Genomic DNA, 55564 nt, shown 5'->3' with positions numbered 1-55564 from the left:
TGCCGCAGGACGGTCGCCCCGGCCGGTCCGACGGCACCCGCCGCCACCAGCTCGGCCAACGAGAACGTGCGTCGCGACGGGACCCGGAGCGAGATGACCGTCCCGGGGCGGGCCACGGGTGCGAGAACGGCATGGAACCGCGTGCCGTCGGGGAGCCGGGCATCGACCCACGGGCTCGCGTCGTCGAGCCGTCGGCCGGCCTGGGCCGCTAGCCGTTGGGCGAGCCGCCGCACCTCGGCGTCGGAGCCGAACGACACGTCGGTCAGCTCCAGTCCGTGACCGCGGTCGAGGTGCACCGCCTCCGCCCCATTGACCAGCACGTCGGTCACGCCGGGGAGCGAGACCAGGGGCTCGAGGGCGCCGATCCCGCGACTCTCCCGTCGCAGGCGGTCGAGGATCGCCAGCACCGTGTCACTGCCGCACATGTGCGTCTCGGCCCGCAGGGCGTCGGCGACGTGGCCGGCCGTCGGCTCGTCGACACCGACGGCCAGGCGTCGGCGGACCCGCTCCAGCAGGTCGACGGGCACGTCGGTCACGGCCGGTCCAGCCCGAGGAGGTCCAGCACCGGATCGGCGGCGCGGCCGAGAGGACGCGACCGGTGGGGCCCGAGCCCGCGGTCGACGGCCGTCCGCAGGCGTCGGTCGTGACGCACCCGCACCGGGACCGGCAGGCCCAGGACGCGGGCGGTCTCGGACCGCCCGACCCCTCCCGCCCGTGGACGGAGCACCCCGACCACGGAGGTGGTCAGAGCCGCCAGGTGGCTCATCGTCCGCTCGGCCGCTGCGAGTCCCCGGACGTCGTCGGTCACGACCAGCACCGTGAGGACCGCGCGCGCGAGCACGTCGGTGCCGAGCCGGCCGGGGTCGCGGGGCACGTCCGCGACCACGAGGTCGAACCCCCGTGCCGCGGCGTCGAGCACCGGACCCGGCCGCACGTCGCCGATCGACGCCTCGCGGGCCCAGGTCACGAGTCCGACGCCGCGATGGGTCGGCACCACCTCGGCCAGTGCCTCGGCGGAGACCCGACCGGCGGTGTGCCCCAGGTCGGACCACCGGACCCCGTCGACGTGCTCGGCGCCCATCAGCAGGTCGATGCCACCGGCGCAGGGGTCGGCGTCGACCAGCAGGGACCTCAGACCCCGGCGGGTCCCGCGGACGGCCAACCCGGCGGCGAACGTCGAGGCCCCGACCCCTCCGCAGGCGCCGACGACGGCCACGAGGCAGGCCTCCCCGCGACCGTCGACCGCACCACCGAGGACGTCGACGGCGTCCTGCTCGGACGTGGGCTCGAGCACGGCGGCGGCTCCGAGGTGCACCGCGGCGCGCCAGACGGCCGGATCGTCGCCGGCCGCGACCAGGTAGACGCGGTCCCGCCGGACGAGTCCGGCCGCGGCGAGGTCGTCGGCGAGGTCGGCACCGACGAGCACCACCGGGGCCTCCCGCCAACCCCGCCGGCAGCCGGGGACGTCCGTGGCCACCTCCGGCGAGGCGCCCACGGCGGCGCACCACCGCGTGGCGCGCTCCAGCACGTCGGGGTCACGGGTCACGACGAGCGGGGAGGTCGACATGGCGCCAGCGTGCCGCCGGGAGGTCAGGCAGGGCAGCAGGCGGTGATCGTCTGTGGACGACGCGCTCGTGGTCGCCGGGCTGTGGACGGTCACACCTATGCTGGGGCGATGAGCCGCGCGGCCGCGTTCTTCGACCTCGACAAGACCATCATCGCCAAGTCGAGCACCCTGGCGTTCAGCCGCCCCTTCTACGACGGCGGTCTGCTCAGCCGCCGGGCGGTCCTGCGCAGCGCCTACGCGCAGTTCGTCTTCGCGATCAGCGGCGCCGACCACGACCAGCTGGAGAAGATGCGCGCGTACCTCACCGAGATGGTCTCGGGGTGGGACGTCACCGTGGTCCGCCAGGCGGTCGCCGAGACACTGCACTCGATCATCGACCCGCTGGTCTACGACGAGGCGGTCGCGTTGATCGCGGCGCACCAGGCGGCGGGTCGTGACGTCGTGATCGTCTCGGCGTCCGGCATCGAGGTGGTCGAGCCGATCGGCGCGATGCTCGGCGCCGACCACGTCATCGCCACGACCCTCGAGGTGGCCGACGGTCGCTACACGGGGGCGATCGAGTTCTACGCCTACGGGCCGCACAAGGCCACCGCCATCACCGAGCTGGCCCAGCGGCGCGGGTACGACCTGGCCGCGTCGTACGCCTACTCCGACTCCGAGACCGACGCCCCGATGCTCGCGGCCGTCGGTCATCCCTTCGCGGTCAATCCCGACAAGGCCCTGCGCAGGATGGCCGCCGAGCACGGCTGGCCGGTGCTCACCTTCGCCCGGCCGGTCGCCCTGAGGCCACGGCTGCCGCTCGACGGCCGGGTGGGCAGGGCGGCCGCGGTGGCGGTGGTCGCCGGGGCACTCGGCGGCGTCGCGGCCTCGGTCGTGCTGCGCCGCCGGATCCGGATCCGCAGCACCTGAAGGGTTGTGTGATCCGGGTCACATGAGGCATGGTGGAGGAACAACACCACAGACGGCCCAGCACCCAGGTACCCACGCGGCGACCACCCGTCCTACAGGGCAGTCGCTCCCGGATTCACCGATCCCTCGCCGGATCACGAACCGGGACGACCATGACGAAGTGCACGCCTGGTAGCCAGGTGAGCTGGACCCCGGCGGCGTCGACCACACGGTCGGCGCCGCCCCTTTTCTGCCGCAGCGCCGCTAGGCCAGCGGGGACGCCTCCGCACCGCGGGTGAAGGCGGTCGACGCGTACATCAGCCACTGGTGCACGCCCGCCGGCTCCCCGCCCGCGTACGCGGCGAGGGCCGAGCGGTACCCGGCCGGCTCGGCCGCGTGACCGGCCTCCGGCACGGTGACCGACGCCGGGTCCACCCCCTTGGCGACCAGCAGGAGGCGTTCGGCGGCACGGCCGACCACACCGTTGTGGCTGGCGAAGGCCCCGGCCGCCACGATCTCGGCGTGCACGAGGGCCGCCACGACCAGTCCGGGGGCCTGCGTCGGTCGGCCGAGCATCTCCGCGAGCGACGTCAGCCGCCCGACGCCGGTGGGGTCGACGGGCCGGCCGAGCTCGGCATCGGGCACCGAACCGGCCGCGGCGAGCGCGTGCATCCGCGCCAACGCCTGCACCGGGGACCGGTTCCAGGTGGACAGCAGACCGAGCAGCTGCGACGACAGGCGCAGGGCCGCCCGGGCGGTCGCGTCGCCCTCCCCCGCCGCGAGGTCGTCCGGGTCGACGATGCTGCCCTCGAGCCGCGCCGTGGCTGCGGCACCCTGCAGCAGCGAGCGCGACGTGTCGTCGGGGGTGGACCGCCGCAGCCCCCGATCGCGCAGCAGGGAGTCGATGCCGTCGCGCGCGGCGGCATAGGTCGACGGGATGCCCTCGAGCGAGGCGGCCGAGATGAACGGGTCCGGCGGCAGGGGGCGGCCGGGGCCCGGGGGTCGTGGTGCTGACACGCCCGAAGCGTACCGACCGTCCCAGCGAGCGGCGGGTAGCCTTCGAAGCGTGAACGACGACCCCGCCGACCGCATCGCCAAGTGGCTCGTCGGCGAGCGCCTGGCCTGCGTGCTGCACCTCGGGGACGGAGCTCTCGCCTACCGGCTGAGCGCCCAGGGCCACGAGGTGGTCGTGGCCGGGGACGACGTCACGGTGGCCCGCCACCCCCAGGTCCAGTACGTCCGCACGGCCGGTGAGCGCCTGCCGTTCGTCGCCGACTCGTTCGACGTGGTGCTCGTGCCGGACCTGCGCGAGGCGCCCACCGCCCTGGCCGAGTACGCGCGCGTGCTGCGACCCGACGGGCTGGTCTCGACCCTCGACCGCACGCACGACGAGTCCGTCCCGTGGGTGCGCAAGCTGCGCGGGATCGTCGGCGAGGCGTCCCCCCGTGTGACCGGCGTCGACACCTTCGGCGCCTCCGGGTTGTTCCACGAGGCCGAGAGCGAGGAGTTCGCCGCGTGGGAGCAGCTCGACCTGGCGGGTCTGCTGCAGTTCGTGCGGGCGACCCGGCCCGGGGTCGACGACGCCACGCTGGCCCGGGTGCGGGAGCTGTTCGACGCCAACGCGTCCGGCACCGGGTTCCTGCGGCTGCGCCACCGCACGCACGGACTCCGCGCCCGGGTGGACAAGTCCTCCATGACGCCCGACGCACCGCCGCCGGACACCCTCCTGCTCGACTTCAGGTGAGCAGGTCGTCGACCGCCCGCAGCACCGTGGCCGGGGGGATGTCGATGTCGGCCTGGATCTTGTTCATCGGGTCACCGGGGCCGTGCCGCTCCGCGCCCTCGGCCACGAGGTAGCGGTACTCCACGCCCGGGATCGCCTGGCAGATCGACCAGTAGCAGGCGTTCACGTAGTCCGCGGCGAACATCTCCAGCACGCGGGTGCCGGGCTGCACGAACAGCAGGTTCGTGAGGGCCGCACCGTGGGGAGCCACCACGACCTCGGCCGCGGAGAACGTGTCGATCTGCTCCTGCGGCGTCAGACCGCCCGGCTCCACCGTGACGAAACCCCGCTCGGCCAGCCCGGCCACGATCTCGTCCTCGTGCTCCAGCCGTCGGGTGTTCGGCACCTGACCGCGGGTGACGTACAGCCGGGTGCGGGGGGCGTCGTCGCGCGTGGGGGTCAACCGTGACCGCAGCCAGTCCACCGTCCAGCGCGGAGCGACCTCCGACGGGTTGGTGAGGCACGGCACGACCAGGTGGTCGGCGCGCACCGCCCGGTGCTTGCCGGTGGCGATGACCTGATGGTCCCCCAGCCCGGCCAGGTCCAGCAACGTGCGCTGGTAGGCGGCGGTGGCGGGCACGTACAGTGCGTCGACCGTGCGCCCGGGCATGGTGGCCTCGAACACCCCGAAGCGTGGCAGCACGTCGGTGAGGAAGTGGTAGTAGTTGCTGCTGCCCCCGCGGGTCGCCAGCGACACGACCGTGCCCTCCACGTGCTCGACCTCCGGCAGCCGGCGTCGCAGGAACAACGGGTGCTCACGCCAGCCGCGGATGCCGAAGTACTCGCTGGTCTCGTAGTCCAGGGTGCCGCCGGGCGTCAGGTTGGCGCCGTAGTCGCCCACGACCGTCCCGCCGGCGATCTCCAACGACGCCAGCGGCGGCACGTCGTGGACGGCACGGCGGCGGAAGACCCAGTGGGCCGGCGGCTCGCCCACCGCGTCGGGGTGCCGGATCGCCTCGCCGTCGCCGACCCGGTGGATCGTGACGTGCTCGGGTTCCAGCGCCCGGGTCTGGTCCATCGACACCGTCCCCCGGGCCGGCAGGGCACGGTCACCCTGCAGCCAGCGGGTGTGCCGGCCGACCAGACCGGACCACCAGGAGGCCAGGCGGTGCAGCCGCTTGACCAGCGGCCACAGCGGCTGCAGGCGGGCGGGGAGTCGCGTCATCGGGTGCGGTCAGGCCGGGGGCGCCAGCGGGTCGCGCGAGAGCCACGCCATGCCCAGCCCGGTGCCGAACTTCTGACGGTGCACGAGGGACAGACCTGCGGAGTCGAAGAAGGTCTCGAGCTCCTCCCAGGAGTGTCCGGGCAGGTTGTGGTACTCCATCACGACGCGCCGGACACCGGCCCAGTCGCCCGGCTGCGAGCCCAGCACCATGTCGTACTCGCCGCCCTCGGTGTCCATCTTCACGAGGTCGGCCGACCGGCCGCTGACCTGCAGCACGTCGGCCATCGCGACGCTCGGCACGGTGACCCGGCGGGTCTCGGTGTCCAGGTGCAGCACGCCGTTGTGGCCGCTGGCGGCGCCGTTGTCGGCGAGCTCCAGGTGGCCGGCGACCGCCTGCACGGCGAGGTTGTTGCCGTGGACGCGGTCACCCAGGTGGTTGTCGGCGATGTTGCGCTGCAGGTAGGCCGCCGTCGACGGCGAGGCCTCGTAGGCGTCGACCCGCGCCCCGGGGTGGCGGCGGGCGAAGGCGACGGAGAAGCAGCCGATGTGGGCGCCGATGTCGAGCGCGACCGGCTCGGGGCCGAGGTCGGCGGTGAACCAGTCGAGCCGGTACTCGTCCTCGACGAAGATCTCGTACACCGGCACCCGCGCGCCGGGGCGGTTGGGGATGGTGGCGACGGCACCGTCGCGGGTGCGGAAGGTGATCTCCTCGGGCTTGCCGGTGACCGCCTGGCGGGCCATGTCGACCAGCAGGCGGGGGCCGTTGTCGAAGCCGCCGACGGTCTGGCGGACCCGACGGAGGGCGAAGGTCAAGCTGCGGGCCATGGAAGGGCCTTCCTACGGGGGCGAGAAGCGGTGCCATCGTACGACAGCCCGCGCGCCGATCAGGACAGGTACGACTCGGACTCGGCGACACCTGTCGTGATGCGCCGCACGTCCACCGCGACCATGGTGGCGATGAGGTCCTCGAAGCTGGTCGTGGCCGACCAGCCGAGCTCCCGGCGCGCCCGGCCGGGATCACCGCACAGGGAGTCCGCCTGGGTCGCGCTCCACAGGTGGGGCATCATCTCGACGTGGTCCTCGGCGTCGTCCCGGCCGACCGACGCGAAGGCGGCGTCGAGCATGTCGCGCAGGGTGTGGGTCGTCCCGGTGGCGATGACGTAGTCGCCCGGGCGGTCGTGCGCGAGGCTGAGCCGCATCGCCTCGACGTGGTCGACGGCGGCCCCCCAGTCGCGCTCGACGTCGAGGTCGCCCAGGGCGACCGGCGCACGGCCCCCGCACGCGGCGGTCGCCGCCGCCCGGGCGATGCGCCCGGCGACGAACTGGTGACCCCGGAACGGGCTCTCGTGGTTGAACAGGATGCCGTTGCAGGCGAACAGGTCGTGGTGCTCGCGGTAGCTGATCACCAGGTGGTGCGCGGCGCTCTTGGCGACCGCGTACGGGGTGCGGGGACGGTGCGGGGTCTCCTCATCGAGCGCCCCCTGGACGCGTGACCCGAAGACCTCCGCGCTGGAGGCCTGGAAGAACCGCACGTCGCTGGAGTTCTTGTCGCGGTGGCGCAGCAGCGTCTCGAGCATCTCGGCCACGGCGACCAGGTTGGTGCGAGCCACCAGCTCGGGATCGGACCAGCTGGCGCCGACGGCGCTGAAGGCCGCGAGGTTGTAGACCGCCCGGGGCGAGAAGCGGCTCAGCAGGTCGCCGAAACCGGTGGTGTCGAGCAGGTCGTGGTCGACGACCTGCACGCCCGTGAGGTACGGCCCCATCCGCGCGATCGACGACAGGCCGGGACGCACCGTGCCCACCACCCGCCACCCCTCGGCCATCAGCCGCCGGGCGAGGTACATGCCGTCCTGGCCGGAGACTCCGGTGATCAGGGCGGTGGGCGGGGACGACGTCATCGCATCGAGGCCGCGTCGTCCGCGGGTGGCCGTCGGACGCCGCGGTCGGACCGGGCGGCCACCACCGGCAACAGGAACGGCAGCGCCAGCACCGCCCAGATGTAGCGCTCCCAGATGAGGGACGTGAGCGGCGCGATCGTGATGTAGGCGACCGCGGGGATGGCCAGCAGGAGGTGCCGGCGGCCGATGACGAACGACTGCCGGAGAGTGGCCAGCAGGACCAGGACGAAGAAGGTCACGGTGAGGATGCCGCCGGCCGCGGCGATCTGCAGGTAGACGTTGTGGGCCGCCAACGGGTCCCCGAAGCCGACACCGAAGATCGGGCTCGAGGTGAAGTCGTTGACCGCGACCTCCCGCAGCATCTGCCGGTCGAGGTCCGACGGGGTGGCCGAGCTGTTGCCGAGCAACCGGCCGAGGGCGTTGTTGCCGTCCTCGCCCTCGGTCACGGCCCGACCCACGAAGTAGGTCGGCGGGATCGACAGACCGAAGATCACCAGGGCGGTCCGCACCGAGCGGTCCAGCAGCACGTACACGACCACCGCGAGCGCGAGGACCACCAGGGCGGCCCGCGAACCGCTGAACCACACCCCGCCGGCGTTGACCGCGGCCGCGAGCACCAGCCACCCGTGCCAGCGACGGGAGGCCCGGCGCAGGAGGTACGGGATCACCGCGAGGGCCAACAACGAGCAGAGGCCGAAGATGTTGGGGTGCAGGGTCAGTCCGACGTAGCGGCCGTAGATGGAGTCACCGATCGTGACCGCCTCCAGGACGCTGGCGCTCGCGCCCGCCACGTAGGCCAGGCCCAGCCACACCGCCATCTGCTCACCGGGACGCCACCAGGCGAACAGCAGCGGCAGCGCGAGCACGCCGATGACGAGCCGGGCGACCGAGAACAGGCTGAGCAGAGGGGTCGGGCTGATGATCGCCGCCACGGTGGCCATGGTCACGAACCCGACGGCCGCGAGCAGGAGCAGCGCCTGTGCCGAGAAGGGCCGGGTGATGAGCACGGGCACCAGGAGCATGGCGCCCACCAGCAGCACCAGGTCGGACAGCGGGAGCACCTCGGCCCCGGAGGAGAATCCGACGCTGCTCGCCGGCGCGAGGGCGAAGCCGATCAGGAACAGCAGGACCGCTGCGCGCTCGAGACCGACGAGCATCACCACGACCAGCAGGGCCACGGCACCGAGTGCGAGCGCCGCCCCGATGACGGACCTCGTGCCCAACGGCAGCATCGTGGCCAGCAGGGCACCGGTCGCCAGGACAGGGGTCAGGGCGTGGACGACCCCACCGATCCGACCGCGCTGGGCCCGCGACTTGTAGGGCCCCCGCGGAGCCCGGTCCGAGACGGCCCGCTCGAGGACCTCAGCGTCGAGCACGACGCCCTCGGCCGCCGAACTTCGGGGCGGGCGGCTCCTTCTCGGTGACGCCGTACCCGTACCCGTAGCCGTACCCGTAGCCGTAGGTGTCGGGTGAGCGGCGGGGGGTGCGGTTCAGCACGACACCGAACAGTCGTCCGCCGACGGCCTCGACGCGGGAGACGGCCAGCCGGAGCTGCTCACGGGTCGTGGACCCGTGCCGGACGAGCAGCAGGGCACCGTCGACCTCGGTGATGAGGATCGAGGCGTCGGCGACGGGGAGCATCGGGGGCGCATCGATGATGACGGTGTCGTAGCGGTCGCGCAGGGTGGAGAGCAGGTCCCGCATGGCCTGGGTCTCGAGCACCTCGGCCGGGTTGGGCGGCATCGGTCCGGTGCCCATGAACCGGACCCCGCTGGGGTGCGGCTGGATCGCCTCGTCGATCGTGCTGCGGCCCACCAGGACCGTGACGATGCCGACGGAGTTCTCGAGCCCGAGCCGCTCCGCGACGTTCGGGTTGCGCATGTCGGCGTCGATGAGCAGCACCGAACGTCCCGCCTGCGCCATCGACAGGGCGAGATTGGTCGCCACCATCGTCTTGCCCTCGTTGGGCACCGCGCTGGAGACCAGGATCGCGTGGCGCCTGGCGTCGAGGTTGGCGTACTGCATGTTGGTCCGCAGCACCCGGAAGGCCTCGGACAGCGGACCCTCGGTCTCGGCGGTCAGCGGGTCCTTCTTGACCTGCGGGTCGTACGGCAGGGTCGACAGCACGGCGTTGCCGGTGATGGCCTCGACGTCGTGCCGGGACTTCACCGTGCGGTCCAGCAGGTCCTTCAGCACGGCACCGGCGATCGCGATGAACAGGCTGAGCAGGACGCCGACGCCGATCGTGATCGGGATGTTCGGCGACACGGGTTGGTCGCTGAAGCTGGGCTCGCCCGCCACCCGGGCGGCGATGGCTGCCACCCCGTTCGGGTCGGCGGGCCGCTCGAGCCGGGTCACCAGGTCGACCAGCTCGGCCGCCTCCGCCTCGGCGATCTGCTGCGCCATCTCGGGGGTGGGCGCCGTGGTGTCGATCTGGATCGTCTGGGTGCCGACCACGACGCTCGACGTGACGCGGCCGGCCAGCTCCTCGAAGGTCATGTCGAGGTCGAGCCGGTCGACGACGCCCTGCAGGACCGACGGATCGGTCGCGAGGTCTGAGTACGAGGCGACCCGCTGGGTCACGATGAAGGACGCGGCGAACTCCGCCTGGCCACCGGTGGGGGTGGAGATGAAGAGCTTGACGCTGGAGCCGTACTGCGGCGTCCACACCGCCAGGATGGCTGCCGTGGCCGCAAGACCGAGGATGAAGGTGACCGCGCTGAACTTCCAGCGCGCCCTCAGACCCGACACGAACTGCTGCAGATCCACAGACATCCCCTTGCTGAACCGGACCACCCGCGGTCCGGGGCGGCGTGGTCGAGTGTATGCGAGTCACCTCGGCGGCACCGGGCACCACCACCGGGACCGCGTGCCGGACCGTCACGTCGGCCGCTCAGCGTCGTTATGCTTCCTGATGCGCCCTCCGACACGTCCTGACCGGCTGGGCACCCACACGACGATCTTCGGGAGTGTTCGATGACTGTTCTGGTGACCGGAGCCGGTGGCTTCATCGGCGGCCACCTCGTAGCCCAGCTGTTGGCCGACGGCAAGGAGGTGCGCGCCGTCGACGTCAAACCGGAGAAGGAGTGGTACCAACGCTTCGACGACGCCGACAACCTGGTCGCCGACTGCTCGCTGCTCGACGACGCCCGCCGCATGTCGGAGGGCACGACCGAGATCTACAACCTCGCCGCCGACATGGGGGGCATGGGGTTCATCGAGAACAACAAGGCCGAGTGCATGCTGTCGGTGCTGACCAGCACCCACATGCTGATGGCCGCCCGCGAGGCCGGCACGCAGCGCTTCTTCTACAGCAGCTCGGCGTGCGTGTACGCCGGGGACAAGCAGACCGACCCGAACGTGACCGCCCTGAAGGAGTCCGACGCCTACCCGGCCGACCCCGAGGACGGCTACGGCTGGGAGAAGCTGTTCAGCGAGCGGATGGCCCGGCACTTCCGTGAGGACTTCGGCATCGAGACCCGGGTCGCCCGCTACCACAACGTGTACGGCCCCGAGGGGACGTTCGAGGGCGGCCGCGAGAAGGCCCCCGCCGCGCTGTCGCGCAAGATCGCGGAGGCCAAGCTCAGCGGCAACCACACGATCGATGTGTGGGGCGACGGTGAGCAGAGCCGCAGCTTCATGTACATCGACGACTGCGTGCGCGGCACGAAGGAGATCCTGGCCGGCGACAACATCGAGCCGGTCAACCTCGGCTCGTCCGAGCTGGTCACGATCAACCAGATGATCGGGATCCTCGAGGAGATCGCCGGCATCACCGTGACCAAGCAGCACGACCTGACCGCTCCGCAGGGCGTGCGTGGTCGCAACAGCGACAACACGATGTTCCACGACATCTACGGCTGGGAGCCGTCGATCAGCCTGCACGACGGACTCGAGAAGACCTACGCCTGGATCTTCGACCAGCTGTCCTCGCGATGACCGACCAGTCCCGCGCCAACCGGGTGCGGGAGACCGCCAAGCTCGTGATCCGGCGGACCCTTCAACGGGCCGACCTGGAGATCGGGCGCGGCTCGTACGCCAGCCGGTTGGTGCGGACCCTGGACTCCCGCGGCATCGACACGGTGCTCGACATCGGCGCGAACGTCGGGCAGTACGCCACCCTCACCCGCAGCGCGGGTTTCGGCGGGCGGATCATCAGCTGCGAACCGCTCAGCGGCGCCTACGCCGAGATCAGCCGGCGCGCGGCGCACGACGACCGGTGGACCGCGCTGAACGTGGCCGTCGGGGCGGAGCCGGGCACCGCGACGATCAACGTCTCGGAGAACTCCTACTCCTCCTCCCTCCGCGACATGACCTCGGCCCATCTCGACGCCGCTCCGCAGTCGCGTTTCATCGCGACCGAGGAGGTGCCGGTCACGACCGTCACCGAGATCGTGACGACCCACGGCGTGGACCCGTCCCGAGCCCTGCTCAAGATCGACACCCAGGGGTTCGAGGGCGAGGTCCTGCGCGGCGCCGGTGACCTGATCGGGCAGGTGGCGGCGATCCAGCTCGAGCTGTCGTTCGTCGAGCTGTACGCCGACCAGCTGCTCTTCGACGAGCTGGTGGCGCAGATGGCGGCCGACGGCTACCGGATCCAGCAGCTCGAGACCGGGATCTCGGACGCGTCCGGGCGCATGCTGCAGGTCGACGGACTGTTCGTCCGCCGCGCCGACGACTGACCGTGCGCCGGGCGCTCGTCACCGGGGTCACCGGCCAGGACGGCTCCTACCTCTGCGAGCTGCTGGTCGCCCGCGGCTACGAGGTGCACGGGCTGGTGCGCCGGCCGCCCGTCGCGGGCCCGACGCCGGTGCAGCTTCACGTCGGCGACCTGGGGGACGTGCAGGGGCTGACCCGGCTGGTGGCGGCGGTCGACCCGCACGAGGTGTACCACCTCGCCGCCCAGAGCGACGTCGGGAGGTCGTTCGAGCAGCCGGAGCTGACGCAGGCCACCAACGCGACCGGCACGGCCCACCTGCTCGAGGCCCTCGACAACGCCGCGCCGGGGGCGAGGTTCCTCCTGGCCTCCACCGCCGCGATGTTCGCCTCGTCGCCCCACCCGCAGGACGAGGACGCCCCGGTCGACCCCCGCTCGCCCTACGGGGCCAGCAAGGCCGCGGCGCACCGCGCGACCACCCTGGCCCGGGAGTCCCGGGGCCGGTTCGCGGTCGCCGCGATCCTGTTCAACCACGAGTCCCCGCGGCGCGCCGGGACGGTGGTCACGCGGCGGATCGCGCGGGCCGCGGCCCGGATCGAGGCAGGCGCCACCGACCCGCTCGAGCTCGGCCGGCTCGGATCGGTCCGCGACTGGGGGTGGGCGCCGGAGTACGTGGAGGCCATGTGGCGGATGCTGCAGGCCGACACCCCCGCCGACCTCGTCCTGGCCACCGGGGAGGGACACACCGTCGCCGAGTTCTGCGCGGCCGCCTTCGCCCATGCGGGCCTGGAGTGGACCGACCACGTGCTGCACGACGCCGCGCTGGACCGACCGGTGCCCGACGACTCCCTGATCGGCGACCCGGCCCGGGCCCGGAGCACCATCGGGTGGCAGGCGCGGACCCGGGCGCTCGAGGTCGCCCGGCTCATGGTCGACGCCGAGCGCGAGGCGCTCGAGCGGCCGCGGCGGTGAGTCAGTCCTTGCGGCGCAGCCAGAGCGACGACGGCGGGTTGGCGTCCTCGGTCAACGGCGTGTAGTCGGGCAGCAGCCCCGTCAGCACCGACTCGTCGGCGTGGCGGATCATCGGCGTCGACAGCAGGACCTCGTAGGCGGAGTTGAACGTCAGGAAGGTCTGCACGACCATCGCCTCGTTCCAGTACACCGGCCAGCGCTCACCGAACAGCCACGTGTCGGCGGGGTACGGGCCGTTGAAGGGGAAGTGCACGTCGTGGATGTGCACGAGCACGCCCGGCTTGAGCCGCGGCAGGACCTCGAGGAACAGGAACGCCACGTCGCTGTCGATCTTGAGCGCGTGGGAGGAGTCGATGAACAGCAGGTCGCCGGACTCGAGCGCCTCGAACGTCGACAGGGGGACGTCCTGCACGAAGCCCTCGACCAGCTCGAAGTCGGGCAGGGTGCGCAGCGCCTCGAACGGGTACGGCTCGATGCAGGTGATCTGCAACGGCCGGCCGTCCTCGGCGTTGCGTCGCGCGGCCAAGGAGGCGTAGTACGTCGACAGGCCGGACCCGACCTCGAGGTAGCGGGCCGGGCGGTGCTCCCGCAGCATGTAGTAGAGCGTGCGGGAGTCCAGCTTCGGGTAGCCCGGCCCGAAGCCGCGCCGGGTGTTGGCCAGGTAGTCGCCGGTGTCCGCGGCGTACTCGGCCTCCCACCGCTGCACGAGGCCGGACAGCGTCTCGGACATCGAGGCCACGTCGGCGTCGACGCCGACCAGCTCGCTCGGCCGGTCCCACCGGGCCCGTGTCTGCTCGATCTCGGCCAGCACCGGCAGGGTCGAGTAGTAGTCGGCCTTCTTGACGACGTTGTAGCCCAGCGCGCCGAACACCCGCTGCACCCCGCGGATGCGCGCGCGACGGGCTCGGAACACCAGCCGGTCGAGCCCGCGGACCGCCGCGGAGGGCAGGACCCGTGCCACGCGCTGCTTGGCGGAGGGCGTCGGGGGCGTCGGGGGCATGGAGACGGTGCTCACCGGGTGACTGGCCATGGGGATGATCGTACGGAACCCGCGCCGCGGTCCGACGTCAACCGTCCGAGCCGAGATCGGAGAGATGCGACTGGGTGCCGGCCCAGGCGTCGATCTCCCGCGCGAGCGCCTCACCGATGCCGCGGTGCAGCACCGGCGAGTAGTGGAACCCGTCGGGCTCGGCCAGCCCCATGTCGCCGTCGGCGTACTTCTCGGCCAGGGGCATGACGGGGAAGAGTCGCACGTGGTCGAGCCCGATGCGTTCGACCATCGCCGCGAACTCCCGGTTGACCAGCTCGATGCGGCGGGCCATGCCGGGGAACCATCCGGTGACCCGGGGGCCCGGCGGCAGGACCTCGAACACCAGGACCATCGGACTCCCGACCTGCTGGACCCGGTGCACGTACTGCTCGATGTCGGCCGCGACCCGGCGTGCCCTGCGGACCCCCACGTGGGGACCGACCACGCTGTCGACCTTCGCCTGCAGGTGGGCCAGCCCGCGCCAGACCGGTCGCACGACGAGCCGGCGGTACAGGCGCCGCCCGCGACCGCTGCGGCCCTTCAGGCTGTTGCCGTGCCGCTCGAGCCAGCGGGGCAGGAACAGGTGCACCGACTCGTAGTGCCCGTAGGTGAGGACGATGACGTCCGGCGAGTACCCGAGGACCTCGCGCTGCCAGGTCCGCAACAGCCAGGACGCCTTCTCCGAGGTCATGGTGATGGCCCGGACCTCGGCGGCGCGACCGGCCTCCAGCAACTGCTCCTCGATGACCCGCGGGAAGGCCATGTCCTGCCGTGGCCCGCCCATCCACGAGATCCAGTTGACGGTGGACGGACCCTTCACGAGCACGCGGACGGGGAGCGGGCGGGGCGTCGGCACTGAGCCTCCATCGGTCGGGGTTCGGATCACCTGGGCGACAGGGAAAGTATGCTGCACCCGTGACCGACGAGGGTGGAGCAACCCCGGCTCCGCGTGGTCCCGGCACCGCGCGCACCGCCGTCGTCGTCATCGTCGGGACCTTCGGTCTGCAGGCGCTGACCACCGTGACCGGCATCGTCACCGCACGCATCCTCGGCGTCGAGGGTCGTGGTGTCGTCGCCCTGGTGTTCGCGCTGAGCCTGCTCGCCTCGCAGCTGACCTTCGGCGGCAGTCTGCCGACGGCGCTGGCCAAGAACATCGCCGAGCGCCGGGTCGCCACGCGCGACGGGCTGCGGGGGATCGTGCGACGTCGTGGCTGGCTCGTGCTGATCCCCGCGGTGGCCGTCGCCGGCGGACTCGCCTGGCTGTCGCGCGACGACCCGTCGACCGACACCGTCGCGGTGGCCGCGATCGTGCTGGTGCTGACCCTGCAGACCATCGCCTCCCGGCTGCTGATCGCGGCGCTCCAGGGCGAGATCAACGCCCTGGAGCGGATGGTCGTCGTGGCGCTCGTGCCGCACGCGCTCTACGTGCTGGTCCTCGGCACCGTCTGGGTGGCCGGCTGGTCGTGGAGCCCGGAGGCGGTGCTGGCGGCCTTCATCGGCGTCTCGACCGTCGGCCTGCTCGTCGCCGTGCTCGCCCTGGCTCCTCCCACCGGCCGCGCCGAGGACGCCCTCGACGAGTCCCGGCTGTGGACCGACGCCCGCCAGACCTACGTGAGCAGCGTGCGACCGCTGGACAGCATCGGGCTCGACCGGATCCTGGTCGGCGGTCTGCTCGGCAACGCGGCTCTGGGTCTCTACGCCTCGGCCATCGCCGTGGCCAACCTGTGCGGGATCGTCGGCAACGCGGTGGCGATCATCGTGCTGCCCCAGGTCGCCCGCAGCCATGACGACCCGGCCGCCCAACGAGCCGTCGCCCGCCGGTGGATCGGTCTCACGGTCGTGTTCGTGGCGCTGGTCGTCGTCGCCCTGCAGGTCGTCGTCGAGCCGGTCATCCGGCTGGCCTTCGGCGAGGAGTTCGTCGGAGCCGTCGAGGTCGCGAGGTGGCTCATCGTGGCCGACGGCTTCTTCGGGGTCCGGAAGGTGCTCATCGCCGTGCTCCAGGGTCAGGGGCGCGGCACGACGGCCTCCTGGATCGAGCTCGCCCTCACCCCGGTGCTCGCGGCCGGAATCGTCGTGGCGTCCCTGGCCGACGAGCTGCCGGCGGTGGGCATGTCGATGGTGGTGGTCGCGGTGCTGAGCTGTCTGGCCCTCGGGGTCGCGGTGCGGCGGACCCCACGGGTGGTCAGCTCGTGAGGCCGCCGTCGACCACGATCACCTGGCCGGTCAGGTAGTCGTTGCGCGGATCGGTCAGGAACTGGCACACCCGCGCGATGTCGTCGGGGTCGCCGAGCCGTCCGGCCGGGGTGCGCCGCACGATCTGGTCCATCTGGCCCTCGTCGAGGCCATGGCTCATCTCGGTCCTCAGGTAGCCGGGGGCGATGCCGTTGACCGTGATGCCGCGGGATCCCAGCTCGCGGGCCATCGACCGCGTCAGCCCGTCGAGCGCGGCCTTGGTGGCGCTGTAGACGCCGAGCCCGCGGTACCCGGACCGGCCCACGATCGACGAGATGTTGACGATCGAGCCGGACCGACGGGCGAGCATCCGCCGGCTCACCAGGCGCGACATGTACAGGGTGCCCTTGATGTTGAGGTCGACGACCACGTCGATGTCCTCGTCGCTGGCCATCCCCAGGATGCCGTCGCGGGCGACACCGGCGTTGTTGATCAGCACGTCCACCCGGTCCCAGCGGTCGATGACGGCGTCGACGAACGCCTTCGCGTCGGCGGAGCTGGAGAGGTCGGCCGGGGCGAACAGGAAGTGGTCGGGGTACTGCTCGCGCCAGGCCTCGACCTCGGGGGTGACCGAGCGCGCGCACGCCGCGACCCGGTCGCCGGACGCGAGGTAGGACGCGACGATGCCGGCGCCGAGGCCCCGGCTGCCGCCGGTCACGATGACGATCCGGGGTCCGGTCCCGTTGGTCCCGGTTCCGTTGGTCTCAGTCCCGTTGGTCTCAGTGCTCACTGGTCTGTCTCCTGACGATCTTGCTGCCGGCGGTGACGATGTCGTCGACGAAACGGATGCTGCGCGGCCGCGCTGCCGCGGGGAGATCCTCGCACGCCGCCCGGATGGCGGCCTTCAGCGCCTGCTGGTCGGACCCCGGGGCCGCCACGACCTCCAGGGCGACGATCGCCCCGGTCATCGGGTTGGGACGCCCGTGGACCCGCGCCATGTCGACGCCGGGCACGGCCGACACCCGCTCCTCGATCGGCAGGGGGTGCACCTTGACGCCACCGACGTTGATGATCTCGGAGGTCCGGCCGCGGAACAGCACCCGGTCACCGTCGATCTCGACGCGGTCACCGGTGGGCCGCCAGGCGTCCGCGTCGACCGGTGGCTCGCCGTAGTAGCCGAGCATGCCGGCCCGCGAGCGGATCCACAGCTCGCCGTCGACCACCCGCATGTCGACGTCGGCGTCGTCGCCACGGTCGAGCACCGAGACCGACAGTCCGGGCCGGCCGTCGCGCATGGACCCCGTGGAACCGAACTCGCTGGCGGCGTACACCTGCGACACGGCGGCGTCGGGGAACGTGCGCCGCAGGTCCTGCAGGAGCGGTCCGGGAATGGCCTCGCCGCCCAGGGTCACCTGCTGCAGTGCCGGGACCGGCCCCCCGTCGGAGCGCATCTCGGCCAGCAGGAACCGCCAGTACGTCGGCGTGGCGCTGGCGTGGGTGACGCCCAGCGCGCGCATCGCCGCCAGACCCTCCAGCGGACGCCGGGGAGCCGGGGCGACCAGCGTGGCACCGGCGGCGAACACGTGCAGCAGCACCTGCAGTCCGGCGAACTGGTGCAGACCGTAGGCCAGCAGCCAGCGCTCGCCCGCGGCCGGCCGGACCCGAGGGGTTCCGCGCAGCAGCCGGCTCCAGTCGTGCCGCACCCCGCGGGGCGCACCGGTGGTCCCGGTCGTCAGCACGAGGTGGGGTCGGGCGTCGACCGGCGCCCGGTCCGGCGCCCGGTCGTCGGTGCCACCGACGAGCACCGCCGAGGCGAGGACCCGGGCCCCGAGGTCGGCGAGGTCGACACGGTCGGTCACGAGGACGTCGTGGTCGAACCGGCCGAGCAGCTCGGCGACCTCGGAGGGCTCGGCCGGCGGGTACTGGCACGCCTCGACACCGGCGAGCGCGGCACCGGCCACCAGCGCGACCACCACGTCCGCGTCGTGGTCGACGATCGCGAACCGGGTGATCCCCTCGGCCCGCAACGCCGCAGCAACCCGGCGGGCGTCGGCGGCCAGCTCGGCGTAGGACCGGCTGCCCGCGTGGGTCACGATCGCCGGGCGGTCCGGGTCAGCCCCGGCGATCCGGTCGATCAGTTCGTACAAGGGGGGTCAGGCCTGGGCGCCGGCGCCCGCGTAGAAGGCCAGGATCTCCCCGAGGGTCTGCGGCATCTCGCCCGTGGAGTACGGGTCGCTGCCGTGGACGTCCTCGAGCATCGCCGACAGCTCGGCGGTCTCCAGCGAGTCGAGGCCCGCCCCGTCGGCGTACAACGGGGTCTCGGGCCCGAAGTCGGCGGGGAGCTTGCCGAGCTCGGTCAGGAAGTCGACGACCGTGGTCTCGATGGCGGCGGCCGTGGGGCTCATGAGTCGCTCATTTCTCGTGGCGGGTCCGGGGCTGTCCGCGGGGCGCGGTGACGGGGCCATCCTGTCATGTCGGCCGGGTGGCGGAGATCAGCCCGTACCCGAAGGTGCCGTCCCGCCAGAACTGCTCGAGGATGTCGCACGAGCGGACGAAGGCGGTGTGGCCCTCGGTGCCGATCAGCTCCACGACGGCGTCGTGGTGCAGGTCGGCGTTGGCGCGCCAGCGGTCGAACGTCGGCAGGGTGAGGGCCGTGAGGTCGTCGACGCGGTCGACGACGAGCCCGTGGGACTCCGCCAGCGCCGCGTAGTCGTCGAGGGTGCGGAAGTGCGCGTCGCCGAACGCGTCCCGCAGCACCGCGAAGTCGACCCGACGCTCCCGCACCTCGGCGAAGCCGATCTCGCGCCACCGCACGAGGTCGCACAGCACGAGCCGGCCGCCGGGGCGCAGCACCCGGGCGCACTCGGAGACCAGGGCGTCCTTGTCGCGCATGAGGTGTGACGACTCCAGCACCCACGCCCGGTCGAACTGCGCGTCGTCGAAGCCGTTGTCGGTGCCGTCGCGCTGCTCGAAGGAGACCCCGGACAGACCGAGGTCGGCGGCGCGGGCCCGAGCGGTCGCGACGCCGACGGCGCTGGTCGTGATGCCCACCACCTCGACGCCGTGGTCGGTGGCCAGCTCGCACGCCGGTGCACCGGAGCCGCAGCCGACGTCGAGCACCCGCAACGGGCCTCCGTGCGGGGCGGGGTCGGCGAGCCGGCCGCCGTCGATCATCCGTGCGGTCAGCGCCCGGGTGGCGACGGGCAACGGCTCGTCGCCGGAGTCGAAGACTCCGTAGTGCAGCTCGTCGCCGAGGAGCAGCTGCCAGGCGGCCGTGATGCGGTCGTAGTGCGGTGCGGGGTCGTAGCCCACCAGGTCGTCGTTCATGAAGCCGCCTCCCGGGTGCCGACCCGGCGGGCGGGCGAGCCCATCACGACCGCGTCGTCGGGCACGTCGGACAGCACGACCGCGTTGGCACCCACCATGGCGTTGGTCCCGATGCGCACGCCGCCGACGAGCACGGCGCCCGCACCGATGACGGCCCCGTCGCAGATCGTGGGGAACTCCTGCTCCTGACCGGGCTTCGGGTCGTAGTGCCGGGCCGCGCAGGTGACCCCGCCGGCGAAGGTCACGTCGTCGCCGATGACCAGTCCGAAGCCGATGGTCGTGCCGACCGGGTGCACCATCATGAAGCCGCGCCCCACCTGCATGCCGGCGCCGAAGTCACAGCCGACCAGCACGTTGGCGGGCGTCCGCAGTGCGTGCGCCAGGTTGACCCGGCCCGACCTGAACAGGCACTGCTGGGCGCGCAGGATGATCGAGGCCAGCAGCCCGGGGGTCGACGGCAGACGCAGCAGGACGTGCAGCCAACCGGCCTTGCCACCCGGCCGGTACCGCGCGTAGTCGGAGAGGACGAGCTGGCTGAAACCGAGCTGGTCCGAGGCGGTGGGAACGGACGATTTCGACACCGCACGAACGCTACTACAGCCGCTCAGGCCGCCGGGTCGGCTCGGACGAACACGCCGTCGATCTGCAGGATCTCCCCCGTGGGCGCCGCGTAGCCCTGCTCGAGCCCGACCATCCGGAACCCGTGGTCGTACGCCCACGAGACGGCCTCGTCGATCAGCATGCCGCCGCCGTAGAGCGGCACGAGCGACAGCTCGAGCTGGAGCCCGACGCAGGCCGCGACGGTGTCCGCACCTCCCGCGAGCACCTCGCGCTCGAAACCCTGCGTGTCGATCTTGAGGAACGGGCGCCGGTGACCGGCCACCACCTCGCGGGCCTCGTCGTCGAGCCGGGCGACGGTCACGGTCTCGGTCCCGACGTAGGTCACCTGCGGTGCGGCGTCGACGTGGGCGTCGAGCATCGGCAGGATCGAGCTGCTGGTGCTGTTGGACGCCACGTTGATGACGACCTCCCCGGCCTCCTGCCCCAGCGCGACGTTGCGGGCCGTCCACCGGGGGTCGCCGGCGATCACGGCGCCCAGGTCGGCGAAGGGGGTCGACAACGGCTCGAAGGACACGATGTCGCCGGTGTAGCCGAAGGCTCGCAACGACGAGCCGTAGCCGCCGCCGGCGGCGCCGACGTCGAGGACGAGGTCGACCCCGTGGCGGGTCAGCACCGACTGGCGGCGCACCGCCGAGTGCCGACGCAGCTCGAAGCCGCGGCGGCCGAGCCGGGTCGCGACCGCGGCCACCACGCGGTGTCGTGCGCTCATCGGACCGTCTCCTTCGATCGCCAGTCACCCTTGTGCAGCCGCGACTCCAGCTGTTCGTGCAGGTTCTGGGCCCAGATGGTCGGGGACAGACGACTGCCCAGGGCGCGGCTGCCCGCCGACATCGCCGCGAGCCGGGTCGTGTCGACCGAGGACATCCGGACCATCGCCTCGGTGAGCGCCTCGGTGTCGCCGGCCGGCACCGTCCAGCCGTTGAACCCGTCCTGCAGCAGGTGCGGCACCGCTCCCACCCCGTCGGAGCAGATGACCGGGAGCCCGGCCACGGCGGCCTCGTGGACGACGACGCCGTACCACTCCAGGTGCGAGGGGAGCAGGAAGCACGACGAGGTGTGCATGAGGTCCGCGAGGTCGGCCGGCTGCACGAATCCGTGCATGCGGACCCCCGGGACCCCCTCGAAGGCCGTGCGGAGCGGACCGTCGCCGGCGACGTCGAGGTCCCACGGGTCGTCGACCAGCTCGCGGTACCGGCGGTAGGCCTCGGCGAGCTCGGCCGGGGCCTTGTGCCAGATCAGCCGCCCGGTGAACAGGAACCGGCGCCGGCCGGCGAGCTCGGCGGTGTCCCGGGCGCCGCGGTCGAACTTCGGCGTGTCGGCCGAGTTGGCCCCGCGGATGATCTGTCGACCCTCGAAGCCGATCCGGCGGGCGAACAGCTCGGACCGCTCGCCCGGCACCCAGGCGGCATCGAACAGCGGGAGCACGTAGAACCGGCCGGCGAGGAGGCCGGCCCACTGCTTGAGGCTGCCGTGCCAGAAGTTGCTGGTGAAGATCACGCGGAGCGCCCGGCCCCGGTAGCGCTTCATCGCGGCGCGGTAGCCCTTGCCGTCCCAGGACCACATGATGACGACGTCCGGGTCGAAGGCCTCCAGCACGGGCAGGAGCTCGTCCGGTGTAGGCATGGCGTCGTCCCAGACGAGCCGCTGCACCGTGCGGTTGAAACTGTCCTCGCCGAAGGGCGCGAACGGCATCGACCCGGGATGGACCAGCAGCAGGTCGTTGCCCAGCTCACTCAGCTGCTGGAAACAGGTGTCCTGGTAGGCCGTCAGGCCGGTCATCAGCACGGCGACGCGCAACGGACTCCTCCTCGATCGGGCTGGCCACCGGACGATATCAAGAGCGGACGCCGAGGACGCTCTCGGCGAACGTCTCGGCGGTCGCCGGGGGCACGCTGCCCTGCCTCGGCGCGTCGGGGTCACGCGCCAGCGCCCGGCCGATCGCCGCACCGATGGCGTCCCGGTCGAAGGTTGCGGACTCGCCGCCGTCGGTGGCAGCCACCTCGCGCGCCCTGACCTGCGACCCGGCCGTGACCACCGGCACGCCGGCGGCCAGGGCCTTGCCCATGATCCCGCTGGGACCGTTGTTGGTCATCACGAGCGCCGCGACGTCGCACGCTGCCACGAGCTGGTCGAGGACGTCGTTGGGCAGGAACCCCGCCCGCACGTGCACGCGGGCGCGGTCCTCGGGCGCGAGTCCGTCGACCCAGGCGGCGACGCCCTCGGACAGACCGCCGGCCAGCAGCAGGTCGGCGTCGACGCCGGACGACACGATCGCGTCCCACACCAGGTCGGGGTGCTTGCGCTCGGAGACACCCCCGCAGATGCCGACGATGCGCCGGTCCACCGGGAGTCCGTGGGCCTCGCGCCAGGCCTCGCGGTCGCGGGCGCTGGCCGTGCAGATGGCGGGGTCCCGTGCGCGCTTGACGATCCACCCGACCGTCATGTCGTCGCGACCGGCGAAGCCGGCCACCCGGTGCAGCGAGCCGGTGAGACGGGCCACGACCGCGAGGACGGCCTTCGGCGCCCGCAGCCGCCACCCGACCCAGTCGGTGATCCGCAGCTGCGCCGGGTAGCGGGTCAGCATGAACACGATGCGCGGCCGCCGCCGCAGACCGAACGCCCGGGGCAGCTCGAACCACCAGCGCTTGAGGGCCTGGTCGGCGTCCATCAGCACCACGGTGTCGACGTCCTCGCTGCGGCAGAGACGATCGATCTGCCGGGCGATCTCACCGATCGGCGGGTACACGTCGGTGAACACCTCCTCGACCCGGTGGTCCAGGTGTCCGAGGTACTCCCGGTAGGCCGGGTCGTCGGTCCCCCCCACCGAGGTGAGCACCAGCACGTCGGAGCTCCGCGCGGCGACGGCGGCGACATTGGCGACGGCCTGCGAGCGATGTCCGCCCGGGTACGGCTCCACGAGCACGGTGAGGCCCATCAGGCGGGACCCCCGCCACAGGTGTCGAGGTGTTCGGGCATGGGCCAGAGGATAGTCACGCGACCGCACCGGTCGGGTAGCGTGGCCGCCGTCCGACCCAGACCCCGGCCCGAGGAGATCGCGACATGGCGTGCGACTGCTGCGGATCCACCACGTGGCTCCCGCTGTTCACCGAGAACGGGGTCCGGCTCGGCCAGTGCCCCGACTGCGACCTGCTCTCGATCGACGACATCCCGGCGCCGGAGCGTCGCATGACCGAGATGGAGGCCGGACACTACGCCGGTTCGCAGGAGATCGTCGGCGCCAGCAAGCAGAGCGCCTCCGAACGGATCCTGGCCGACCGGTTCCGCGGCTACGTCGACCTCGCCCGCCGGCACGTCGACGGCGGCGCGTGGCTGGACATCGGGTGCGGCGCCGGCCTGCTGATGGGCCTGGCCCAGGAGGCGGGCTACACGGCAGAAGGCATCGAGCTCAGCGCGGACCGGCTCGCCACGGCCCGCCGCCTGACGGGAGCCCCCGTGCACGGTGTGCCGGTCGAGGACGTCGGCTACCCCGACGCCAGCTTCGACGTCATCAGCATGATCAACGTCTTCTCGCACCTGATCAGCCCGACGCAGACCTTCACCGAGCTGGCCCGGATCCTGCGGCCCGGCGGCGTGGTCGTGATGGTCACCGGCGAGATGACCGCCGGCGTGGAGCAGGGCGACATGCTGCACTGGAGCCTGGGCGACCACCTGTACTTCCTCGGTGACCGCACCATGGACCGCTACGCCGCGAAGATCGGCCTCGAGGTCGTCCACCACTCGCGCCGCTGGCTGCCCGACGAGATGTTCAGCCGTGAGTGGCTGCGCATGAAGGGGCGGTCACGGGCCAAGAACGCGGTCAAGACCACGGTGCGGTTCACTCCCGGCGGCCTGGCCGCGCTGCGGGCGGTGATGCTGCGGCGTCAGGCCGACAGCTCGGCCCACACCAGCGAGTTCGTGCTGCGCGTCCCCGCCTGAGCGAGGGTCAGCGGGTCGCCTCGACCGACAGCTGCGCGCCGCCCTCACTGGTGCGCTGGTCGAGACCGTCGAAGTCCGGATGCTCGCTGGAACCCGTGGGGGTGCGGACGACCGAGTGGAACCCGGCGCGCTCGAGCTCGACCGTGAGGGTCTCGAGGTCGTACATGTAGCCCGCGTGGTGCCCGAACTCCCCGATCGGCACCCGCAGCACGTCGATCGGGTGCTCCACGTGCAGGCCGAGGGCCCGGTAGTGCTGAGCGGCGGCGCTGTCGAGCGCGGGCGCTCCGGACAGGTACATCTCGACGTGGGCGCGGACGTCCGGGGTGATCAGGCGGATCACGCCACCGGGCTGCAGGCACCGGTGCGCCTCGCGCAGCATGGCACGGGTCGCCTCCAGGGGCAGGTGCTCGATCACGTTGTCGGAGTACACGTGCGAGACCGAGGCGTCCTCCAGCGGCCACCGCACGGTGGCGTCGAGGTAGTTCCGGGTGACCGCGTTGACGTTCGTGACGACCCAGCCGGGTCGCTGCACGAGCCCGCCGATCTCCAGCTTCAGCGGCCGCGGGGCCTTCGCGAGCACACGGCGGGTGCGCGCCTTCGCCAGCGGCGTGTTGGCGGACATGACCAGCGGACGGACGACCTTGCGCAGCGTGGGATTCACGGATCAGGAGACTACACGTCACCGTCGTCCGGCGGACCGCTCCGACGTAGGGTTCTGGAGTGAAGTTCCTCAACGACCTGCAGCCGCAGCACGACCTCACGTACAACGACGTGTTCATGGTCCCGAACGCCTCCGACGTCGCGTCGCGGTTCGACGTGGACCTGTCGACGCCCGACGGCACGGGCACCACGCTGCCGCTGGTGGTGTCGAACATGACCGCGATCTCCGGCCGACGCATGGCCGAGACGGTCGCCCGCCGCGGAGGCATCGCGATCATCCCGCAGGACATCCCCGTCGAGGTGGTCGCCGAGACGGTCCGGCGCGTCAAGGACGCCCACGTCCTGTACGACACGCCCGTCACCGTCGATCCCCGCATGACCATCGGCGAGGCGCTCAGCCTGATCCCCAAGCGGGCGCACGGCGCGGCGGTGGTGGTCGACGGTGGTCGACCGGTGGGCATCGTCACGGCTCGCGACGGTGCCGAGGTCGACCGGTTCGCCCAGGTCCGCGAGGTCATGTCGACCGAGCTGTTCACCGTCGAGGCCGACCAGGAGGCCCGCACCTACTTCGACCTGCTGGCCGCGCGGCACGTCGACCTCGCGCCGGTGGTCCGCGACGGCGCCCTGGCCGGCGTGGTGACCCGTCGGGGCGCCTTGCGGTCGACCATCTACACCCCGGCCACCGACCCCGACGGCCGGCTCGTCGTGGGCGCCGCGGTCGGGATCAACGGCGACGTCGCCGCCAAGGCCACCGCGCTGCTCGAGCTCGGCATCGACGTGCTGGTGGTCGACACCGCCCACGGTCACCAGCAGAAGATGACGCAGGCGCTTCCGCTGGTCGTCCGGGCGCGCGACGAGCACGCCGGGCGGACCGGCCGGCGCATCCCGGTCGCCGCCGGCAACGTGGTGTCGGCGTCCGGCACGCGGGACCTCGTCGCGGCCGGCGCCGACATCGTCAAGGTCGGGGTCGGCCCGGGCGCCATGTGCACGACCCGGATGATGACCGGCGTCGGCCGCCCGCAGCTCTCGGCGGTGCTGGAGTGCGCCGGGGCAGCGGCCGAGCACGGTGCGCACGTCTGGGCCGACGGCGGGGTCCGGTACCCGCGCGACGTGGCGCTCGCGCTGGCCGCGGGCGCCGCCAACGTGATGATCGGCTCGTGGTTCGCCGGCACGCACGAGAGCCCGGGCGACCTGCGGTACGGAGCCGACGGCCGCCCCTACAAGGAGTCGTTCGGCATGGCGTCGTCGCGCGCTGTGGCCAACCGGACGCGCGACGCCGCCGGCTTCGAGAAGGCGCGCATGGCGCTGTTCGAGGAGGGCATCTCGACCTCGCGGATGTTCCTCGACCCCGAGCGCCCGGGTGTCGAGGACCTGATCGACACCATCACGGCCGGTGTCCGGTCGAGCTTCACGTACGCCGGCGCCCGCACCCTCGGGGAGTTCAGCGACCGGGCGGTGGTGGGTCTGCAGAGCTCGGCCGGCTACGACGAGGGACGGCCCCTGCACGCCTCCTGGTAGGGCGCGCGGTTCGTTCCTCGCCGCTCCAGCGACTCCGTCGCTGCCGGGCTCCGCCCGGACGCCTGCCTCGCTGCGCTCTGCCCGTGTTCAGCGCAGGATGATGCCGAGTCCTCGCTCGAAGGAGGCGTCGAGATCCGGGTCGAGGGTGATGGCGCCCGCGTCGGCCGCCTGACGGTGGAGCTGCGTCGTCTGGGTGTGGCCGACGACGTAGATCAGCAGGGTGCGGGCGACGTCGGGGCCGATGCTCGCGATGAGCGCCTCCTCGACGGCCGAGGTCCCCAGACGGAACGCCGTGGCCGTGGCCACGACGTCGGCGCCGTCCCGGATCGCCAGCATCGCCTCCCGCAGTCGGTGCATCGAGGCAGCGACGTCCTGGGTGACCTCCACCCCGTCGACGATGCGATCGGCCATGAGCGCCAGCAGGGTCTGCTTGTTCGGCACGTGGTGGTACAGGGCGCTGGCCTGCACGTCGAGCTCGGCCGCGACGCGGCGCATGGAGCAGAACTCCAGACCGAAGCCGTCGAGCACCCGCAGCGCTCCCGCGACGACGTCGTCGCGTGTGTGGGCCATGACCCTCCCCCTCGTTCGACCGCGCCGGACTGGCTGTGCCACACTACCGAACACCGTTCAGGTGAACACCGTTCAGGAGATCTCATGACCACGCCCGGCCCCACCGCTGCACCCACCCGTCGCCGCTCCCCGTCGACGGACCTCGCGCTCGTCACCACTTTCGCCGCCGTCATCGGCGTCTGTGCCGTGCTGCCCGCGATCAACGGCGTCGCCAACGTGCCGTTCACCCTGCAGATGTTCGGCGTGTTCCTCGCCGGTGCCGTCCTCGGCGCGAAGCGCGGCTTCGTCGCGGTCGCGCTCTACCTGGCCGTCGCGACCGCCGGAGTGCCGATCTTCGCCCAGGGCCAGGCCGGACCCGGTGTGTGGGGCGGTGCCACGGGTGGCTACCTGCTGGCCTTCCCGATCGCGGCGTTCCTCGTCGGCGTGGTCGCCTCGGCGATGGTCCGCCGCGGACCCACCCCGTTCACGGTGGCCGTCTCGGTCGCTGCCGCCGTCGCCACGGTGGCCGTGGTCGGGACGCTCGGCACCCTGGGCATGGCCCGGGCCCTCGACGTGCCGCTCGGCGTCGCCTGGGGCTACGCGACGCCGTTCTTCCTCGCCGACATCGCCAAGGGCGTGATCGCGGCGATCGTCGCCGCCGCCGTGCACCGCGCCTTCCCCCGCCTCACCCGCGGGTAGCCTCACCCCGTGACCGAGCAGCCGCATGATTGAGCTGGAGGGTGCCTCCGTCGTCGTCGACTCACCCGACGGACCGGTCACGCTGCTCGGACCGACGACCCTGACGCTCGACGAACGCCGCGTCGGGATCATCGGTGCCAACGGCTCCGGCAAGTCGACCCTCGCCCGACTGCTGAACGGGCTGGCCCTGCCGGCCACCGGCGCCGTGCGCGTCGACGGGCTCGACGTCGCGACGCAGGGACGCGAGGTCCGCCGTCGGGTGGGGTTCGTGTTCACCCACCCCGACGCGCAGCTGGTCATGCCCACCCCGCTCGAGGACGTCTCGCTCTCGCTGCGGCGCAGCGTGCCCGACAAGGCCGAGCGACGACGGCGGGCCCGCGAGGTGCTCGACTCGATCGGTCTCGCCGACCGTGCCGACGTGCCGGTGCACTCGCTGTCGGGCGGCCAGAAGCAGCTCCTGGCCTTGGCCGGGGTGCTCGCGACCGGACCGGACGTCGTGGTCGCGGACGAACCGACGACCCTGCTCGACCTGCGCAACACCCGGACCGTGGCCGACCACCTGTTCGGCCTGCAGCAGCAGCTGGTGCTGGTCACCCACGACCTGGCCCTCGCCCGGCGCTGCGACCGGGTGCTGGTCGTCGACGACGGCCGGGTCGTGCACGACGGCGCCGCGGAGGCGGCGGTCGAGCACTACGTCGGGCTCGTCGATGTCTGACCCGGCCGATGTCTGAGCTGCTCGGCGTCTACCGCCCCGGTACGAGCCTGCTGCACCGCCTGCCGGCGGGCCCGAAGCTGGCGGTGGTCGCTCTCTGGTCGATCGCGGTGGTCCTGCTGCGGGGCCCGATCACCTCCCCGGCGTTCGCGGTCGTCGCGGTCGCGGTGGCCGTGTGGTCGGGTCTCGCCTTGCGCCGCACCCTGCGGACGATGCGTGGCTTCCTGCTGCTCATGGTCCTCGTCGCGGCGTTCCAGACCTGGCAGCGCGGACCGGACGTCGCCGCCACCGTCGTCGGAAGCCTGTTCGCCCTGTTCCTGGTGGGGCTCGCCTTCACCGCGACGACCGCCGTCGACGACCTGCTGGGCACCGTCGAGCGGATCGCGTCACCGGTGCGGTTCGTGGGCGGGCGCCCCGAGCGGATCGCCCTGGCGTTCGCCCTGGTGCTGCGGGCGCTGCCGGCCGTGCTGGAGGTCGCCCAGGAGACTCGCGCAGCAGCGCGGGCCCGCGGCCTGGACCGCAGCCCGCGCGCCCTGCTGGTGCCGTTCGCGATCCGCGTCGTCGCCCACGCGTACGCCACGGGCGACGCCCTCGCCGCCCGAGGGCTCGACGACTCCTGACCCCCGACCCCCTCCACCCCCACCCAGATGTGCTCCCGAATCAACCGTTCCTGCGTCGGAAAAGGTTGATTCGGGAGCACATCTGGGTCGGGGGTGGGGTCAGAGGGTGGCGAGGACCTCGTTGAGGGTGGTCGAGGGGCGCATGACGGCCTCGGCCAGGGCGTCGTCGGGGCGGTAGTAGCCGCCGATCTCGGCCGGGGAGCCCTGCACCGCGAGCAGCTCCGCCACGATCGTGTCCTCGTTGTCCTTCAGCGAACCCGCCAGCTGCGCGAAGGCCTCCGCCAGCTCGGCGTCGTCGGTCTGCGCGGCCAGCTCCTGGGCCCAGTACAGCGCCAGGTAGAAGTGGCTGCCCCGGTTGTCGATCGTGCCGAGCTTGCGCCCCGGCGACCGGTTCTCGCCGAGGAACGTGCCGGTGGCGCGGTCGAGGGTGTCCGCCAGCACCTGGGCGCGGGCGTTGTCGGTGGTCTGGGCCAGGTGCTCGAAGCTGACCGCCAGCGCGAGGAACTCTCCGAGACTGTCCCAGCGGAGGTAGTTCTCCTTGACCAGCTGCTGGACGTGCTTCGGGGCCGACCCGCCGGCTCCGGTCTCGAACAGCCCGCCACCGTTGATCAGCGGCACGACCGACAGCATCTTGGCGCTGGTGCCGAGCTCGAGGATCGGGAACAGGTCGGTGAGGTAGTCGCGCAGCACGTTGCCCGTGACGCTGATGGTGTCCTCGCCGCGGCGGATCCGCTCCAGGGAGAAGGCGATCGCGTCGGCCGGCGTCGCCACCGAGATCTCCAGACCGTCGGTGTCGTGGTCGCGCAGGTACTCCGTGACCTTGCCGATGAGGTTGGCGTCGTGCGCGCGGTTCTCGTCGAGCCAGAACACCGCCGGGTCGCCGGTGGCGCGGGCGCGGCTGACGGCCAGCTTGACCCAGTCACGGATCGGCACGTCCTTGGTCTGGCAGGCCCGCCACACGTCACCGGCATCGACCTCGTGCTCCAGCAGGGTCCGGCCGCCGCCGTCGACCACCCGCACCGTGCCGGCCGCGGGGATCTCGAACGTCTTGTCGTGGCTGCCGTACTCCTCGGCGGCCTGCGCCATCAGGCCGACGTTCGACACCGAGCCCATCGTGGCCGGGTCGTAGGCGCCGTGCGTCCGGCAGTCGTCGATCGTGACCTGGTAGATCGAGGCGTAGCTGCTGTCGGGGATGACCGCGAGCGTGTCGGCCTCCTCACCGTCCGGGCCCCACATGTGACCGGAGGTCCGGATCATCGCGGGCATGGAGGCGTCGACGATGACGTCGCTCGGCACGTGCAGGTTGGAGATGCCGCGGTCGGAGTCGACCATCGCCAGCTCGGGTCCGTCGGCCAGCTCGGCCTCGAACGAGGCAGCGATCTCGGCGCCGCCGTCGACCCCGGTGAGGCCGGCGAGGATGCCGCCCAGACCGTCGTTGGCCGACAGCCCGGCCGCCGCCAGCTGCTCGCCGTGGGCGGCGAACGTCTTCGGGAAGAAGGCGCGGACCACGTGGCCGAAGATGATCGGGTCGGACACCTTCATCATGGTGGCCTTCAGGTGCACCGAGAACAGGACGCCCTCGTCCTTGGCCCGGGCGATCTGCGCGGTGAGGAACTCCCGCAGCGAGGCGACCCGCAGGACGCTGGCGTCGACGACCTCGCCCGCCAGCACCGGCACGGACTCGCGCAGGACCGTGGTGGTGCCGTCCGCGCCGACCAGCTCGATGCGCAGCGTGTCGTCGGCGGCGATGACGACCGACTGCTCGTTGGCCGCGAAGTCGTCGGCGCCCATCGTGGCGACGTTGGTGCGGGAGTCGGCCGACCAGGCACCCATCGAGTGGGGGTGCGCCTTGGCGTAGTTCTTGACCGAGGCCGGTGCGCGGCGGTCGGAGTTGCCCTCACGCAGGACCGGGTTGACCGCGCTGCCCTTGACCTTGTCGTAGCGAGCGCGCACGTCGCGCTCCTCGTCGGTCTGCGGCGAGTCGGGGTAGTTCGGCAGCGCGTAGCCCTGCTGCTGCAGCTCGGCCACGGCGGCCTTCAGCTGGGGGATCGACGCCGAGACGTTCGGCAGCTTGATGATGTTGGCGCCCGGCGTCTTGGCCAGCGCTCCCAGCTCGGCGAGCGCGTCGTCGACCCGCTGGTCCTCGGTGAGGAACTCAGGGAACTGGCTGATGATGCGGCCGGCCAGCGAGATGTCGCGGGTCTGGACGGCGACCCCGGCGGTGGCCGCGTAGGTCTGGACGACCGGGAGGAAGGAGTACGTGGCCAGGGCCGGCGCCTCGTCGGTGTGGGTGTAGATGATGGTCGAGTCGGTCACGAGGTGCTCCGTCGGTTTTGATAAGTCTCTTGACCCCAAGTTATCGCCCGTTGCTCCGTCAGCGCAGGCCGGTCGGCTTCCGGCGCGGTACGGTCCGACGATGGAGGACCTCGGTCTCGCACTGGGCATCGCCGTCGGCGTGGTCGCCGCGGCGGCCGGCATCCGGTGGTGGCTGCTCGGTCGCCGGCCCGGCCTCGGCTCGGCCGAGGACCGCGCGACCTACGCCACGCTGCACACCGCCTCCTTGGTCGCCCCTGCCCTGCGCGGGGGCCTCGACGCCGACAGTGCCCGCCGGTCGCTGCCGCACGTGCAGGCCCTGCTGGGCCGTCCGACCGTGGGCATCACGGGCACCCACGGCACCCTCGCCTGGTCGGGGCCGCCGGCACCGGCCGCGGTGCAGGACCTCGTCGACGCCGTGATCGCCGGCGGCGGCACCCAGGCGTCCGGCACCGCGATCGCGGCACCGCTGGTCGTCGAGGACCGGGTGGTCGGCAGCGTCGTGGTGGTCGCCGAGGAGACGTCGGCGGGCCTGGCCCGGGCCACCAGCGAGGTCGCGCGATGGATGTCGAGCCAGCTGGAGCTGGCCGAGCTCGCTGCGTCCCGCACGGCGCTCATGGAGGCCGAGCTGCGCGCGCTGCGGGCCCAGATCTCCCCCCACTTCATCTACAACTCGCTCGGGGCGATCGCGTCGTTCGTCCGCACCGACCCCGAGCGCGCCCGGGCGCTGCTGCTGGAGTTCGCCGACTTCACCCGCTACTCCTTCCGCCAGCACGGCGAGTTCACGACGCTGGCCGAGGAGCTGCGGTCGATCGAGCGCTACCTGGTGCTGGAGAAGGCCCGGTTCGGTGAGCGGCTGCGGGTCGTGGTCAGCGTCGCTCCCGAGGTGCTCAACGTGACCCTGCCGTTCCTGTCGGTCCAGCCGCTGGTCGAGAACGCCGTCCGGCACGGCCTCGAGGCCAGGCCCGGGACGGGGACGATCACGGTGTCGGCCCGTGACGCCGCGACGGAGTGCCTCATCGAGATCGAGGACGACGGCGCGGGCGCGGACCCCGAGACCGTGCGGGCGGCCCTCGCCGGTCGGTCGGTGTCCGGCTCGGTCGGGCTGGCCAACGTCGACGAGCGGCTGCGGGCCGTGTACGGCAACGACTACGGGATCGTCGTCGAGACCGCGCCGGGCCTGGGGACCAAGGTCTCGTTGCGCGTCCCGAAGTACGCCCCCACCACCGTGACGGCGATCACACCTACGATCTCTCCATGACCCCGTCGCTCCGAGCCCTGGTCGTCGACGACGAACAACCCGTCCTGGACGAGATCGTGTGGCTGCTGGAGTCCGACGACCGCGTCTCGTCGGTGCGGTCCGCGCGGTCCGGGACCGAGGCCCTCCGGGTGCTCGAGGGCGGCGACGTGGACCTGGTGTTCCTCGACGTGGCGATGCCGGGCCTCACCGGGCTGGACATCGCCCGGCTGCTCGCCCGCTTCACCGACCCGCCCCGCATCGTGTTCGTGACGGCCCACGAGGCGCACGCGGTCGAGGCCTTCGAGATGAACGCGGTCGACTACCTGCTCAAGCCGGTCCGGGAGGACCGACTGCGCGAGAGCGTCCGGCGCGCGTGCGCCGACGTCGAGGCCGCACCGGGGTCCTCCGACGACCGGATCGCCGTGGAGCTCGCCGGGGTGACCCGCTTCGTCAGCCGCGCCACGATCACCGACGTCGAGGCCCAGGGCGACTACGTGCGCCTGCACACCGCCGACGGCACGTCGCACCTCGTGCGGATGCCGATCAGCCACCTCGCCGACGCCTGGGCCGAGCACGGTTTCGTCCGGGTGCACCGCAGCCACGTGGTGAACCTGGCCCACGTCCGCGAGGTCCGTTCGCAGGCCGGTCGGTCGGCCGTCGTGGTCGCCCGCGGATCGGTCGTCGTCGAGATCGACGTGGCGCGCCGGCACACGCGCGAGCTGCGGGAGCACATCCGTGAGCGGGCCTGACCCGGCGCCCACCGACCCACCCGCCCCGGGCCGGGTCCGGATCACGAGTCCGCTGACCTCGGCGCCGGCCCACGTACGGCGCAGCGTCCGGCAGGAGATCGACGAGACCAGCGGGGTCGGCGAGGTGTACGTCCGGTCACTCGTGCGCACGCAGCTGCGGGCCGCCCTGACGGTGGTCTCGACCGTCCTGCTGACGGTGGGGGTGCTGCCCCTGGCCTTCGCGCTGTCCGACGACCTGTCCGAGGCCCGGCTGTTCGGGGTCCCGCTGCCGTGGCTCGTCCTCGGCGTCGGCGTGTACCCGGGCCTGATCCTGCTGGGGGTGCTGTACGTGCGGTTCGCGACCCGGGCCGAGCGGGACTTCGCCGCGCTGGTGGAGGCGCAGGAGGACCCGTGAGCAGCTCCTACGACATCGTCGCGATCGTCCTGGTCACCGTCGCCACCCTGGGCATCGGCGCCCTCGGGATGCGACTGAGCCGCACCACCAGCGACTTCTACGTCGCCTCACGCTCGGTGAGTCCGCGACTCAACGGATCGGCGATCGGCGGCGAGTACCTGTCGGCGGCGTCCTTCCTCGGCGTGGCGGGACTCGTGCTGGTGGCCGGCGCCGACATGCTCTGGTACCCGATCGGGTGGACCACCGGGTACCTGTTCCTGCTGGTGTTCGTCTCGGCGCCGCTGCGACGTTCCGGCGCGTACACGATCCCCGACTTCGCCCAGCTGCGGCTGCGGTCGCCGACCGTCCGCCGCGCGGCCGGCCTGCTCGTCGTGGCGATCGGATGGCTGTACCTGATGCCGCAGTTCCAAGGCGCAGGACTGACCGTCAGCGCCGTCACCGACGCTCCCGGGTGGGTCGGCACCGTCCTGGTCGCGGCCATCGTGGTGGTCAACGTCATGTCGGGAGGCATGCGGTCGATCACGTTCGTGCAGGCGTTCCAGTACTGGTTGAAGCTCACCTGCCTGCTCGTGCCGCTGTTCTTCCTCTGGTTGGCCTGGCGGTCCGACGGCGCCCCGTCGCCCGTGGTCGACGCCGACTGGCTGCTGCCGCAGAACGGCGGCACACCGATCGACCTCTACGTCACCTACTCGGTGATCGTGGCGACCTTCCTCGGCACCATGGGGCTGCCGCACGTGGTCGTGCGGTTCTACACCAACCCCGACGGGGCGGCCGCCCGCCGTACGACGGTCATCGTGCTCGGCCTCCTGATGTTGTTCTACCTGCTGCCCACCGCGTACGGCGTGCTCGGCCGGATCTACGCGAGCGACCTGATCGGGACCGGTCAGGCCGACACCGTCGTGCTGGCGCTGCCCGGCCGGATGCTGGGGTCGGGCGCGGACCTGCTGACCGCCCTGCTCACCGCCGGGGCCTTCGCGGCCTTCCTGTCGACGTCCTCCGGGCTGACGATGTCGATCGCCGGGGTCGTCGGCCAGACCATCTCGGCACGGCGGATGTTCGGCGGCCGGCTCACGGGCATCCCCGCCCTGCGGGTCGCCGCGGCGATCACCGTCACGGTGCCCCTGGCCCTGGCGCTGGCCGCCGAACGCATCCCCGTCGCGAACTCGGTCACCTTCGCGTTCGCGCTGGCCGCGTCCACGTTCTGCCCGCTGCTGGTGCTCGGCATCTGGTGGCGCGGCCTCACCGCCCCCGGCGCGCTGGCCGGCCTCGTCGGTGGCGGGTTGGCCGCCACACTGGCCCCCGTCCTCACCATCACGACCGACCCCGAGGGCTGGGTCGGGGCGCTCCTCGGCCAGCCGGCCGCATGGTCGGTGCCGCTGGGCTTCGGTCTGATGATCGGCGTCTCCCTGCTCACCCGGAGCCGGGTCCCCGACGACGTCAACCGCACCATGATCCGCCTGCACCTGCCCGAGAACGTGCAGCTCCGGCGCCCCTGACCCCCCGGGGACCCGACCGTTCGTCGCGTCGCCGCGACCGCTGGTCGCCCTCTGCGCACCGGTCGGCGAACGGGGTGCGGCGCCCGTCGCAACCCCACGGCAACCCCGCTCCCCCCACGCTGTGCTCTGCGACACAATGCAAGGGACGTCCCCCGAACCAGGAGCACCTGTGACCGAGCACGGCATCAGCAACCTGTCCCACGAGGACCGCATCTTCTCGCCCCCCGCCGAGATCGCGGCGCACGCGAACCTCACGGCCGAGGCGTACGACCGCGCCGCCGAGGACCGGTTGGGGTTCTGGGGAGCCGCCGCCGAACGGCTGGACTGGGCGACGCCGTTCACCGAGGTGCTCGACTGGTCCGACCCGCCGTTCGCGAAGTGGTTCGTCGGGGGCAAGCTCAACGTGGCGTACAACTGCGTCGACCGCCACGTCGAGAACGGCCACGGCGACAAGGTCGCGTTCCACTTCGTCGGCGAGCCGGGCGACACCCGCACGATCACCTACAGCGACCTCAAGGACGAGGTCAGCCGGGCGGCCAACGCCTTCACCGAGCTCGGGGTGGAGGCCGGCGACCGGATCGCCATCTACCTGCCGATGATCCCCGAGGCCGTCATCGCGATGCTCGCCTCGGCCCGCCTGGGGGCGATCCACATCGTCGTGTTCGGAGGGTTCTCCTCCGACGCCCTGGCCACGCGGATCGAGGACTGCGGCGCGAAGCTCGTCGTGACCGCCGACGGCGGCTACCGCCGGGGGGCACCGAGCGCCCTCAAACCGGCCGTCGACGAGGCCCTGGTCAAGATCGACAACGCCAGCTCCGCGATCGTCGAGAACGTGCTGGTGGTCCGCCGCACGGGTCAGGAGGTCGCGTTCGACAGCGACATCGACCTGTGGTGGCACGAGGTCGTCGACGAGTCCTCGGCCGACCACACGCCCGAGGCCTTCGACGCCGAGCAGCCGCTCTACGTCATGTACACGTCCGGCACGACGGGCAAGCCCAAGGGCATCCTGCACACCTCGGGCGGCTACCTGACGCAGGCCGCCTACACCTTCTGGGGCACGTTCGACCTCAAGGACGACGACGTGTACTGGTGCACCGCCGACGTCGGCTGGGTCACCGGACACTCCTACATCGTCTACGGCCCGACCGCCGCCGGCGCCACCCAGGTGCTGTACGAGGGCACCCCCGACACCCCGCACAAGGGCCGCTGGTGGGAGATCGTGGCCGAGTACGGCGTCACGAAGTTCTACACCGCCCCCACCGCGGTGCGGACGTTCATGAAGTGGGGCGACGAGATCCCCGCCGAGCACGACCTGTCGAGCCTGCGGATCCTCGGTTCGGTCGGCGAGTCGATCAACCCCGAGGCCTACGTCTGGTACCGCGAGAACATCGGCGGCGGCACCGCGCCGATCGTCGACACGTGGTGGCAGACCGAGACCGGCGCCCACATGATCACCCCGCTGCCCGGTGTCACCGACGCCAAGCCCGGCTCCGCCATGACCGCGTTCCCCGGCATCAGCGTCGAGGTCGTCGACGACGCCGGCACGCCGGTCGGCAACGGCGAGGGCGGCTACCTCGTGGTCACCGAACCCTGGCCGTCGATGCTGCGCACCATCTGGGGCGACGACCAGCGCTACCGCGACACCTACTGGTCGCGCTGGCCCGGCTACTACTTCGCCGGCGACGGCGCCAAGAAGGACGACGACGGCGCCATCTGGCTGCTCGGCCGGGTCGACGACGTCATGAACATCTCCGGCCACCGCCTCTCGACCACGGAGATCGAGTCCGCCCTGGTCTCGCACCCGTCGGTCGCCGAGGCCGCGGTGGTCGGGGCCGACGACGAGACGACCGGCCAGGCCGTGGTCGCCTTCGTGATCCTGCGCGAGTCGGCGGGCGACGGCGGGGCCGACATCGTGGCCGACCTGCGCAACCACGTCGCGAAGGAGATCGGGCCGATCGCCAAGCCGCGCTCGGTCATGGTCGTGCCCGAGCTGCCCAAGACCCGCTCCGGCAAGATCATGCGCCGGCTCCTGCGCGACGTCGCGGAGAACCGCGAGGTCGGCGACGCCACGACCCTGGCCGACTCCTCGGTCATGGACCTCATCTCCTCGGGCATGCGGTCCACCTCGACCGACGACTGAGACGTGCCGTGCCGGGCGGCCGACCGCGCGACAGGGCGCACGACTTGTAGGCTCGGCTCATGAGCACGCAGGACGAGATCACGGACGACCCCACCATCGGTCGCCTCGTCGCCGACGCGACGCGGGACCTCTCGGCGCTGGTGCAGGCGCAGATCGAGCTGGCCAAGGCCGAGCTGAGGTTCAGCGTCAAGGCCGGCCTGCTGGGCACCGCCCTGTTCCTCGTGGCCGGGTTCATCGGCCTGCTCGTCATCATCCTGCTGTCGATCGCGGCCGCGTTCTTCCTCACCATGACCGGGCTGCACCCGGCGTGGTGCTTCCTCATCGTCTCGGGTGCCTACGTGCTGCTCGCGGCGCTGCTGGTGCTCGTGGGCGTCAACCGGGTCAAGAAGATCCGCGCGCCCGAGCAGAGCATCGAGACCGCCAAGCAGATCCCGGCCGCCCTGAAGGGTCAGCACTCCGCCTCGTGATCGTCACGTGATCGGGTTCGACCTGGACATGACGCTGATCGACTCCCGCCCGGGGGTCGGAGCGGCCTACGAGGCCCTGTCCGCCGAGACGGGCACCTGGATCGACGTCGACCTGGTCGTGTCGCGGCTGGGACCGCCCGTCGAGCACGAGCTGGCCCACTGGTTCCCCGCCGAGGACGTGCCGGCCCTGGCCGACCGCTACCGCGCGCTCTACCCGGCCGTCGCTCCGCAGCGGGTCGAGGTCCTTCCCGGGGCGCACGAGGCACTGGCGGCGGCGCGCTCGCGGGGGCGGGTGGTGGTCGTCACCGCCAAGAACCGGGCCAACGCGGTCCTGCACGTCGAGCACCTCGGCCTGCAGGTCGACGAGGTCGTCGGCGACGTGTGGCGCGACGGCAAGGCCGACGTGCTGCGCCGCGGAGCGGCCGAGGTCTACGTCGGCGACCACGTGCACGACATGGAGGCCGCGGTGTCGTCGGGCACCACCGGCGTCGGGGTCAGCACGGGCCCGTGCTCCTCGAGCGACCTGTTCGGGGCCGGCGCGCACCACGTGCTCGCCTCGCTGGTCGAGCTGCCCGACTGGCTCCGCGGCCGCCCGACCTGAGGACTTCCTCGGGTTTGCCCGCGGTCCGGCGATCGCGCATACTCAAGTTACCGGCCAGTAGACGCCTGCTGCGCCGCTCCCCCGACGCCCCCCAGAAGCAAGGGACCCCATGAGCCACTACAAGAGCAACCTGCGCGACGTCGAGTTCAACCTCTTCGAGCTGTTCGGTCGCCAGGATATCCTCGGCACCGGCCCGTTCGAGGAGGTCGACACCGACACCGCGAAGAGCATCCTGTCCGAGATCGACCGGTTGTCCCGCGACGACCTGGCCGCCTCCTTCGACGACGCCGACCGCAACCCGCCGGTCTACGACCCGGCCGAGAAGACCGTCACCATGAACCCGGCCTTCGCCGCCTCGTACAAGGCGTGGATGGACGCGGAGTGGTGGCGCCTGCAGGTCCCCGAGGAGCTCGGTGGTCAGGTGGCCCCCGCCTCGCTGATCTGGGGTGGCGCGGAGTTCGTGCTCGGCGCGAACCCGGCGATCTGGATGTACGCCGCCGGCCCCGCCTTCGCCCGGATCGTCTTCGAGAACGGCATCGAGCGTGACCGCACGATCGCCGGCCACATGATCGAGAAGCAGTGGGGCGCCACCATGGTGCTGACCGAGCCGGACGCCGGCTCCGACGTCGGCGCCGGCCGCACCAAGGCCTTCCCCAACGAGGACGGCTCCTGGAACATCGAGGGCGTCAAACGGTTCATCACGTCGGCCGAGCACGACATGAGCGAGAACATCATGCACCTCGTGCTGGCCCGCCCGGTCGGCGTCGAGGGTGTCGGCGGACCCGGCACCAAGGGGCTCAGCCTGTTCCTCGTGCCCAAGATCCACTTCGACCACGAGACCGGCGAGCTCACCGGCGAGCGCAACGGCGCCTACGTGACCAACGTCGAGAAGAAGATGGGCATCAAGGTCTCCACGACCTGCGAGGTCACCTTCGGCGACACCAACCTCGGCGGTCCCGCCCGGGGCTGGCTCCTCGGCGAGGTCCACGACGGCATCAACCAGATGTTCCGCGTCATCGAGAACGCCCGCATGTTCGTGGGCGCCAAGGCCATCGCGACCCTGTCGACCGGCTACCTCAACGCGCTGGAGTTCGCCAAGGAGCGCGTGCAGGGCGCCGACCTGACGCAGGCCGCCGACAAGACCGCGCCGCGCGTCACGATCACCCACCACCCCGACGTGCGCCGCTCCCTGCTCACGCAGAAGGCGTTCGCCGAGGGCCTGCGCTCGCTGATGCTCTACACCGCCACCTGGCAGGACGACGTCATGATCAAGACGGCGGCCGGCGAGGACGCCTCGCTGTCCGAGGCGATCAACGACCTGCTCCTGCCGCTGGTCAAGGGCTACGGCTCCGAGCGTTCGTGGGTCCTGCTGGGCACCGAGTCGCTGCAGACCTTCGGCGGCTCGGGCTTCCTGCAGGACTACCCGGTCGAGCAGTACGTGCGCGACGCGAAGATCGACACGCTGTACGAGGGCACCACCGCGATCCAGGGCCAGGACCTGTTCTTCCGCAAGATCGTCAAGGACAAGGGCCAGGCCATCGGCTTCGTCTCCGGCGAGATCGAGAAGTTCATCGCGGCCGAGTCCGGGAACGGCCGCCTCAAGGTCGAGCGCGACCTGCTCGCCAAGGGCCTGGAGGACACGCAGGCCATCCTGGGTGCCGTCTTCGGCGACCTGATGGCGTCGAACCCGGCCGACGAGGCCGGCGACATCCAGAACATCTACAAGGTCGGGCTCAACACGACCCGCCTGGTGTACGTGCTCGGCGACCTGGTCGTCTCGTGGCTGCTGCTCCGCGGCGCCGAGGTGGCGCTCGAGAAGCTCGGTGGCGAGCTGCCGGCGTCGGAGAAGGCCTTCTACGAGGGCAAGGTCGCGGCGGCGTCGTTCTTCGCCCGCAACGTGCTGCCGGGTCTGACCGCCCAGCGCGTCATGGCCGAGAGCGTCGACGCGTCGATCATGGAGCTGGACGAAGCCGCGTTCTGATCCCCGCGTGACGAAGGCCCCCACCCGGACGGGTGGGGGCCTTCGTCGTGCGTCAGGGGGTGCTGGTCACCAGTTGATCCTGGTCACCAGTTGATGAAGGGATCCACCAGCGTGTACGGCGCGAAGTCGCTCGACAGGATCGAGAACATCACGAGCGCTCCACCGGCCAGTGCGATGTCCTTGTTGAAGGCGACCATCTCCATCTGCTTGTTCATGGCGTCGGTCTCCTTCCAGAAGGCGTGCATCGTCACGGCCATGATGACCAGGAGGATCGCCAGACCCAGCGCCCCGAGGTCACCGAAGATGCCGAGGGCGACCGAGAGGCCGCCCGCCAGCAGCGCGACACCGCTGACCTGGGTCATCAGCTTCGCGTTCGAGACGCCTCGCATCTCGGCGTAGCCCGCCATCGCGTCGGTCGCCATCAGGTGCCCGACTCCGGACATGACGATCAGGAAGCAGAACATCAGCCGGCCGATCAGAAAGATTTCATCCATGGGGCGGATCCTCCGCCTCCTGGCGACCGCGGTCAAGACACCGCACCGTTCGCCGCGCGGCCGGTCCGGGGCCAGGATGTGGGAAGGTGGGGCCGATCGTCCGCCGAACGGAGTCCCATGAGCATGCTGCGCACGCACGTCGACGCGTGGGCCGACACGATGACCTCGGTCCTCGACCTGGCCCCGACCCTCGGTGCGGACGACCTGTCCGCCCCCACGGACTGTCCCGGGTGGACGGTCCAGGACGTGCTGGCCCACCTGGCTCATCTCGAGAGCGTGCTGGCCGGGATCGAGGCCGACACGCGGCCCGACGTCGACGGTGGATCCACGCTGGCCTCCGACTACACCGAGGCCGGTGTGCTCGCCCGTCGGGGCCGTCCCGCCTCGCAGGTCGTGGACGAGCTGCGCGCGGCCGTCGAGGCACGGACGGCGGCCCTGTCGGACCTGCCCGACGACGCCTCCGCCCCCGCGCCCCTCACCCCGGGCGGCGTCTCCTGGACGTGGGACACGCTGCTGCGCAACCGGGTCATCGATGCCTGGACGCACGAGCAGGACATCCGCCGGGCGGTCGGGCGGTCCGGCGGTCTCGACCGTGCGGCCGCCGTCGTGACCCTGCAGTCGCTCGCCGCCGCCATGCCGTTCGTGGTCGGCAAGAAGGTCGGAGCCCCGATGGGGACGACGGTCCGCTGGCAGGTCACCGGACCGGTCGAGCTGGAGCTCGGCGTCACCGTCGGCGAGGACGGACGCGCCCGCCGCGACGACGCTGTGGCGTCCGCCACGACCACGATCACGTTGGACAGCGAGACGTTCTGCGTCCTCGCCGCCGGTCGCCGAGGGGCCGAGTCCGTCCCGGTCGAGATCGACGGCGACGTCGACCTCGGCCGACGGGTCGTCGCGGCCATGACCGTCACGTTCTGAGCCGTGGGAAGCATCGAACCGTGACAGGGTGGTGGCCGTGCGACTGACGAACCCCCTCTGGTACCTCGCGGCCTTCCTCGTGGCCCTCGGCAGCTCGATGGTGGGCACCGTCATCGCGGCCGGCGCGTGGGACGAGGTCCGTACCGCCACGGTCACGCCGGCGAACGCCCCCGTCGACGCCGCCGGCCGCACCCTCGCGGTGTTCACCGACCAGAGCCAGCCCGACCGCACGATCGTCTGCTCCACCCGGCCCGCCGACGACCCCGAGGCCGAACCGGAGGAGGTGCCGGAGGCGACGCTCGACCTGTCGGTGGACTCCTCCGGCGTGCGGTGGTACCTGCTCGCCGTCGAGGCCGAGAGCGAGGACGGCCTGGTGGTGACGTGCGTGCCCGAGGACGGACGCACCGACACCGCGGCGTACGGCTTCGCCGTGGTCGACGGATTCGACGCGGCCGGCCGGGGCGGACGGATCGGCGCCATCGGCACCGGGGCCGGCCTGGTGCTGGCGATCGCCGTGTTCGTGCAGCGCCGTCGCGCTGCCGGATCGGACGCGTAGCACCGGCCGCTGCCCACGTCGCGCGACGACGCGGCGGACCCGGTCACCGGTGGCTACGCTGTGGGCCATGGCATGGACGACGGACGACATCGGCGACCTCACGGGCCGTCGCGCCCTCATCACCGGAGTGACGGGGGGACTGGGGCGCCACACCGCCCGCGAGCTCGGCCGGCACGGCGCGGATCTGGTCGTGACCGCCCGCGACACCGCCAAGGCCGACGAGACACTGAGCTGGCTCGCGAAGGAGTCGCCCGGCACCAGCGTCGACGTCGTCGAGCTCGACCTCGCCGACCTCACGGCGTCGAAGCGGTCGGCGCAGGGTGTGGTCGACGCCTACGACCGGATCGACCTGCTCATCAACAACGCCGGCATCATGATCCCGCCGGAGCGCCGCACGGTCGACGGGTTCGAGCTGCAGATCGCCACCAACCACCTCGGACACTTCGCGTGGACGGCCGTGCTGTGGCCGCTGCTGGTGGCGTCGTCGGCACGGCTGGTGCAGGTGTCGTCGATGGCGCACACCACGGTCGGCTCCCTGGACCTCGACAGCCTGACCCCCGAGGGATCCAAGCGCCCCTACCGGCGCTGGCGGTCGTACGGCGAGTCCAAGCTGGCCAACCTGCTGTTCGCGCTCGAGCTCGACCGTCGGGCGACGGCGGCCGGGGTCGACGTGGTCAGCGTGGCGGCCCACCCCGGGTACGCGGCGACCAACCTCACCCGGACCGGCGTCGGCGTGGGGGGTGGCGGCCCGATCGGGTTCGGCATGCACCAGGTCACCAAGGTCATCGGACAGTCCGCCAGGGCCGGCGCCTGGCCGCTGCTGATGGCGGCCAGCGACCCGACCCTGACCGGCGGGGAGTACATCGGTCCGAAGGGGTTCCGTCAGATGCGCGGACGGCCCCACCGGGTCGGCATGACCAGCGCCGCGCGGGACCCCGAGCTGGCCCGCGACGTGTGGTCCGCCTCCGAACGCGCGGTCGGGCTCGACTTCACCGTCTGAGCGGGTCGAGCCCGGACCGGCTGGCCGAATCCGGCTGGTTGACATAACCTGTACGTCAATGAGCCCGTCCATGACTGCCACCGTCCCCGACACGACCATCCGCGAGATCGAGCCCGATGACTTCGACACCATCATCGACCTCAACCAGAACGCCCTCGAGGGCGTCGGTCCGCTCGACGAGCAGAAGCTGGCCCACCTCGTCGACCAGGCCGACCAGGCCCTCGTGCTCGACGACGGCGGCGACATCGCCGGTTTCGTGATCACCCTGCCCCCGGGTGCCGACTACGAGTCCAGCCGCTACGAGTGGTTCGAGAAGCGCTTCGAGGAGTACGTGTACCTCGACCGCATCGTCGTCGCCGAGACCCACCGCCGTCAGGGCGTCGCCTCCCAGCTGTACGACGAGATCGAGACCGAGACGCCCGTCGCGCTGGAGGTCTACGACACGAACGACGTCTCGCTGGCCTTCCACCGCAGCCGCGGGTACGAGCCGGTCGGCGAGCTCGACCACGCCGGCAAGACCAACCTGATGCTGGTCAAGGAGTCCTGAGCCCGGCCAGACGTCTCGTCCGGCGCCGGTAGCGCCAGATCTGCCCGAGGCCCAACGCCCACAGCACGTACTGGCACGCCATCGCCCACCGGAACGCCTCGGGGGTGAAACCCGCACCCTCGGGCGTCCGCCAGTCCAGCACGAGGCCGATCGCGACCACGAGCACCAGGGTCGCGAGGAACCCGCCCTGGTTGATGATGCCGATCGCCGCCCCCAGCCGGTGGGACGGATTGAACTCGCGCCCGTACTCGAAGCCGATCATCGAGGCCGGGCCGCCGATCCCCACCACGACCACGAGGGCGACGAGCACGGCCAGGGGTGCATCGCCGGGCCACGCCAGCACCAGGGTCCACACCACGACGATCGCGCCGACGACCCCCATCACGAGGTCGGAACGGTGGTAGGGGTGACGGGTCACGAGCCACGCGATGATCGGCCCCGCCGTCATGACGGCGACCACCAGCACGGTCAGCAGCACTCCCGCCGTCGCCTCCGACCGGCCCTCGCCGCGGACCAGGAACGGGTATCCCCACAACATCCCGAGGGTCGTGGCGCTGAACTGGGTCGTGAAGTGCGTCCAGAAGCCCAGCCGGGTGCCGGGGTGGCTCCAGGAGTCGGCGAGGCTGCGGCGCACCAGACCGACCGACATCCGCGGACCGACGACCCGGCGCGCCCCCGGCGCGTCGTGCACCACCAGCAGGAGCGCGACCAGCAGGACGATGCCGATCGACGCGGCCCCGGCGTAGGTGCGGGTCCAGCCGAACTCACCGAAGGCCCATGTCATCGGGACGGCGGCGAGGATGGCCCCGAACTGGCCGCCCACCCCGGTCAGCTGGGTCATCAGCGGCACGCGGCGTGGGGAGAACCAAGCGCTCACCAGCCGCAGCACGCAGCCGAACGTCATCGCGTCGCCCGCGCCCACCAGCACCCGGGCCAGGACGGCCGCCGGGTAGGTGTCGACGACGGCGAACGTGAGCTGCCCGACCGTCATCACCACGAGCCCACAGGTGAGGACCCGCCGCGGACCCAGCCGGTCGATCGCGAGCCCGACCGGGATCTGCAGACTCGCGTAGACCAGCAGCTGCAGCGTCACGAAGGTGGCCAGCTGGGCTGCGGTGATGCCGAACCGCTCGCTCGCCACGAGACCGGCGACGGCCAGCGACGACCGGTGGAACACCGCGAGCAGGTACACCGAGAACGCGACCGCCCAGACCCACCCCGCTGCCCGACTCACCGGTTCATCCTAGGTCCGTCGGGGTACGCCCCCCGCATGACGATCACCAAGGGCGACCGCGTGCAGTGGAACACCTCCCAGGGGCCGACGTACGGCACCGCCGACGAGAAGCGGACCTCGCGTTTCCAGCACGACCGGCAGCAGTTCAACGCCTCGGACGACGATCCCTACTGGATCGTCACGTCGGAGAAGACCGGTGCCACCGCCGCCCACCGGGAGTCCAGCCTCACGAAGACCTGAGGCCCCCATCGCGGGCGCCCGGGAGCCGCTCGAGGCGACCCTCACGCGGCTTCGCCTCGCTCCGCTCACGCCCGCTCGTTCCTCGCGGACTGGCGAACACCAGCTCGCGCGCGGTCTCGGTGGTTGAGGTGCTGCGAGGAACGAGCAGCCTCGAAACCACACCCTGTGGTCGCCAGGGAGCGCAGCGACCGTGAGGGCGGAGCCCGAGGCGTCCCTCACGCGAGTTCGCCTCGCTCCGCTCACGTCCGCTCGTTCCTCGCGGACTGGCGAACACCAGCTCGCGAGCGATCTCGGTGGTTGAGGTGCTGCGAGGAACGAGCAGCCTCGAAACCACACCGGCCCCAGGTGGTTTCGAGGCTCGCAAGCTCGCACCTCAACCAGCGAGCCGGCAGCTCGCGCCTCGACCAGCGGGCCGGCGGCTCGCGCCTCGACCACCGAGGGAGGGCTCGCAGTCGTCACCAGGTGAGCGCGAGGTCCGGGTCGCGCAGCACCGACGCGACGTCGGCGAGGAACCGCGAGCCCTGCTCACCGTCGACGACGCGGTGGTCGAAGCTCAGCGCGAGCGTCGTGACCCAGCGGGGCACCACCTGGTCGTGCTCGTCGACCCACGGCCGCCGGTTGATCGCCCCGACGGCCAGGATGCCGGACTGTCCCGGGTTCAGGATCGGGGTGCCCGCGTCGATGCCGAACACGCCGATGTTGGTGATGGTGAAGGTGCCACCGGCCAGATCGGCCGGCTGGACCCGGCCCGCCCGCGCCGTGGCCGTCAGTTCCGACAGAGCGGTGGCGAGACCCCTCAGATCGAGGGCGTCGGCGCCGCGGATGTTGGGCACCACCAGCCCCCGCTCGGTCGCGGCCGCGATGCCGAGGTCGACCTGCTCCGGGTAGGTGATCGCGTCACCGTCCCACGCCCCGGTCAGCTCGGGTGTGCGGCGCAACGCCAGACAGACGGCACGCGCCACCAGCGCGAGCGGCGTCAACGACACCTCGCTCCACGCACGGTCGGAGCGCAGCCGCTCGAGCAGCGCCATGGTGCGGCTGACGTCGACCGTGACCCACTCGGTGACGTGAGGCGCGGTGAACGCCGAGGCCACCATCGCCTCCGCGGTCGCCCGGCGCACCCCCGTGACAGGGACACGGCGGTCGCCACCGGGCGGGGCCACGGGCGTCACGGCCTGCTCCCGGTCCCGGGCGAACGCCTCGACGTCGGCGCGGGTCACGACACCGTCGCACGGCACCTCGGTCAGGTCGACCCCCAGGTCCTTGGCCAGCTTGCGGACCGGCGGCTTCGCCAACGGGCGGGACGCAACCGGGGCCACGACCGGCGCGTCCACGGCCGACGACGTACGACGGCGCCGGCGATGAGGGCGGCCCTCGCGTGGTCCGTAGCCCACGAGCACCCCGTGGCGCTCGGGCGCAGCGGTGTCCTGGGACGTCTCCGCCCCTGCGTCCGCCCCGGACGCGGGGGCGCCGATGCGGACGATCGGCGTGCCCACGGTGACGGTTCGACCCTCCTCGACGAGCAGCTCGGTCACCTCCCCCGCGAAGGGGCTGGGCAGCTCGACGATCGACTTGGCGGTCTCGATGTCGACCAGGACGTCGTTGACCGCGACCACGTCGCCGACCGCGACGTGCCAGGTGACGATGTCGGCCTCGGTGAGACCCTCGCCGACGTCGGGGAGCCTGAACTCGCTCATCGCGCCTCCCCGTAGGCCAGCACCGCGTCGACGGTGTCGAGGATGCGGTCGACGTCGGGCAGGAAGTCGTCCTCGACCCGGCTCGGCGGGTACGGCAGGTCGTAGCCGGTGACCCGGTGGACCGGCGCCTCGAGGGAGTAGAAGCACTCCTGCGTCAGGCGGGTGGCGACCTCCGCGCCGAGGCCGAGCGTGCGCTGCGCCTCGTGGACCACGACCGCGTGCCCGGTCCGCCGCACCGACTCGACCACCGGTCCGAGGTCCAGGGGCGACAACGACCGCAGGTCGACGACCCCCAGGTCCAGCCCGTCCTCGGCCGCGGCGTCCGCCGCGTCCAGACAGGTGCGCAGCATCGGTCCGTAGGTGACGAGGGTCAGGTCGGCTCCGTCCCGACGGACCACGGAGGCCGACATCGGGTCGGGGGTGTCACCGACCGGGCCGGTCTCCCAGTACCGGCGCTTGGGCTCCATCAGGACCACCGGGTCGTCCGACGCGATCGCCTGCTGCACCATCCAGAAGGCGTCGTGGGGGGTCGCGGGGGCCAGCACGCGCAGGCCGGCCGTCAGGACGAACTGGGCCTCGGGACTGTCGGAGTGGTGCTCGACGGCACCGATGCCACCGCCGTAGGGGATCCGGATCACGATCGGCATGCGCACGGCGCCCTCGCTGCGGAAGTGCAACCGTGCGACCTGGTTGACGATCTGGTCGTACGCCGGGTAGACGAACCCGTCGAACTGGATCTCGATCACCGGCCGGTAGCCACGCATCGCCAGGCCGACGGACGTGCCGACGATCGCGGACTCCGCCAACGGCGCGTCGATCACCCGCTGACCGCCGAAGTCCTTCTGCAGACCCTCGGTGACGCGGAAGACGCCGCCGAGCCGGCCGATGTCCTCGCCGATCAGCAGCACCCGGTCGTCGGACTCCATCGCGGCCCGGAGGCCGGCGTTGAGGGCCCCGGCGATGCTGACCTTCTCGCGGGCGATCATGCCGCGCTCCCGTCGAACCCCGCACGCCAGGCGACGTACTCCTCGCGCTGGGCCGCGAGGGTCGGGTCGGGGTCGACGTGGACCCGGTCGAACAGGGTCGCGAGATCCGGCTCGGGCAGGGCGCGGCAGGCCGCCCGGAGGCGCTCGCCGAGGTCGTCGGCCTCAGTGTCGAGGTCGTCGAAGAACGACTCCGGCCAGTCGACCGACTCCAGGTGGCGCCGGACCCGCAGCAGCGGATCACGGGCCGACCACTCCTCCGTCTCGGCGGCCTCGCGGTAGCGGCCGGGGTCGTCGGAGGTGGTGTGGGCGCCCATCCGGTAGGTGACGGCCTCGATGAGGGTCGCCCCCTCCCCGTCGCGCGCCCGCGTGAGCGCCGCGGACGTGACCGCGTGGCAGGCCAGCACGTCGTTGCCGTCGACCCGCACTCCCGGGAGCCCGAAGCCCTCGGCCCGCTGCGCCAGGGGTACGGCGCTCTGGCGCGCGACCGGCGAGCTGATGGCGTACTGGTTGTTCTCGATGAGGAAGACGACCGGCAGGCCGAACACCGCGGCCCAGTCCAGCGCCTCGTTGACGTCTCCCTGGCTGGTGGCGCCGTCGCCCAGGTAGGCGATGACGGCGGTGTCACGGTCGGGATCGCCCGTGCCGACGTCGCCGTCGAAGGTCACGCCCATCGCGTACCCGGCAGCGTGCAGCGTCTGCGCGCCGATGATGATCGCCGGCAGGGCGTAGCCGTGGTCGGCGGGGTCCCAGCCGCCGAGCGAGACGCCTCGGTAGAGCCCCAGCAGCTTCTCGGGCGGGACGCCCCGGCTCCAGGCGACCCCATGGTCGCGGTAGGTCGGGAAGGCGAAGTCCTGGCGACGCAGGGCGCGGGCCGAACCGACCTGGCACGCCTCCTGACCGAGGGACGGTGGCCAGAGACCCAGCTCGCCGTGCCGCTGCAGCGCGTAGGCCTCGGTGTCGACGCGGCGGACCAGCACGAGGTCGCGGTACAGCGCCGCGACGGCCGCGGTGTCGCCGTCGAACACGTGGTCGGGGTGGTCGGTCCTGATCCCCTCGGGGGTCAGGAGCTGGACGGGCTCGGGGCCGGTCGGGTGGTGCACGGGCGCAGTCATGCGGCTCCCTCGGTCAGCCGGCCTGCGGGGTCTCCGCGGCCGGTGCGTCGGGGTCGTCCGCCGGCCGTGGTGGGGCCGGGAGGGCGACCACGGTGTGAACGGGGTCACACCGTGCCTCCACGGTAACCCGATCAGGAGCCGGTGCGCCACCGCCGTGTCGTGGCGAGGAACTGCTCGTTCACCTCGGGCAGCCCGATGGTCACCCGGACGCCCTCGCCGGCGAACGCCCGGACCGACAGCGGCTGGGCAGCGGCGGCGAACTCGACGGCCTCCGCACCGAGCGGGAGCCAGACGAAGTTGCCCTGCGCCTGCGGCACGTCCCACCCCTGACCGCGCAGGCCGGCGACCACCGCGTCCCGCTCGGCCACCACGGCAGCCACGCGCTCGCCCATCGCGTCGAGGCTCTCCAACGAGGCGATGGCGGCCGCCTGGGCGACGTCGGAGACCCCGAACGGCGGCAGCACCTTGCGGACGGCCTCGGCGACCGGGGCGTGCGCCAGGGCGTAGCCGACCCGCAGGGCCGCCAGGCCGTGGGCCTTGGAGAAGGTGCGGAGCACCACGACGTTCTCGCGGTCGAGCCAGTCCGGGCCGGACGCCGCCGCCGGATCGGTGACGAACTCGACGTAGGCCTCGTCCACGACCAGGAGCACCGACGGAGGGACGGCGGCCACGAGGGACGCCAGCTCGTCGGCCGTCACGACCGGGCCGGTCGGGTTGTTGGGCGTGCAGACCAGCACCGCCCGGGTGCGCGGGGTGATCGCGGCCGCCATGCCGGCGAGGTCGTGGGTGCCGTCGGCACCGACCGGCACCCGCACCCCCGCGGCGCCGGTGAGCTCCACCGCGATCGGGTACGCCTCGAACGACCGCCAGGGCAGGACCACCTCATCGCCCGGGCCGCAGAAGGCCGACAGCAGGGCATAGAGGACCGCGACCGACCCGGTCCCGATCGCGATCCGGTCCGGATCCACCTCGTGGTGCCCGGCGAGCGCGGTCGTGAGCGCGGTGCAGCCGGCGTCGGGGTAGCGGTTGACGTGACGCAGCTCGGCGACGGCGCGGTCGAGCACCCCCGGCAGCGGATCGAACGGCAGCTCGTTGCTCGACAGCTTCGACGCGGGGTCGGCGGCCGGTCGTCCCGCGCGGTAGACGGGGATCCCCGCGAGCGCGGGACGAGGCGTGGGAGCGACCATCCCCTGAGGATAGGTGAGCGGTAGGTGAGCCACCGAACCTCACCGCCGGCGGTGGGTGAGCAACCGATTGCCGCGGCTGAAGGGTTGCCCACCCACCGCCGCACCGCGCGAAGGGTTGCCCACCTACCGCCGACCCGGGCGGGCTGGTTGAATCGGCCGGTGACGTCGCGATCGCCCCGGCTCGGCTACCTGCTCGTCGTCGCCGCGGCCGTGCTGTTCGGGGTCAACGCCGGCGTCTCCCGCATCCCGTTGCGCTCGGGCACCCCCACCGACACCTTCACGTCGGTGCGCATCACCGCCGCCCTTGCCGTGCTGGTCCTCGTCGCCGTGGCCGTCGACCGGGCGGCGCTGCGCCCGCCCCGGGGGCGGTCCCTGCTGCTGGTGGTCGGCCTGGGCCTGGTGGGCGTGACCGGGGTGCAGTGGACCTACAACGTGGCCATCAACCGGTTGCCGCTGGGGATCGCCCTGCTACTGGAGTACCTCGGCCCCGTGCTGGTGGTGCTGTGGGTGCGGTTCGTGCGGTCCGAGCCGGTGGCCCCGCGGATGTGGCCGGCGCTGGGCCTGGCCGTGCTGGGGCTGGCCGTCGTGAGCCGCATCTGGAGCGGGCTGGAGTTCGACGGGCTGGGCGTCGCCATGGCCCTGCTCGCCGCGGTCTGCTTCGCCACCTACTTCCTGCTCGGCGAACGCGGGGTGGACGCGGACTCCCCCCTGCAGGTCATCGTCTGGTCGTTCGCGGCGGCGACCGTCGTGATGAACCTCGTCCAGCCGGTGTGGACCGCCGATGCCCTCGGGGCGGACGCCTCCGCCCTCGGCCGCTTCGACGAGGTCGTCGTGCCGGCCTGGGCCGCCATGGGGTGGGTCGTGGTGCTGGGCACGGTGGCGCCGTTCTTCCTGCTGCTCGTGGCCCTGCGGATGCTGTCGGCGACGATCGTGAGCGTCGTGGCCATGCTGGAACCGGTCGTGGCCGCCCTGGTCGGCTGGGGGTGGTTCCGCGAGACGCTCACGCCCCTGCAGATCCTGGGCATGGCGATGGTGCTGAGCGGGGTCGTGCTCGCCCAGACCTCCCGCCGCAGCGAACCGGCACCGCTGCCACCCCCGACCTGACGGACCGGTGGTGCCACAATCAGGTCATGGAACGCTTCCTCTCGACCTGGTTGGTCAGCGCCGTGGCGCTCGCCTTCTCCGCGTGGCTGCTCGGCGACCGCATGGACATCGGCGACCCGAACGACCCGGCGACGCAGCGGGTCATCACGCTGCTCGTCGTGGCCCTGGTGTTCACGCTGGTCAGCTCCATCATCGGACCGATCGTCAAGGTCCTGTCCCTGCCGTTCATCATCATCACCCTGGGCCTGGCGCTGCTGGTCATCAACGCGCTGCTTCTGCTGCTCACGCAGCGCATCACCGACGCGTTCGACGTCACCTTCTTCGTCGACGGGTTCTGGTGGGCCGTCCTCGCCTCCGTCGTCATCTCGATGTCGCAGACCGTCGTGGCCGGCCTCGTCGGCAAGCGCTGATGCCGGCCGAGCCCTACCGGGTCGCGGTCGTCTGCCTCGGCAACATCTGCCGGTCGCCCATGGCCCACGTGGTTCTTGAGCACCGGCTCGCCGAGGCCGGGCTCGGCGACCGCGTCACCGTCGCCTCGGCCGGCACCGGTGACTGGCACGTGGGCGAACCGATGGACCCGCGCGCGGCGGCCACCCTCGCCGAGGCCGGCTACGACGCCAGTCGTCACCGGGCCCGGAAGTTCACGGTCGACTGGTACGCCGAGCACGACCTGCTGCTCGCGATGGACGCATCGAACCTCGCGAACATGTCCGACCTCGCGCCCACGGTCGACGCCCAGGAGCAGGTGCGGATGTTCCGCAGCTTCGACCCGGCCGCCGACGACCGGGACGACGAGGTCCCCGATCCCTGGTTCGGGGGCGACGAGGGCTTCCGCGACGTCCTGGAGATGGTCGAGCGCACGGTCGACGGCATCGTCGAGCACCTCCGCGCCCGTACGGCACCTCGCTCCTGACCGGGCCGCAGAGCCGAACCACCCGGTAACCTCACGCTCATGGCACGCATGACGGGGACGGCGCAGCGGGCCGAGCAGCTGCTCGGCACCGGTGTGGTGTCCACGACCCCGGTGGCGGGGGGCGACATCTGCACCTCCACCCGCCTGCGGCTCACCGACGGTCGCAGCGCCGTGATCAAGACCCGACCGCACGCTCCCGCCGGGTTCTTCGAAGCCGAGGCGGCCGGTCTGCGCTGGCTCGCCGAGGCCGGCGGCGCCCGCGTCCCCGAGCTGCTCGCCGCCGCCGACGACTGCCTCGTGCTCGCCTGGGTCGAGCCCGCCAAACCGTCCGGTGACTCCGCCGAGCGCCTGGGCCGTGCGCTCGCCGTCACGCACGCGGCCGGCGCGCCGACGTTCGGCGCCGACACCGACGGGTTCGTCGGCCTCGCCCCCCTGCCCAACCGTCCGTTGCCCACGTGGCCGGAGTTCTACGCGTCGCGTCGCGTCATGCCGTACGTCCGGGCGGCCGTCGACCGGGCCGCCCTGCTGCCCGAGGAGGCCGCCGTCATCGAGGCGGCCGTGCGGCGCATCCACGACCTCGCCGGCGACCTCGAGCCCCCGGCCCGGCTGCACGGTGACCTGTGGTCGGGCAACATCGTGTGGGGCGTCGACGGTGACGCCTGGATCATCGACCCGGCCGCCCACGGCGGTCACCGGGAGACCGACCTGGCGATGCTCGCCCTGTTCGGCGCTCCTCACCTGCAGCGGATCATCGACGCCTACGACGAGGCCGCCCCGCTGGCCGAGGGATGGCGAGACCGGGTCGCCCTGCACCACCTGCACCCGCTGCTGGTGCACGCGGTGATGTTCGGCGGCAGCTACGGTCCCCGCGCGGCCGACGCCGCACGCTCGCTGCTCTGACGCGACGCCCCGCCGCCGGCCGCAGGCGCCACCCCGGACCGGCGGTAGGTGAGCAACCCTTCCCGGTGGCCGGCGGTGGGTGGGCAACCGATCACGGCCCGCATGGGGTTGCTCACCTACCGCCCGCCGGTGGGTTCGGTTGCCCACCTACCGCCCGGGGGCGGGGGTGATCTCAGCCGGGGTTCAGGGATCCGGGGCAGACTGGACCCATGCGCATCCTGGTGGTCGACGACGACCGAGCCGTCCGCGACTCGTTGCGTCGCTCGCTGGAGTTCAACGGGTACACCGTCGAGCTGGCCTCCGACGGGGCCGAGGCACTCGCCCGGACCCCCCAGGTGCAGCCCGACGCCATCGTCATGGACGTCATGATGCCCCGGCTCGGAGGCCTCGACGCCACCCGCGCGCTGCGCAGTGCCGGCAACGACGTGCCCATCCTCGTGCTGACGGCCCGCGACGCGGTGACCGACCGGGTCGACGGTCTCGACGCCGGTGCCGACGACTACCTCACCAAGCCCTTCGCGCTCGAGGAGCTGCTGGCCCGGCTGCGCGCGCTGCTGCGACGGTCCAGCCGGTCCGCCGAGCTGGAGGACGAGGCGCCGCTGGTCTTCGCCGACCTGTCGCTCGACCCGGGCACCCGCGACGTGCGACGCGGGGACCGCGCTCTGTCCCTGACCCGCACCGAGTTCGCCCTGCTGGAGCTGTTCCTGCGCCGCCCCCGGCGCGTGCTGGAGCGCTCGTTCATCCTGGAGGAGGTCTGGGGCTTCGACTTCCCCACCACCGCGAACTCGCTGGAGGTCTACGTCGGCTACGTCCGGCGCAAGCTCGAGGCCGAGGGTGAGTCCCGGCTGCTCCACACGGTCCGAGGGGTCGGCTACGTCCTGCGCGAGACCCCGCCGTGATCCGTGGAGCCACCGACGCCGCCCACCGGCGGGTCCACCGGTTCACCAGCAAGGTCTCGCTGGCGGCCCGCGTCACGCTCATCACCACCGCCGCGGTGGCACTGACGCTCGGGTCCATGAGCGCGCTGGTGTACTTCGTCGTGCGGGCCGAGCTGGTGAGCAACCTCGACACCTCGATCACCGCTCGCGCCGAGCAGGCGGTCGCGGCCGGCTACTCGCCCGGTGACCTCACCGGGACCCAGGCCGAGCTGCTCGACGTCGCCGGCATCGACATCTTCCGGGTCGAGGGCGGCCAGCTGATCGCCACGCTCACCGGCAACCAGAGCATCCGCCCCACGCACAAGGAGCTGGAGGTCTCGATCGGGCGCAAGGCATCGTCCGCCCGGACGGCGACCATCGACGGTGACCCGTACCGCGTCGTCGCCGTGCAGGCCGGCCCCGGGTCCGCGCTCGTCATGGTGCAGCCGATGGAGTCGGTCACCAGGACGCTCGACCGGCTGGGTCTCATCCTGCTGCTCACCAGCACTGCCGGCGGACTCGTGGCCGGGATGGTCGGCTGGACGGTCGCCGCCAACGGGCTGCGTCCCGTGCGCCGGCTGACCGCCGCCGCCGAGCACGTCGCCCGCACCCACGAGCTGCACCCGATCGAGGTGTCCGGCCGCGACGAGCTGGCCCGGCTCACCATCGCGTTCAACCAGATGCTGGTGGCGCTCGACGCCTCGCAGGAGGGCCAGCGCCAGCTCGTCGCCGACGCCGGGCACGAGCTGCGCACCCCGCTCACCAGCCTGCGCACCAACATCGAGCTGCTCCGGCAGGCGGGCCGCTCGGACCGTCCGCTCTCGGACGACCAGCGCGACGAGATCATGGCCGACGTCGGCGCCCAGGTCGAGGAGCTGACCACCCTGATCGGCGACCTCGTGGAGCTCGCCCGCGACGAACCCCTGCAGAACGACCCGGAGCCGCTCGACCTGGCCGAGGTCGTCACCCAGTCGCTCGACCGGGTCCGACTGCGGGCGCCGTCGCTGACCTTCGACGTGGACCTGTCCCCGTGGATGGTCATCGGCGAACCCCGCATGCTCGAGCGCGCCGTCACCAACCTGCTCGACAACGCCGCCAAGTGGAGCCCGGCCGGCGGCACCGTCCGGGTGCGGCTGACCGGTGGCGCGGTGGTGGTGTCCGACGACGGACCGGGCATCAGCCCCGACGATCTGCCCCACGTGTTCGACCGGTTCTACCGGTCGACCGAGGCACGCACCCTGCCCGGCTCGGGGCTCGGGCTGTCGATCGTCCGCCGCTGTGCCGAACGCCACGGCGGATCGGTCACCGTCACCTCCGACCCGGGCGAGGGCGCGACGTTCTCGCTGTCGATCCCGGCCGCACCCGATTCTTCCGGGCCTCACACACGGCTCTCAGACCTGTCTCAGCGATGAAGAGGACTCTTGACCCATGAGCGAACCGACTGACCCGTTCTCGCCCCGACCCTCCGTCCCGCCCCACGAGCAGGACGCCTCGGCGGCTGAGCCGACGGTTCCGATCCCCTCGGGACCGGCCAGCACGCCGCCCCCGCCGGCCGACGCGTCGTTCGTCCACCGCTTCGACGCCGACCGGCCCGCGCCGCCCCC

General features: G+C 72.2%; 57 protein-coding genes (1 of these 57 only partly in view). 30 read left to right on the top strand and 27 right to left on the bottom strand.

Annotation, left to right across the window (positions count from 1 at the left end; genetic code table 11):
• Both HMPREF0063_RS14470 and ssd read right to left on the bottom strand, forming a co-directional pair.
• Positions 1–536: the 5' end (the start) of a TadA family conjugal transfer-associated ATPase gene (locus HMPREF0063_RS14470; RefSeq protein WP_007079445.1), read on the bottom strand. The gene continues 622 nt to the left of window position 1, outside the view; the window shows 536 of its 1158 coding nt (coding positions 1–536); its start codon is at positions 534–536; its stop codon lies beyond the left edge, outside the window.
• The gene (ssd, locus tag HMPREF0063_RS14465) at positions 533–1567 is read right to left on the bottom strand and encodes a septum site-determining protein Ssd (protein WP_040320321.1); all 1035 of its coding nucleotides are present in this window, start codon (positions 1565–1567) and stop codon (positions 533–535) included. Before ssd ends, HMPREF0063_RS14470 begins: the two co-directional genes overlap by 4 nt.
• A gap of 108 nt (positions 1568–1675) precedes the next feature.
• Here ssd and HMPREF0063_RS14460 point away from each other — a divergent pair, with 108 nt between their 5' ends.
• Positions 1676–2476, top strand: coding sequence for an HAD family hydrolase (locus tag HMPREF0063_RS14460; protein WP_040320320.1), 801 nt, complete (start codon positions 1676–1678; stop codon positions 2474–2476).
• A 243-nt stretch (positions 2477–2719) separates the two neighbouring features.
• On the opposite strand, the gene HMPREF0063_RS14455 is transcribed toward HMPREF0063_RS14460, so the two are convergent.
• Positions 2720–3472, bottom strand: a complete 753-nt coding sequence (locus tag HMPREF0063_RS14455; protein WP_007079442.1) for a Fic family protein — start codon at positions 3470–3472, stop codon at positions 2720–2722.
• Positions 3473–3521: 49 nt separating this feature from the next.
• Between HMPREF0063_RS14455 and HMPREF0063_RS16010 the strand changes: the two genes are divergently transcribed.
• Entirely contained in the window at positions 3522–4199 is a 678-nt protein-coding gene (locus HMPREF0063_RS16010; protein WP_050760975.1) for a class I SAM-dependent methyltransferase, read from the top strand.
• Here the strand turns inward: HMPREF0063_RS16010 and HMPREF0063_RS14445 are convergent.
• Genes HMPREF0063_RS14445 through HMPREF0063_RS14425 form a run of 5 tightly spaced genes read right to left on the bottom strand, consistent with a single transcriptional unit; the run spans position 4192 to position 10070 of the window.
• Positions 4192–5403 carry a glycosyltransferase family 61 protein gene (locus HMPREF0063_RS14445; protein WP_007079440.1) on the bottom strand — a complete coding sequence of 404 codons (1212 nt, stop codon included), beginning with the start codon at positions 5401–5403 and terminating at the stop codon, positions 4192–4194. The genes HMPREF0063_RS16010 and HMPREF0063_RS14445 overlap by 8 nt on opposite strands.
• A 9-nt stretch (positions 5404–5412) precedes the next feature.
• A complete protein-coding gene (locus tag HMPREF0063_RS14440; protein WP_007079439.1) occupies positions 5413–6228 on the bottom strand; it encodes an FkbM family methyltransferase in 816 nt (271 codons plus the stop codon).
• 59 nt (positions 6229–6287) lie between these two features.
• On the bottom strand, positions 6288–7301 hold the full coding sequence (locus HMPREF0063_RS14435) for a GDP-mannose 4,6-dehydratase (RefSeq protein WP_007079438.1): 1014 nt from the start codon (positions 7299–7301) through the stop codon (positions 6288–6290).
• Entirely contained in the window at positions 7298–8677 is a 1380-nt protein-coding gene (locus HMPREF0063_RS14430) for an O-antigen ligase family protein (RefSeq protein WP_007079437.1), read from the bottom strand. The genes HMPREF0063_RS14435 and HMPREF0063_RS14430 overlap by 4 nt, the downstream gene beginning before the upstream one ends.
• On the bottom strand, positions 8664–10070 hold the full coding sequence (locus tag HMPREF0063_RS14425; RefSeq protein ID WP_050760974.1) for a tyrosine-protein kinase domain-containing protein: 1407 nt from the start codon (positions 10068–10070) through the stop codon (positions 8664–8666). The genes HMPREF0063_RS14430 and HMPREF0063_RS14425 overlap by 14 nt, the downstream gene beginning before the upstream one ends.
• 207 nt (positions 10071–10277) lie before the next feature.
• Between HMPREF0063_RS14425 and HMPREF0063_RS14420 the strand changes: the two genes are divergently transcribed.
• Genes HMPREF0063_RS14420 through HMPREF0063_RS14410 form a run of 3 tightly spaced genes read left to right on the top strand, consistent with a single transcriptional unit; the run spans position 10278 to position 12930 of the window.
• The gene (locus tag HMPREF0063_RS14420; protein ID WP_007079434.1) at positions 10278–11240 is read left to right on the top strand and encodes an NAD-dependent epimerase/dehydratase family protein; all 963 of its coding nucleotides are present in this window, start codon (positions 10278–10280) and stop codon (positions 11238–11240) included.
• Positions 11237–11983, top strand: a complete 747-nt coding sequence (locus HMPREF0063_RS14415) for an FkbM family methyltransferase (RefSeq protein WP_007079433.1) — start codon at positions 11237–11239, stop codon at positions 11981–11983. Before HMPREF0063_RS14420 ends, HMPREF0063_RS14415 begins: the two co-directional genes overlap by 4 nt.
• A gap of 2 nt (positions 11984–11985) precedes the next feature.
• Entirely contained in the window at positions 11986–12930 is a 945-nt protein-coding gene (locus HMPREF0063_RS14410) for a GDP-mannose 4,6-dehydratase (RefSeq protein ID WP_007079432.1), read from the top strand.
• A 1-nt stretch (position 12931) separates the two neighbouring features.
• Here the strand turns inward: HMPREF0063_RS14410 and HMPREF0063_RS16005 are convergent, their stop codons facing one another.
• Together HMPREF0063_RS16005 and HMPREF0063_RS14400 are read right to left on the bottom strand one after the other, a co-directional pair.
• Complete coding sequence (locus HMPREF0063_RS16005) at positions 12932–13960, bottom strand: class I SAM-dependent methyltransferase (RefSeq protein ID WP_007079431.1); 1029 nt, start codon at positions 13958–13960, stop codon at positions 12932–12934.
• Between the two features lie 37 nt (positions 13961–13997).
• Entirely contained in the window at positions 13998–14816 is an 819-nt protein-coding gene (locus tag HMPREF0063_RS14400) for an SGNH/GDSL hydrolase family protein (RefSeq protein WP_156794147.1), read from the bottom strand.
• 59 nt (positions 14817–14875) lie between these two features.
• On the opposite strand from HMPREF0063_RS14400, the gene HMPREF0063_RS14395 reads away from it, so the two are divergent.
• Positions 14876–16153, top strand: a complete 1278-nt coding sequence (locus HMPREF0063_RS14395) for a lipopolysaccharide biosynthesis protein (RefSeq protein WP_007079429.1) — start codon at positions 14876–14878, stop codon at positions 16151–16153.
• On the opposite strand, the gene HMPREF0063_RS14390 is transcribed toward HMPREF0063_RS14395, so the two are convergent.
• From HMPREF0063_RS14390 to HMPREF0063_RS14355, 8 genes are all read right to left on the bottom strand, one after another.
• Positions 16143–16922 carry an SDR family NAD(P)-dependent oxidoreductase gene (locus tag HMPREF0063_RS14390; protein ID WP_007079428.1) on the bottom strand — a complete coding sequence of 260 codons (780 nt, stop codon included), beginning with the start codon at positions 16920–16922 and terminating at the stop codon, positions 16143–16145. The two genes, HMPREF0063_RS14395 and HMPREF0063_RS14390, sit on opposite strands and share 11 nt — an antisense overlap.
• Positions 16912–18279: a class I adenylate-forming enzyme family protein gene (locus HMPREF0063_RS14385; protein ID WP_007079427.1), complete on the bottom strand. Its 1368-nt coding sequence runs from the start codon at positions 18277–18279 to the stop codon at positions 16912–16914. Before HMPREF0063_RS14385 ends, HMPREF0063_RS14390 begins: the two co-directional genes overlap by 11 nt.
• Before the next feature lie 6 nt (positions 18280–18285).
• Positions 18286–18537: an acyl carrier protein gene (locus HMPREF0063_RS14380; RefSeq protein WP_007079426.1), complete on the bottom strand. Its 252-nt coding sequence runs from the start codon at positions 18535–18537 to the stop codon at positions 18286–18288.
• 64 nt (positions 18538–18601) lie between these two features.
• Complete coding sequence (locus tag HMPREF0063_RS16000) at positions 18602–19459, bottom strand: methyltransferase domain-containing protein (RefSeq protein ID WP_007079425.1); 858 nt, start codon at positions 19457–19459, stop codon at positions 18602–18604.
• Positions 19456–20040 carry a serine O-acetyltransferase gene (locus tag HMPREF0063_RS15995; protein ID WP_007079424.1) on the bottom strand — a complete coding sequence of 195 codons (585 nt, stop codon included), beginning with the start codon at positions 20038–20040 and terminating at the stop codon, positions 19456–19458. Before HMPREF0063_RS15995 ends, HMPREF0063_RS16000 begins: the two co-directional genes overlap by 4 nt.
• Before the next feature lie 23 nt (positions 20041–20063).
• Complete coding sequence (locus HMPREF0063_RS14365; protein WP_007079423.1) at positions 20064–20789, bottom strand: FkbM family methyltransferase; 726 nt, start codon at positions 20787–20789, stop codon at positions 20064–20066.
• Positions 20786–21877, bottom strand: a complete 1092-nt coding sequence (locus HMPREF0063_RS14360; protein ID WP_007079422.1) for a glycosyltransferase family 4 protein — start codon at positions 21875–21877, stop codon at positions 20786–20788. Before HMPREF0063_RS14360 ends, HMPREF0063_RS14365 begins: the two co-directional genes overlap by 4 nt.
• A 37-nt stretch (positions 21878–21914) precedes the next feature.
• A complete protein-coding gene (locus tag HMPREF0063_RS14355; protein ID WP_040320319.1) occupies positions 21915–23015 on the bottom strand; it encodes a glycosyltransferase family protein in 1101 nt (366 codons plus the stop codon).
• Between the two features lie 125 nt (positions 23016–23140).
• Between HMPREF0063_RS14355 and HMPREF0063_RS15990 the strand changes: the two genes are divergently transcribed.
• On the top strand, positions 23141–24016 hold the full coding sequence (locus HMPREF0063_RS15990) for a class I SAM-dependent methyltransferase (protein ID WP_007079421.1): 876 nt from the start codon (positions 23141–23143) through the stop codon (positions 24014–24016).
• Between the two features lie 7 nt (positions 24017–24023).
• Here the strand turns inward: HMPREF0063_RS15990 and HMPREF0063_RS15985 are convergent, their stop codons facing one another.
• Complete coding sequence (locus HMPREF0063_RS15985; protein ID WP_050760973.1) at positions 24024–24677, bottom strand: class I SAM-dependent methyltransferase; 654 nt, start codon at positions 24675–24677, stop codon at positions 24024–24026.
• A gap of 59 nt (positions 24678–24736) precedes the next feature.
• On the opposite strand from HMPREF0063_RS15985, the gene HMPREF0063_RS14340 reads away from it, so the two are divergent.
• Positions 24737–26194, top strand: a complete 1458-nt coding sequence (locus HMPREF0063_RS14340) for a GuaB1 family IMP dehydrogenase-related protein (RefSeq protein ID WP_007079419.1) — start codon at positions 24737–24739, stop codon at positions 26192–26194.
• An 87-nt stretch (positions 26195–26281) separates the two neighbouring features.
• Here the strand turns inward: HMPREF0063_RS14340 and HMPREF0063_RS14335 are convergent, their stop codons facing one another.
• Complete coding sequence (locus HMPREF0063_RS14335; RefSeq protein WP_007079418.1) at positions 26282–26764, bottom strand: TetR/AcrR family transcriptional regulator; 483 nt, start codon at positions 26762–26764, stop codon at positions 26282–26284.
• Positions 26765–26848: 84 nt separating this feature from the next.
• Here HMPREF0063_RS14335 and HMPREF0063_RS14330 point away from each other — a divergent pair, with 84 nt between their 5' ends.
• The 3 genes from HMPREF0063_RS14330 to HMPREF0063_RS14320 are packed head-to-tail and all read left to right on the top strand — an operon-like array spanning position 26849 to position 28774.
• Positions 26849–27442, top strand: a complete 594-nt coding sequence (locus HMPREF0063_RS14330) for a biotin transporter BioY (RefSeq protein ID WP_007079417.1) — start codon at positions 26849–26851, stop codon at positions 27440–27442.
• A 25-nt stretch (positions 27443–27467) separates the two neighbouring features.
• Positions 27468–28157, top strand: a complete 690-nt coding sequence (locus tag HMPREF0063_RS14325) for an energy-coupling factor ABC transporter ATP-binding protein (protein ID WP_007079416.1) — start codon at positions 27468–27470, stop codon at positions 28155–28157.
• 8 nt (positions 28158–28165) lie between these two features.
• A complete protein-coding gene (locus HMPREF0063_RS14320) occupies positions 28166–28774 on the top strand; it encodes an energy-coupling factor transporter transmembrane component T family protein (RefSeq protein ID WP_007079415.1) in 609 nt (202 codons plus the stop codon).
• 99 nt (positions 28775–28873) lie between these two features.
• Here HMPREF0063_RS14320 and HMPREF0063_RS14315 read toward each other — a convergent pair whose 3' ends face one another.
• Complete coding sequence (locus HMPREF0063_RS14315) at positions 28874–31090, bottom strand: NADP-dependent isocitrate dehydrogenase (protein WP_007079414.1); 2217 nt, start codon at positions 31088–31090, stop codon at positions 28874–28876.
• A 100-nt stretch (positions 31091–31190) separates the two neighbouring features.
• On the opposite strand from HMPREF0063_RS14315, the gene HMPREF0063_RS14310 reads away from it, so the two are divergent.
• From HMPREF0063_RS14310 to HMPREF0063_RS14275, 8 genes are all read left to right on the top strand, one after another.
• A complete protein-coding gene (locus HMPREF0063_RS14310) occupies positions 31191–32348 on the top strand; it encodes a sensor histidine kinase (RefSeq protein ID WP_007079413.1) in 1158 nt (385 codons plus the stop codon).
• A complete protein-coding gene (locus tag HMPREF0063_RS14305) occupies positions 32345–33076 on the top strand; it encodes a LytR/AlgR family response regulator transcription factor (RefSeq protein ID WP_007079412.1) in 732 nt (243 codons plus the stop codon). The genes HMPREF0063_RS14310 and HMPREF0063_RS14305 overlap by 4 nt, the downstream gene beginning before the upstream one ends.
• The gene (locus tag HMPREF0063_RS14300; RefSeq protein ID WP_007079411.1) at positions 33063–33470 is read left to right on the top strand and encodes a DUF485 domain-containing protein; all 408 of its coding nucleotides are present in this window, start codon (positions 33063–33065) and stop codon (positions 33468–33470) included. Before HMPREF0063_RS14305 ends, HMPREF0063_RS14300 begins: the two co-directional genes overlap by 14 nt.
• The gene (locus tag HMPREF0063_RS14295; protein WP_007079410.1) at positions 33467–34966 is read left to right on the top strand and encodes a sodium/solute symporter; all 1500 of its coding nucleotides are present in this window, start codon (positions 33467–33469) and stop codon (positions 34964–34966) included. Before HMPREF0063_RS14300 ends, HMPREF0063_RS14295 begins: the two co-directional genes overlap by 4 nt.
• Positions 34967–35102: 136 nt before the next feature.
• Positions 35103–37106 (top strand): acetate--CoA ligase, encoded by a 2004-nt coding sequence (gene acs, locus HMPREF0063_RS14290; protein ID WP_169309997.1) that lies wholly within the window; start codon positions 35103–35105, stop codon positions 37104–37106.
• A gap of 59 nt (positions 37107–37165) precedes the next feature.
• A complete protein-coding gene (locus tag HMPREF0063_RS14285) occupies positions 37166–37573 on the top strand; it encodes a phage holin family protein (protein ID WP_007079408.1) in 408 nt (135 codons plus the stop codon).
• A gap of 7 nt (positions 37574–37580) precedes the next feature.
• A complete protein-coding gene (locus HMPREF0063_RS14280) occupies positions 37581–38174 on the top strand; it encodes an HAD family hydrolase (protein WP_007079407.1) in 594 nt (197 codons plus the stop codon).
• A 109-nt stretch (positions 38175–38283) separates the two neighbouring features.
• Positions 38284–40155, top strand: a complete 1872-nt coding sequence (locus HMPREF0063_RS14275; RefSeq protein WP_007079406.1) for an acyl-CoA dehydrogenase — start codon at positions 38284–38286, stop codon at positions 40153–40155.
• Between the two features lie 83 nt (positions 40156–40238).
• On the opposite strand, the gene HMPREF0063_RS14270 is transcribed toward HMPREF0063_RS14275, so the two are convergent.
• Entirely contained in the window at positions 40239–40649 is a 411-nt protein-coding gene (locus HMPREF0063_RS14270) for a DoxX family protein (RefSeq protein ID WP_007079405.1), read from the bottom strand.
• A 117-nt stretch (positions 40650–40766) separates the two neighbouring features.
• Here HMPREF0063_RS14270 and HMPREF0063_RS14265 point away from each other — a divergent pair, with 117 nt between their 5' ends.
• From HMPREF0063_RS14265 to HMPREF0063_RS14250, 4 genes are all read left to right on the top strand, one after another.
• Positions 40767–41567 carry a maleylpyruvate isomerase family mycothiol-dependent enzyme gene (locus HMPREF0063_RS14265; RefSeq protein ID WP_007079404.1) on the top strand — a complete coding sequence of 267 codons (801 nt, stop codon included), beginning with the start codon at positions 40767–40769 and terminating at the stop codon, positions 41565–41567.
• Positions 41568–41604: 37 nt separating this feature from the next.
• On the top strand, positions 41605–42123 hold the full coding sequence (locus tag HMPREF0063_RS14260; RefSeq protein WP_156794145.1) for a hypothetical protein: 519 nt from the start codon (positions 41605–41607) through the stop codon (positions 42121–42123).
• 67 nt (positions 42124–42190) lie between these two features.
• Positions 42191–43123: an oxidoreductase gene (locus tag HMPREF0063_RS14255; protein ID WP_040320317.1), complete on the top strand. Its 933-nt coding sequence runs from the start codon at positions 42191–42193 to the stop codon at positions 43121–43123.
• Between the two features lie 70 nt (positions 43124–43193).
• Entirely contained in the window at positions 43194–43670 is a 477-nt protein-coding gene (locus tag HMPREF0063_RS14250) for a GNAT family N-acetyltransferase (protein ID WP_040320316.1), read from the top strand.
• Here HMPREF0063_RS14250 and HMPREF0063_RS14245 read toward each other — a convergent pair.
• A complete protein-coding gene (locus HMPREF0063_RS14245) occupies positions 43657–44904 on the bottom strand; it encodes an MFS transporter (protein ID WP_007079402.1) in 1248 nt (415 codons plus the stop codon). The genes HMPREF0063_RS14250 and HMPREF0063_RS14245 overlap by 14 nt on opposite strands.
• Positions 44905–44940: 36 nt before the next feature.
• On the opposite strand from HMPREF0063_RS14245, the gene HMPREF0063_RS14240 reads away from it, so the two are divergent.
• Positions 44941–45144, top strand: coding sequence for a hypervirulence associated TUDOR domain-containing protein (locus tag HMPREF0063_RS14240; protein WP_007079401.1), 204 nt, complete (start codon positions 44941–44943; stop codon positions 45142–45144).
• Positions 45145–45599: 455 nt separating this feature from the next.
• On the opposite strand, the gene HMPREF0063_RS14235 is transcribed toward HMPREF0063_RS14240, so the two are convergent.
• The 4 genes from HMPREF0063_RS14235 to HMPREF0063_RS14220 all read right to left on the bottom strand — a co-directional run bounded on the left by HMPREF0063_RS14235 (position 45600) and on the right by HMPREF0063_RS14220 (position 50126).
• The gene (locus tag HMPREF0063_RS14235; protein ID WP_007079400.1) at positions 45600–46841 is read right to left on the bottom strand and encodes a dihydrolipoamide acetyltransferase family protein; all 1242 of its coding nucleotides are present in this window, start codon (positions 46839–46841) and stop codon (positions 45600–45602) included.
• Positions 46838–47827: an alpha-ketoacid dehydrogenase subunit beta gene (locus HMPREF0063_RS14230; RefSeq protein WP_007079399.1), complete on the bottom strand. Its 990-nt coding sequence runs from the start codon at positions 47825–47827 to the stop codon at positions 46838–46840. The genes HMPREF0063_RS14235 and HMPREF0063_RS14230 overlap by 4 nt, the downstream gene beginning before the upstream one ends.
• On the bottom strand, positions 47824–48939 hold the full coding sequence (locus HMPREF0063_RS14225) for a thiamine pyrophosphate-dependent dehydrogenase E1 component subunit alpha (RefSeq protein WP_007079398.1): 1116 nt from the start codon (positions 48937–48939) through the stop codon (positions 47824–47826). The genes HMPREF0063_RS14230 and HMPREF0063_RS14225 overlap by 4 nt, the downstream gene beginning before the upstream one ends.
• A 131-nt stretch (positions 48940–49070) precedes the next feature.
• Complete coding sequence (locus HMPREF0063_RS14220; protein WP_040320315.1) at positions 49071–50126, bottom strand: histidinol-phosphate transaminase; 1056 nt, start codon at positions 50124–50126, stop codon at positions 49071–49073.
• 159 nt (positions 50127–50285) lie between these two features.
• Here HMPREF0063_RS14220 and HMPREF0063_RS14215 point away from each other — a divergent pair, with 159 nt between their 5' ends.
• The 6 genes from HMPREF0063_RS14215 to HMPREF0063_RS14190 all read left to right on the top strand — a co-directional run bounded on the left by HMPREF0063_RS14215 (position 50286) and on the right by HMPREF0063_RS14190 (position 55372).
• The gene (locus tag HMPREF0063_RS14215; RefSeq protein ID WP_007079396.1) at positions 50286–51230 is read left to right on the top strand and encodes an EamA family transporter; all 945 of its coding nucleotides are present in this window, start codon (positions 50286–50288) and stop codon (positions 51228–51230) included.
• Positions 51231–51256: 26 nt separating this feature from the next.
• Complete coding sequence (locus HMPREF0063_RS14210) at positions 51257–51640, top strand: phage holin family protein (protein WP_007079395.1); 384 nt, start codon at positions 51257–51259, stop codon at positions 51638–51640.
• Positions 51640–52143, top strand: coding sequence for a low molecular weight protein-tyrosine-phosphatase (locus HMPREF0063_RS14205; RefSeq protein ID WP_007079394.1), 504 nt, complete (start codon positions 51640–51642; stop codon positions 52141–52143). Before HMPREF0063_RS14210 ends, HMPREF0063_RS14205 begins: the two co-directional genes overlap by 1 nt.
• A 39-nt stretch (positions 52144–52182) precedes the next feature.
• Positions 52183–53043, top strand: coding sequence for a fructosamine kinase family protein (locus tag HMPREF0063_RS14200; RefSeq protein ID WP_007079393.1), 861 nt, complete (start codon positions 52183–52185; stop codon positions 53041–53043).
• A gap of 209 nt (positions 53044–53252) precedes the next feature.
• Entirely contained in the window at positions 53253–53942 is a 690-nt protein-coding gene (locus tag HMPREF0063_RS14195; protein WP_007079392.1) for a response regulator transcription factor, read from the top strand.
• Complete coding sequence (locus HMPREF0063_RS14190; protein WP_007079391.1) at positions 53939–55372, top strand: HAMP domain-containing sensor histidine kinase; 1434 nt, start codon at positions 53939–53941, stop codon at positions 55370–55372. The genes HMPREF0063_RS14195 and HMPREF0063_RS14190 overlap by 4 nt, the downstream gene beginning before the upstream one ends.
• Positions 55373–55564: the final 192 nt, after the last annotated feature.

This window comes from Aeromicrobium marinum DSM 15272, from assembly GCF_000160775.2.
GTDB classification, from domain to species: Bacteria; Actinomycetota; Actinomycetes; order Propionibacteriales; family Nocardioidaceae; genus Aeromicrobium; species Aeromicrobium marinum.
This window is presented reverse-complemented; position numbering and strand designations above follow the sequence as displayed.

Excerpts from the sequence above, each read along its gene's own strand:
- ssd (WP_040320321.1), bottom strand. The coding sequence starts at position 1,567 with ATGTCGACCTCCCCGCTCGTCGTGACCCGTGACCCCGACGTGCTGGAG.
- HMPREF0063_RS14460 (WP_040320320.1), top strand. The coding sequence starts at position 1,676 with ATGAGCCGCGCGGCCGCGTTCTTCGACCTCGACAAGACCATCATCGCC.
- HMPREF0063_RS14445 (WP_007079440.1), bottom strand. The coding sequence starts at position 5,403 with ATGACGCGACTCCCCGCCCGCCTGCAGCCGCTGTGGCCGCTGGTCAAG.
- HMPREF0063_RS14440 (WP_007079439.1), bottom strand. The coding sequence starts at position 6,228 with ATGGCCCGCAGCTTGACCTTCGCCCTCCGTCGGGTCCGCCAGACCGTC.
- HMPREF0063_RS14435 (WP_007079438.1), bottom strand. The coding sequence starts at position 7,301 with ATGACGTCGTCCCCGCCCACCGCCCTGATCACCGGAGTCTCCGGCCAG.
- HMPREF0063_RS14420 (WP_007079434.1), top strand. The coding sequence starts at position 10,278 with ATGACTGTTCTGGTGACCGGAGCCGGTGGCTTCATCGGCGGCCACCTC.
- HMPREF0063_RS14415 (WP_007079433.1), top strand. The coding sequence starts at position 11,237 with ATGACCGACCAGTCCCGCGCCAACCGGGTGCGGGAGACCGCCAAGCTC.
- HMPREF0063_RS16005 (WP_007079431.1), bottom strand. The coding sequence starts at position 13,960 with ATGGCCAGTCACCCGGTGAGCACCGTCTCCATGCCCCCGACGCCCCCG.
- HMPREF0063_RS14380 (WP_007079426.1), bottom strand. The coding sequence starts at position 18,537 with ATGAGCCCCACGGCCGCCGCCATCGAGACCACGGTCGTCGACTTCCTG.
- HMPREF0063_RS16000 (WP_007079425.1), bottom strand. The coding sequence starts at position 19,459 with ATGAACGACGACCTGGTGGGCTACGACCCCGCACCGCACTACGACCGC.
- HMPREF0063_RS14365 (WP_007079423.1), bottom strand. The coding sequence starts at position 20,789 with ATGAGCGCACGACACCGCGTGGTGGCCGCGGTCGCGACCCGGCTCGGC.
- HMPREF0063_RS14355 (WP_040320319.1), bottom strand. The coding sequence starts at position 23,015 with ATGGGCCTCACCGTGCTCGTGGAGCCGTACCCGGGCGGACATCGCTCG.
- HMPREF0063_RS15990 (WP_007079421.1), top strand. The coding sequence starts at position 23,141 with ATGGCGTGCGACTGCTGCGGATCCACCACGTGGCTCCCGCTGTTCACC.
- HMPREF0063_RS14335 (WP_007079418.1), bottom strand. The coding sequence starts at position 26,764 with ATGGCCCACACACGCGACGACGTCGTCGCGGGAGCGCTGCGGGTGCTC.
- HMPREF0063_RS14330 (WP_007079417.1), top strand. The coding sequence starts at position 26,849 with ATGACCACGCCCGGCCCCACCGCTGCACCCACCCGTCGCCGCTCCCCG.
- HMPREF0063_RS14325 (WP_007079416.1), top strand. The coding sequence starts at position 27,468 with ATGATTGAGCTGGAGGGTGCCTCCGTCGTCGTCGACTCACCCGACGGA.
- HMPREF0063_RS14320 (WP_007079415.1), top strand. The coding sequence starts at position 28,166 with ATGTCTGAGCTGCTCGGCGTCTACCGCCCCGGTACGAGCCTGCTGCAC.
- HMPREF0063_RS14310 (WP_007079413.1), top strand. The coding sequence starts at position 31,191 with ATGGAGGACCTCGGTCTCGCACTGGGCATCGCCGTCGGCGTGGTCGCC.
- HMPREF0063_RS14305 (WP_007079412.1), top strand. The coding sequence starts at position 32,345 with ATGACCCCGTCGCTCCGAGCCCTGGTCGTCGACGACGAACAACCCGTC.
- acs (WP_169309997.1), top strand. The coding sequence starts at position 35,103 with ATGCAAGGGACGTCCCCCGAACCAGGAGCACCTGTGACCGAGCACGGC.
- HMPREF0063_RS14285 (WP_007079408.1), top strand. The coding sequence starts at position 37,166 with ATGAGCACGCAGGACGAGATCACGGACGACCCCACCATCGGTCGCCTC.
- HMPREF0063_RS14275 (WP_007079406.1), top strand. The coding sequence starts at position 38,284 with ATGAGCCACTACAAGAGCAACCTGCGCGACGTCGAGTTCAACCTCTTC.
- HMPREF0063_RS14270 (WP_007079405.1), bottom strand. The coding sequence starts at position 40,649 with ATGGATGAAATCTTTCTGATCGGCCGGCTGATGTTCTGCTTCCTGATC.
- HMPREF0063_RS14265 (WP_007079404.1), top strand. The coding sequence starts at position 40,767 with ATGAGCATGCTGCGCACGCACGTCGACGCGTGGGCCGACACGATGACC.
- HMPREF0063_RS14255 (WP_040320317.1), top strand. The coding sequence starts at position 42,191 with ATGGCATGGACGACGGACGACATCGGCGACCTCACGGGCCGTCGCGCC.
- HMPREF0063_RS14250 (WP_040320316.1), top strand. The coding sequence starts at position 43,194 with ATGACTGCCACCGTCCCCGACACGACCATCCGCGAGATCGAGCCCGAT.
- HMPREF0063_RS14240 (WP_007079401.1), top strand. The coding sequence starts at position 44,941 with ATGACGATCACCAAGGGCGACCGCGTGCAGTGGAACACCTCCCAGGGG.
- HMPREF0063_RS14235 (WP_007079400.1), bottom strand. The coding sequence starts at position 46,841 with ATGAGCGAGTTCAGGCTCCCCGACGTCGGCGAGGGTCTCACCGAGGCC.
- HMPREF0063_RS14230 (WP_007079399.1), bottom strand. The coding sequence starts at position 47,827 with ATGATCGCCCGCGAGAAGGTCAGCATCGCCGGGGCCCTCAACGCCGGC.
- HMPREF0063_RS14225 (WP_007079398.1), bottom strand. The coding sequence starts at position 48,939 with ATGACTGCGCCCGTGCACCACCCGACCGGCCCCGAGCCCGTCCAGCTC.
- HMPREF0063_RS14220 (WP_040320315.1), bottom strand. The coding sequence starts at position 50,126 with ATGGTCGCTCCCACGCCTCGTCCCGCGCTCGCGGGGATCCCCGTCTAC.
- HMPREF0063_RS14210 (WP_007079395.1), top strand. The coding sequence starts at position 51,257 with ATGGAACGCTTCCTCTCGACCTGGTTGGTCAGCGCCGTGGCGCTCGCC.
- HMPREF0063_RS14205 (WP_007079394.1), top strand. The coding sequence starts at position 51,640 with ATGCCGGCCGAGCCCTACCGGGTCGCGGTCGTCTGCCTCGGCAACATC.
- HMPREF0063_RS14200 (WP_007079393.1), top strand. The coding sequence starts at position 52,183 with ATGGCACGCATGACGGGGACGGCGCAGCGGGCCGAGCAGCTGCTCGGC.
- HMPREF0063_RS14195 (WP_007079392.1), top strand. The coding sequence starts at position 53,253 with ATGCGCATCCTGGTGGTCGACGACGACCGAGCCGTCCGCGACTCGTTG.